The following is a 44,319-nucleotide window of genomic DNA, read 5'->3' as shown; positions in this document are numbered from 1 at the left end:
TGATGTTGAAGTACCTTCCCACCACGACCTCCAGCTCGCTTTCAATCGCTGTGTCAGAAACCGAGCCGATGGCCGCAAAAAGGTCTCCGGCTATCCCGGCAAAGACGTCCACCAGATGCGGATCGAAGTGCGAGCCCCTTTCCCGGTTGATGATCTCCATCGTGGTGTCCATGGGCAATGGCTCCTTGTATGGCCGCCGGGAGGTCAGGGCGTCAAAGACATCGACGATGGCAAAGAGACGCGCGGGCAGGGGAATCTCCGCCCCCTTCAGTCTGGACGGATAGCCGCTGCCGTCGAACCGCTCGTGGTGGCATTGCACCACATCGAGGGCGTCGCCGAGCCAGGCGTATCGGCCGATGATCTCCTCGCCATGCCGGGGATGAGCCTGCATGATCAACCGCTCGTCAGGGGTCAGCGCTCCGGGCTTGAGCAGAATCGTGTCGCTGATGCCGATCTTGCCGACATCGTGCAGAAAGGCGCCCTTGATCAGGCTGCGGATGACTTCGGCCGGAAGGCCAAGGGCTTCGGCAAAGCGGATGGCGTAGAGTGTGACCCGGTAGTTGTGGACGTTCGTGTCACTGTCCCGTTTGGCAATGGCGCTGCCCAGCACCTGCAACATGCCGATGTTCGCCCGGGACAAGTCCACGGACAGCCGGATCAAGTCCCGGTTCAGGGCCATGATGATCGGGTAGAGAGCGACGGTCGTGGCCAGAATCAGCACCACGACCTGAATCATGGACGATATGAACCGCTCCTGAATCGCGGTCATCGTCTCCTGGTCGGCCTGATAGACCCCCTCGAAGTGCCCGGTGAGCTTCCCCGCTCCGTTGCGCAGTGGCACCAGGACGGATACCGCCAGCCTGCCGTCCAGATAGAAGGTGGTGTACTGAGCGCCGGGGGAGGGCGCCAAGAGATGCTGCCCGTGGTCTTTCGCCGCCGCCTCGACCCCGGGGCGGGTCACGGCGACGGTCTTTTGTCCTGCTCCGTTGTACAGGGTAACGGCAACGAAGTGACCCGCCCGGATATGCTCGGCGCTCCTCTCCAGAAGCAGCCGCTGATGCTCCGGCTCCTTGCTGTTCAGATAATCCAGGGTGTCCTGCGTGAACGGGCTTGATTCCCTGATCGCCAGATCCCGGACCATCCTGTCCACCTGCCGGATCTCGATGGCATACACCGCGGCGCCGATAACGAGCGACAGAAGGGGCCAGGCCAGGATCAACCTCAGAATCAGGGCCTTCCGGATCGTTGCGGGTATGGTCAGCATCTTGGGCCGCCAGCCAGGCCCCTGAGGAGAACGAATCGGCAGGTCATCGTCTGCCGGGCCTGGTGCCAGAACTACAGCATTGAACCGAAGGGGAAGTCAACGTTCGTACGAGAATTGCGGCCACTGGCCGACCGGCGAAGACGAGGGGTACCCGCCGCGCAGAGCCCTGAAGGGGCGACCCATACCAGCCCAGGGCAACGCCCTGGGGACGGGGATCGGGGCGGCGATCCGGACGGTGACCGGGGACGGGGATCGGAATGGTGACCCGGACGGTTGTCCGGACGGCGATCGGGGCGGTGATCCGGACGGGAATGGGACGGTGATCCGGACGGGGGGGCGGCATGGCGATGGAGACCAGGATCGGTTGCGAAACCGTCGATCGGGGTCGGAATCGGATGGGAGGACGGCGTCGCAGGGCCAGCTGGCATGTTGGGGCGGGCGGGCCGGATTTCGCTCCTCCCTTTTCGCCGCCAGTGGCGTACAATAGGGCCGGCATCTCCCGGGCGATCCTGCCCGGCCCACGGGGCACCCCCAGCCAACAGCGAGGAGCGCAATGAGGCTATTGAAGAAAGGTCTTGGTCTCAAGCTGATGGTGTATTTGAGCCTGTCGCTGATCGCGGTATTCAGCGTGATCGGCTTCCTGAATATGCGCATGTACCGGTCGCATCTCATGATGGGGGTCCATCAGAATGCCGATCAGGTCAGCGATATCATCAAGGGCAGCACCAACTACTCCATGCTCACCAACGAGCGGGAGCGGGTGTATCAGACCATCACCGCCATTGGCCGCGAGCCGGGCATCCAGAAGATCAGGATCTACAACAAGGAGGGCTACATCACCTTCTCCACCGACCCGTCTGAAGTCAACACCATGGTCAACATGCAGGACGATGCCTGCGTGGTCTGCCACAGCGGCGGCAGCAATCCACCGGCTGGTGAGGTGGCCATCCGCGAGCGCAGCCGCGATTACTACAACAGGGCAGGCAGCCACGTCCTGGGCGTGATCAGTCCGATCAAGAGTGACCCGTCCTGCGTCACCGCGGACTGCCATGCCCACAGCGCTGACCAGAAGGTGCTGGGGGTTCTCGACGTGATCATGGAGCTGGACAAGCTGGACGCCATTCAGCAGGAGTACGAGCGGCGCTTTGTCTGGTATGTGCTCCTGACCATCCTCTTTGTCTGCGTCATCTCCAGTCTGTTCGTCTTCCTGGTCGTGCAGCGGCCTCTGAACGAGATCGTGGCCGGCACCGAGAGAATCGCTGCCGGCAAGCTGAGCTTTTCGATCGATGTCAAATCCGAGGATGAAATCGGCATGCTGGCCCAATCGTTCAACGCCATGACCTCGGATCTGAAGAAATCGCGCAACGAGCTGCTCGCCGCCAAGGCCTACACGGACAACATCATCCAGTCCATGCTCAATTCACTGGTCGTGGTCGACCGCAATGCCCTTATCCAGCATGTCAACAAGGCCACCTGCAACCTTCTGGGCTACTCCGAGGCGGAGCTGCTCGGGCAGCCCATGGCCATGATCTTTGCCAAGGGCTATTTCGAAGAGCTGGGCTTCAGCGACGCCTCCATCCATGAGTTCGGCGGCACCGGGGAGACGATCTACCAGGCGAAGGGTGGCAAGAAGATCCGGGTGCTCCTGTCGGCAGCAGCCATCCGCAACGATCAGGGCGAGTTCCAGGGCGTGGTCTTCATCGCCCAGGACATCACCCTGCAGACCGAGGCCATGCGGGCCGGCCATCTGTCCTCCCTGGGGGAGCTGGCGGCCGGCGTCGCCCATGAGATCAACAACCCCTTGAACAGCATCATCAACTTGGCGCAGATTCTGATCGATGAGCTGGAGGCCGAGGTACCGCTCACGGAAGAGCTGCTGTTCCGGATCATGAACGAGGGCGACCGGGTGAGCAACATCGTGCGCAGCCTGCTGTCCTTTGCCCGGGAGACCGATCGGGGCAAGACCCTGGCCATGGTGCATGAGATCACCCGGGAAACCCTGGCCCTGACCGACGCGCAGCTGTTCAAGGATGGCATCGTCCTGGATCTGCAGGTTCCCGATGACCTGCCCTGCCTGATCGCCAATTTCCAGCAGATCATGCAGGTGTTCATCAACATCATCAACAACGCCCGTTACGCCCTGAATCAGAAGTACCGCGGCGCCCATCCCGACAAGAAGCTGACCATCAGCGGCGAGCTCAAGCACCTCGACGGCAGTTGGGTGATTGACGTCAGCTTCCTGGACGCCGGTACCGGCATCCCGGCCTCGATCATCGACAAGGTCATCAACCCCTTCTTCACCACCAAGCCGGCGGGCCAGGGCACTGGCCTGGGCCTGGCCATCAGCCACGGCATTGTCACGGACCACGATGGCAAGCTGATCATCGAGAGCGTGGAAGGCGAGTACACCAGGGTCACCACCCGCTTCCCGGTGCCGGAAAGCGAGCAGCTGTCCAGCGCCGAGCCGGTCAGCGGCCCGGTTTCGGTGCAGGATATCGACCTGCACGGCTGAGGCGGACGTCAGGGCTCGATCTTGGCCAGGGCGGCGGCGGCGCCGATGACCACCAGGCGGTCTCCCGCGCCCAGGCGGTCGTTGGCGCGAGGAATGAAGCGGAAGGTCTCCTCGGCGGCCTGGCGGATGGCGACCACCTGGACACCGAAGCGGTTGGTGAGGTCGATCTCCCGCAGACTCCTGCCAGCCCAATGCTCCACGATCAGCTCTTTCAGGGCCATCTTCTGGTCGAACGGCAGGTATTCGATGAAGCCGGGATTGGCGATGCGGTTGGCCAGCTGCTTGGCGGCCAAGTGCTCCGGGATGATCACCTCGTCTGCCCCCACCTTGCGCAAGAGCTTCTCGTGATCGGAGTTGATGGCCTTCACCCACACCGAGGGCACGCCCAGCTCCTTGAGGTACATGGTGATCATGGTGCTGGCGGCGATGGAGTCGCCCACCGAGACCAGCACGTGGGACAGGTCGGCGAAGCCCATCTGCTGCAGGGCCTTCTTGTTGCTGGCCTCGGCCTGGAAGACCTGGGTGAAGACCTGCTGCGCCCGGGCCACGTTGGCCGCGTTGCTGTCCACCCCCAGCACCGACTGTCCGAGCTTGATGAGGGTCTTGCCAAACGTGTAACCGAACTTGCCCAGGCCGATGACGCCGATCTGCAGGGGGGCAGGCATAGGAGGTCTCCTCGACTCCGGAGGAAAGGTCAGCCGATGAGCATGTCGTCCTCGGGCCAGGTGAAGAGCTCCGGCTCCTGGACGCTTTGCATGGCAGCCACGAACAGGATCGGTCCCAGGCGGCCTACGAACATGAGGGCCGTGATGATGAGCTTGCCGGCGACGCTCAGCTTCGGGGTAAGCCCGGTGGACAGGCCGACGGTGCCGAAGGCGGACACTGCCTCGAAGAGCACGTCCAGCTCGATGCCGCCGGCCTGGGGGTGGGGAACAGTACCGCCTTCGGTCACGGTGAGGAGGAAGGCGGCAATACTGATGATGCCGCTGGCAAAGACGAAGAGGATGATCGCCCGGCTGTGGGTGGCGCTGTTCACGGCAAAGCGGCCGATGACTGCCTGGCGCCGGCCCCGCAGCTGGGCCCTGGTGAAGGCCCACAGGGTGCGGCAGGTGGTGACCTTGATGCCACCGGCGCAGGAGCCCGGGGCGCCGCCGATGAACATGAGGATGATCATGATGAGCAGCGAGATGTTGGTCATCTGGCCGATGTCCAGGGTGTTGAAGCCGGCGGTCCGGCAGGTCACCGACTGGAAGAGGGCGGCCAGGATGGTCTCGTCCCAGGGCCGGCTGGCAGGCTGGCCGCCGAGCTCGCTCAGGTACAGTCCACCGGCACCGGCCACCACCAGAAAGGCCGAGGTGGAGAGGACGACGCCGGCGTACCAGGAGGGACGGCGGCGGGGCCACTCCCGGCGCAGCCGGCTGGCCAAGAGTGATTGACCCTCGATCAGGACCGAAAAGCCGATGCCGCCCAGGATGATGAGTGCCATCACCACCAGGTTGATGCCCCAGGCGCCGCGCCAGTCCATGAGGTTGCTGGCGTAGAGAGAGAAGCCGGCGTTGCAGAAGGCGGAGACCGCGTGGAAGAGGGCGGCGAAGGGAGGGAAGCCCGCGGGGGCCAGGAGATGCAGCAGGATGGCGCCTGCCGCCTCGATGAGCACGGTCAGGAGCACCAGGCGCACCAGGAAGCTGCCCAGGCGGAAGCTGGGATCGTGCAGCAGGCTCTGCCCCACCGCGATGCGGTCGGTGAGGGAGACCCGCTGCCGCCACAGATAGAAGATCAGGCTGGTCAGGGTCATGATGCCCAGGCCACCGGCCTGGATGAGGACCAGGATCACCCCGTGGCCGAAGGGGCTGTACGCGGTGCCGGTATCGACCACCGTCAGGCCGGTGACGCAGGTGGCGGATGTGGCGGTGAACAGGGCGTCCAGCCAGCCGATCCGGCTGCCGGCGGCGCTCCAGGGGCTGTGCAGGAGCACGGTGCCCGCCAGGATCATGAGGGCGAAGAACAGGATCGGCAGAAGGAGCGGGCTTGGGGCCGGGCGGCGCATGGGGTCGGCGGCCCAATCTTCCCCAGGCTGGGCCAGGCTGGCAAGGCGCCTGGCCGGGGCGGCGGGGCCCCGGCCAGGCACGGGCCGATCAGGTGGGCAGGGAGGTCAGGTACGAGCGCAGGTTGGCCTTCTTGTTGAGCAGGCCCAGCTTCTTGCGCAGGTTGTGGCGGTGGAAGAGCACGGTGTTGATGGAGACCCGCACCACCTTGGCGATGTCCTTGTTGGTGCGGCCCTCCTTGATCAGGTTGGCGATCTGGATCTCCTTCGGGGTCAGATCCAGGTACTTGGCCGCCATCTTGGCGGTGACCGGCGAGATGATCTCCTTGAGATTGGTCTCCAGGATGGTGACATAGGCGGTTTGGGTGCTGGACAGCTCGGTGTTGTTCCGGAGCTTCTCCATGTAGGGCATGATCAGCCGCTTGACGTTGGTGAGCACCCGCTCCTCCAGCTCCCGCTTGTCCTCCTCCCGGCGGACCAGAAGGACATTGAGGGCCGCGTTCACCTCCTGGAGGTTGTGGGTGTGGGTCTCCAGCTCCGCCTCGCGCTGCCGCAGCACCTCTTCCGCGGCCTTCCTTGAAGAGATGTCCCGGATGATCAGGGTGACGAAGGAGCCGTCTTTGGTCCGCCAGCGACTCTCGGACATCTCCATGGGGAACTCGCTTTCGTCCTTGCGCACCCCGCGAAGATCCATCAGCCGATCCACACCGCCGCGGCTCCGGCTGCTGGTCTTTTTGAGCATCTTGGTCACGGCCTTGCGATCTTCCTTGGGCAGAAGGTCGACAAAGGGACGGCCCAGGGCCTCGGCCGCCGGGTAGCCGAAGATCTCGGTGGCGCCCTGGTTCCAGAACATGATCAGCCCTTCCCCGTCCACGGTGACGATGGCGTCACTGGCCGCCTCCACGACGGATCGGAACTTCACCTCCTTGGCATCCAGATCCTCCATGGACCCCTTGAGGGCCGCGGCCCGCTCCTCCAACTCGGCCTTGAGCTTGTCCAGGGACAGGGTCTTGGCCTCGAAGGCCTGGGTCAGCTCCCGGTTCTTGAGGATCGTCTGGTAGGCGTCGACGGCCTGCTTGAGGACCACCCTCAGGTCTTTGGTCTCCCAGGGCTTGACGACATAGCGGAAAGCGTGGCCGCGGTTGATGGCATCGAGGATCTCCGCCGTGTCGGTGAAGGCAGTCAGGATCAGGCGGACAGTGTCCGGGTAGTCCTTCTGGAGCTGCTCCAGGAAGTCGACCCCGCTCATGTGGTCCATGCGCTGGTCTGTGACCACCAGGGCCACATCCTTGTTGGCGGCCATCACCGCCAGCCCCTCCTCGCCGGAGGCCGCCGTCAGCACGTTGAACTCCTTGCCGAAGGAGATGCGGAAGTTGTCCAGGCTCGCCGGCTCGTCGTCTACATAGAGAAGCTTGAGTTTTTTCATGTTTCCTCATCCTTAATGCCAGGGTTGATCATGGGCGCGGCAAAGCCGCCTGCGGAGTGACGGGGCCGGGAGACGGAACAGCGGCCTGCGGTTCCCGCTATTCTAATCGGGACACACCTGGCGGTCAAGCATGGAGGCGGAGACGGCCTTGCAAAAATGGTGGCTCCGACCGACGGGCCGGTCTAGCGGGCTTGGCAGGAGAGGCGGCCGGTGACGGTGAGGGCGCCGGTGTCCAGGCGGTACAGAAGGCCCTGGCCGTTAATGGTAAAACCTGGGCCCTCCACCAACACCGGCCCGCCGCCCACGATCTGCTGATCCCGCACCAGGAAGCTGAGGAGCGGGGTCTCGATGCGGTAGCCGCTGGCGGCCCGGCCCTGGACATCCGGCTCCAGGCGCAGCTCCTGCCGGGTGGTCTCGAAGCTGCCGCGGCTGGCGGTGACCCGCAGGGCCTCTGCGCCGGCCTGCCGGAAGACGGCCTCCACCCCGACCAGGGCAAGGGTTTCGCCGCCGGGGCCGGTGCTGGCGGCCTGGTCGCTGATCAGCTCCCAGGCCTCGCCGTCCCGGCGCTCCAGGACGAAATGGGCTCGGCTGATGGCCAGCTGGGGCTGGCTTGTCCCTGGCGGTGCGGCGGCCTGGTCCGCGGTCCTGGCCAGGAACTGCGACAGCGGGCTCCGGAGCAGGGCGGTGGCGAGGATGGTGGCGGCCAGCGCCAGGGGCAGGCCTGGGCGCCGGCTCAATCCGGGCTGCATGCAGGCTGGGACCGGATTGGCAGGGGAGAAAAGGGGTGGCCGTGCCGGCCAGCGGCGACAAGCAGGTCAGCGCGGCGGCGCGAGGGGGGCACTGGCAGGGGACTTGGCATCACCGGGGCAGGGCATCGAGGATGCCGGCGACGAGGCCTTGCGCCTCCAGGAGAAGGTGGCAGACCTCCCGCACCGCACCCCGGCCGCCACCAGTGGTGGTGATGAAATGGGCGGCCTCCTTCACCTCCCGGGGCGCTTCCGGCACCGTGGCAGCCAGCCCCACCTGGCGCAAAAGGGCCAGGTCCAGCCAGTCGTCACCCATGAAGGCGATCTGGGACCAGGCGAGGCCCAGGCGGTCAGCCAGGGTCTGGCAGGTCTCCTTCTTGCGCCGGGCGCTCTGGAAGACATGGGTGAGCCCCAGATCCGCGGCCCGGCGCGCCACCACCTCCGACTGGCGGGCGGTGATGAGGGCGACCTCAAGGCCGGCCTCCAGGAGAAGCCGGATGCCCAGGCCATCCCGGACGTGGAACGCCTTCCACTCCTGGCCGCCGGGGCCGTAGTAGAGGGTGCCGTCGGTGAGGATGCCGTCCACGTCCAGGGCCAAGAGGCGGATGGAGCGGCCCCGGTGCAGGGCGCTCTGGTGGCGGTTGCCCATGGCCAGAAGGCCCCGGGTGACATCGCAGTCAGAAGGGTAGGATTCGTGGGGCATGGCCTGGCCGGCTACCCAAAGAGATACCGAGGCTACGCTGCCTTCCCCCGGAGAGCTTCCGCGACCTCACGTGCAGCGTCACCGGGCGCGCCTTTGGTGAGATACCGGCGGCTGCGCAGCTCAAAGGGGACGATCGAGGCGTCGAGGTCTGCCTCGACGATGGGGATCAAGCGCTTGCCCGTGCCCAGTGCGACGCCGAGTTCGAAGAGCAAGTCCGGACGTCGTGCATTGGCTGCGGAAACAATGGCCACGATCGCGTCGCTTCCCCGCAGGCCCGCCTCAACGGCCTCTGAGATCGAATCGCCGGGATGCACCTGCCACGTGTCGAGCCACACCTCCACACTCTGATCCCGCAACGCCTCCGCGAACTTGCGAACCCACTCCGTGTCGTCGTGCGAGTAGGAAATGAAGACCTTAGGTCCGCTCATGGGGCACCCTCGTCGGAACTGCAGGGATGGCGCCGGATCCGGCCACGGAGTTGACCGAGGTACACGTCGATCTCGTTCAATGTGAGCAGATCCCGCTTTTTGAGGAGGACCGGAACGCCCGGTCGCGCCTGAAGCTCGCTTGCCGATAGTCCCAGAAGGAGACCTACAATGGGAATGCGCCGGCCCCAGGCCGCGCCCAGCTCGGCCCAGACGTACGGCCGCTCGAGTGCCCAGGGTGTGATCAGCACCACCAGTTCGTCGGCTTTCTCCAGGAAGGACAGGATGTCGTCCTCAAAATCGGCGCCGACGTCAATTTCCGCCTCGTCAAGAAAGGGCACTGCACCGCGGTCCGCGATCTCGCGTGCGATCTGCTTGGCGACCCAGGTGTCTGTGCCGCTGTGGCTGATGAACACCAGATGTTGGCCGCGATCGTTGGTCAATGGGCTGGTCTCCGTGGGTCCTCACCGAAGCTCTTCCTGGACCGCCCGGCGGATGGCCAGGAGGCGATCGAGCAGTGGACCCACTTCGGCCAGGGGCAACGAATTGGGGCCATCGCACCGGGCCCGGTCCGGGTCCGGATGCACCTCGAAAAAGACGCCGTCCACGCCGGCTGCCACCGCGGCCCGGCTCAAGGCGGCCACATGCCGGCGCTCGCCAGCCGAGCAGCCGTCACCGGCACCGGGCAGCTGCACCGCATGGGTGGCGTCGAAGATGACCGGCCAGCCCAGGTCCGCCATGATCGCCAGGCCCCGCATGTCCACCACCAGGTTGTTGTAGCCGAACGAACTGCCCCGTTCGGTGAGGAAGATGCGATCACACCTCCCGGCCGCAAGCTTGGCCACCACGTGGCGCATGTCCCATGGGGCGAGAAACTGGCCCTTCTTGACATTGACCACTCGGCCGCTGGCCGCAGCGGCCAGCAGGAGGTCGGTCTGGCGGCAGAGGAAGGCCGGAATCTGGATGACGTCCAGCACGTCCGCGGCGGCCGGCACCTGGGCCGGCTCATGGACATCGCTGGTGACCGGCAGATCAAGATCGGCCTTGAGGCGGGCCAGGATGGCCAAGCCCTTCTTCAGGCCCGGGCCGCGGTAGGCCTGGGCCGAGGTGCGGTTGGCCTTGTCCCAGGAGGCCTTGAAGATGAAGGATACGCCGCGCTGGGCGGTGAGATCCCGGAGGGTGAGGGCGATGTCCCGGGCCAGGGCCTCGTCTTCCAAAACGCAGGGCCCGGCGATGACCAGGAGCGGCTGGCCGGCACCGACCGTCAGGCGGCCGGCCAGGGAGACCAGGGTCATTTTTCGCCGCGCCGCCGCAGGGCCGCGGCGATGAAGGCCGTGAACAGGGGGTGGGGGGCCATGGGCCGGCTCTTGAACTCGGGATGGAACTGGCAGCCCAGGAACCAGGGATGGTCGGTCAGCTCGACGATCTCCACCAGCTCGTTGTTGGGGGAGACGCCACTCACCACCAGGCCCCTGGCCTCCAGGGCCTCGCGGTACTGGTTGTTGAATTCGTAGCGGTGGCGGTGGCGCTCGAAGATCTCATCCGTGCCATAGGCCTGATGAGCGAGGCTGCCCGGCATAAGCCGGCAGGGATACGCCCCCAGCCGCAGGGTGCCGCCGAAGTCGGAATGCTCGTCCCGGATCTGGATCTCCTGGGTGCGGTAGTCGAACCACTCCCGCATCAGGTAGATGACCGGCTGGGGGGTTTCCGGATCGAACTCCCGGCTGTTGGCCTCGGGCAGGTCGGCCACGTGGCGGGCGAACTCCACCACCGCCAGCTGCATCCCCAGGCAGATGCCGAAAAACGGGATCTTGCCCATCCGGGCGAAGGTGACGGCATTGATCTTGCCCCGCACCCCTCGGCCACCAAAGCCCCCGGGCACCAGGATGCCGTCGACGTCGGCCAACAGCGCCTCCGGCGGCTTGTCCTCCAGGTCCTCAGCGCTGACGTACTGGAGCTCCACCCGGGCGTCGTTGGCGATGCCGCCGTGAACCAGGGCCTCATGCAGGCTCTTGTAGGACTCTTTCAGGTCGACATACTTGCCGATGATGCCGATCTTGACCTGGCGGCCGGGGCTTTTGATCCGGTCCACCAGCTCCCGCCAAGGCTCCAGGCGTGGCGCCCCGGTCCAGACGTTCAGCAGATCGAGGATCTTGTTGTCCAGGCCCTCCTCGTGGAAGCACAAGGGCACCTCGTAGATGCTCTCCACGTCCCGGGCGGTGATCACCGCATCCACGTCGACGTTGCAGAACAGGGCGATCTTGGATTTGATCTCCCGGGACAGGCGCTGCTCGGTGCGGCACAAAAGGATGTCCGGCTGGATGCCGATGGCCCGGAGCTCCTTGACCGAGTGCTGGGTGGGCTTGGTCTTGACCTCGCCGGCGGTGCGGATATAGGGGACGAGGGTGACGTGGATGAAGATGGCGTTCTGGCGGCCGGCGTCGATGCGGAACTGGCGGATCGCCTCCAGGAAGGGCAGGCTTTCGATGTCGCCCACCGTGCCGCCGATCTCGATGATGGCCACGTCGATGCCGTCGGCCAGGCTGCGGATGGCAGCCTTGATCTCGTCGGTGATATGGGGGATGACCTGGACCGTGCCCCCCAGGTACTCACCCCGGCGCTCCTTGGTGATGACGGCGTTGTAGATGCGGCCGGTGGTGTAGTTGTTCGCCTGGCCCATGGTGACATGGGCGTAGCGCTCGTAGTGGCCCAGATCGAGGTCGCTTTCGGCGCCATCGTCGGTGACGAACACCTCCCCGTGCTGGAAGGGGTTCATGGTGCCGGGATCGACGTTGATGTACGGGTCGAGCTTCTGGAAGGTGACCTTGAGGCCGCGGCTTTCCAGGAGGGCGCCGATGGCGGCAGCTGCCAGGCCCTTGCCCAGGGAGGAGAGAACGCCGCCGGTGATGAAGATGAATTTCGTCTTGTGAGGGGCGCGGCTCGGACTCATGGCGGCAGTATAGCCAGCGGTCGGGTTTTGTCAATACGGCGGGACAGCGGCCGTCAAGGCTCACGGGACGCGGGGTTGCCAGCGGCCGGCGAATGGAGCACAATCGGGCAAGCAGCTCTGTTCGCAAGCCCTCTAGCCCAGGTCCAGCCCATGAAGCGTCTTGTTCTTCTGGCCGGTGTCATGCTGGCCGCCGGCCTGGCCGGCTGCTCGACCCACAAGCCGGCGGCGCTGCCGCCGGCCACCTCCCTTCCTCCCCCATCGCTCCCCAGCCGGCTGCCGCCAACAACCGGCCGCATCCCGGCAACCCAGCGGCCCTATGTCATCGACGGCCGCACGTACTACCCCCTGCCCTCAGCGGTGGGCTACGTGGAGGAAGGGGTCGCGTCCTGGTACGGCGAGCCCTCCCACGGCCGGCGTACCGCCTGTGGAGAGGTCTACGACATGTACGGCCCCACCGTGGCCCACAAGACGCTGCCCATGCACACGCCGCTCCTGATCCAGAACCTGGACAACGGCCTGGAGATGGTGGCCCGGGTCAACGACCGGGGTCCTTTCGTCAAGGAGCGGGTGGTGGATCTTTCCTACGGGGTGGCCCGGGAGCTGGGGGTGGTGGCCCGGGGCACCGCCCGGGTGCGCATCGCGGCTCTGGGGGAGGGGATTCCCCCGGGGGCGCCGGGCGGCGCTCCCCAGCTGCTGCCGCCGCCTGATTTCGACCGCGGCGAGTTCTATATCCAGGTGGGCGCCTTCGTGGAGTCGGCCAATGCCGAGCGGCTGCGGGCGCAGCTGGCCGGGGCGGGCAGTCAGGCGGTTATCGAGCGCTACGACCGGGGCGACCAGGTCTTCTTCCGGGTGCAGGTCTATGCCGGCCGGCACCTGGCCGCGGCCCGGGAAGCGGAGGTGGCCTGGAGCGGCGCCGGCTATCCCCAGGCCTTTGTGGTCGCCCGCTGATACCCGGCACTGCAAAATGGCCAACAGGTAGGGGCAGCCCCCCGTGGCTGCCCGCCGGCCTTGCTACGGCAGCCATGGGGCTTGCCCCTACCACCCGCGCTACCGATGCCGCGCGACGGGGCGCTCAGTGCTTGAAGGCCCGCTGGCCGGTGAATTTCATGGCCACCTGGGGCCGGGCCTCGTTGCATGCCTGGATGGTCTCCCAGTCCCGGGCCGAGCCGCCGGGCTGGACGATGGCGGAGACCCCCTGGCGGATCCCCACGTCGGCCCCATCCCGGAAGGGGAAGAAGGCGTCGGAGACCATGATCGAGCCCGGCAGCCCGGCCCGGTCGGCCTGGACCTGCCGGTCGATCTCCTCCTTTTCGGCCTGGTCCCGCTCCCCCTTGTCGATGGCCAGAGTCAGGTCCGCGTACGGGATGCCCAGGCGGTCGAAGCAGAGGATGTCGGCGTACTTGGTGTAGGCCTTGTAGACGGCGATCTGGGCCACCCCCACCCGGTCCTGCTCGCCGGTGCCGATGCCCGTCGTGCAGCCGTCCTTGACATAGATCACCGAGTTGGAGGTGACGCCCTGCTCCACAGCCCAGCCGAAGAGCATGTCGGCGACCTCCCGGGCGTCCGGCTCCCGCTCCACCCGGTGCTCCTGCCCCTTGACCACGCACACCGCAGGCTTGAGGTCCTGCGGCCTGAGAACCGCATTGACCGGCGACTGCTGGACGATGATGCCGCCGTCGATGAGGCTCTTGAAGTCCACAAAGCGCTGGTGGACAAAGTCGGCCAGCCGCTCGATGCCGGGCACCTTGACCACCCGGAGGTTCTTGCGCCGGGCCAGGATCGCCAGGCTGCCTTCCTCGAATTCCGGCGCGGCCACCACCTCCAGGTAGTTCTCGCTCATGGCCTCGGCGGTGGTCGTGTCCAGGGCCCGGTTCACCACCACCGCGCCGCCGAAGGCCGCGATGCGGTCCGCGCGGTTGGCCCGCTGGTAGGCTGTGGCCAGGGAGTCGCCCAGGGCGACGCCACACGGGTTGTTGTGCTTGACGATCACCGCCGCTGGGCTGGCCATGAGGAATTTCACGATATTGAGGGCATTGTCGATGTCGGTGAGGTTGATCTTGCCCGGGTGCTTGCCCACCTGCAGCATGTCCTCGACGCCGATGGCCGAGACCAGCCCGTGGCCTGGCGCCACGAACTGGCAGCCCCCCAGCACCAGGTTGCCGTTCACCAGCTCATAGAGGGCGGCCTCCTGGTCCGGGTTCTCGCCGTAGCGCACCCCCCGCTCATCGATGGTGCCGTCCTCCTGGGGGATCTTCCAGGTCTTCTTCCGGTAGACCAGGGTCTGGTCGCCGAAGGAGATGGTCATCTCCATGGGAAAATGGTCGCCCAGGATGGTGGTGTACATCTTCTTGAGATCGGCCATGCTGCTCCTCCTTGGGGGTATGAGCTGTGCGGTTGCGGTTCTGGTGAGCCCTGGCGTGCAGGGTCAAAAGGGTCTTGGCGCCGAGCTGCCTGTTGGGCTCGTGGGACTTATGGGACCTGTAGGACCTATGGGACAGATGAACCCCCGGGGATTCGCGGCGCGACTACGCCGCCTGGAAGGCGCTGTCCCAGTCCTTGCACACCGGGTCGAAGCCCTGGGCCCGGATGGCGGCGGCTACCTGGGCCAGCGACCGGTGGTCGCCGACGGCGAACTGCTCGCCGGCCCGCTCCGGCTGAGAATAGCCGCCCGGAGCGGTGCAGGAGCCGGCGGAGTAGCGGGTGGGGCCCAGGCCCATCATGCCGTCCCGGAAGCGCGCCTCCTCCCGGGTGGAGAGCACCAGGCCCACATCCGGATCGAAGAGCCGCAGGGCGAAGACCAGCTGGGCCAGATCCCGCTCGCCCACCGGGGCCAGAGCCTGGAACTCGCCGGTGGCCGGCCGCAGGCGCGGGAAGGAGACGGTGCAGGCGGTCTGCCAGAAATGGCGCCGCAGCCAGGCCAGATGGAGGCCGATGGCCAGGCCCTCGGCCCGCCAATCGGCCAGGCCCAGCAGGGCGCCGATGCCCACCTCCCGCATGCCGGCGGCGGCGGCCCGGGCCGGGGTGGCAAGGCGGAAGTCGTAATCCCGCTTGCGGCCAGCCGGATGGACCTGGGCGTAAACCCGGCGGTCGTAGGTCTCCTGGTAGACGGTGACGCCGGTGACCCCGGCGGCGAACAGCTGCCGGTAGCCCTCTTCGGACAGGGGCTGCACCTCCACCGCAAGGGCGGCGAAGCGGTCCTTGAGACGCCGGGCCAGGGCCGCCAGGCGGGCTACCCCCAGGTGGGGGGGGGATTCGCCCGCTACCAGGAGCAGATGGGCGAAGCCCCGGCCCCGCAAGATCTCGGCCTCCGCCTCTGCCTCGTCCAGGCTCAAGGAGCGGCGGGCAATGGCGTGGTCCGCGGAAAAGCCGCAGTAGAGGCAGCGGTTGGCGCAATAGTTGGAGAGATAGACCGGGGCGTAGAGCTGGATGGTGCGGCCGAACCGCTGCCGGGTGAGGCTGGCGGAACGGGCCGCCATCTCCTCCAACCGGTGGCCGGCAGCCGGGGACAACAGGGCTGCCAGGCGCTCCAAGGTCAGGCCGGTGGAGGCCATTGTCCTGTCGACCTGGGCCGGCGTCACCGCCGCCAGGCGGGCGGTGAGCGCAGGGAAATCCGGGATGGCTGGGGCAAGGCTTGCGGCCGGCATGGGGGAAGCGGAGTCTGGGCTCGGCCGGGCAGGCAGCTACCCGTGCAGGAAGCCGGTGAGAGGGGACGAGGCGGCAGCGGTGAAGCTGCGAGGGCCGAGGCCGGCCTCGAAGGCGGTGCGGCCGGCGGATACGGCCTGGGCAAAGGCCGCGGCCATGCGCACCGGGTCGGCGGCCACGGCAATGGCGGTGTTGACCAGCACGGCATCCGCCCCCATCTCCATGGCCTGGGCCGCATGGGAGGGGGCGCCCAGGCCGGCGTCCACCACCACCGGCACCGTGGCCTGGTCGATGATGATCGCCACCATGAGGGCGGTGGTGAGGCCGAGGTTGGTGCCAATGGGCGCGCCCAGGGGCATCACCGCCGCGGCCCCGGCATCCTGGAGTCGCAGGGCCAGGATCGGGTCGGCATTCATGTACGGCAGCACGGTGAAGCCGTCCGCCGCCAGCTCCCGGGTGGCGGCCAGGGTCTCCACCGGATCCGGCAGCAGGGTACGGGGGTCGGGGGTCACCTCCAGCTTCACCCAGTCGCCGCCGCCGGCCGCCCGGGCCAGCCGGGCCAGGCGCACCGCCTCGGCGGCGGTGCGGGCGCCGGAGGTGTTGGGCAGGAGCCAGTAGCGGCTCCGGTCCACGGCGGCCAGGGTATCGTCCGCCGGATCGTCGAGATTCACCCGCCTGAGGGCCACCGTGACCATCTCCGCCTGGGAGGCGTCCAGGGCGGCGGCCAGGACCTCGCCGGAGGCGAACTTGCCGGTACCGACAAAGAGGCGGGAGCGGAAGGTTTTGCCAGCGATGACCAGCATGGCTTCAGCCCCCCCCCACGAAGCGGACCAGCTCCAGCACCCCGCCGTCTGCCAGCACCGTCTGGCTGTAGTCATCCTTCTTGAGGACGCGACCGTCGAGCTCCACCACCAGGGTATGGGGGTTGAGCGCAAGATCGCGGATGAGGTCGGCCACCGTGCTGCCGGCGGCAACCGCTGTGGCCTTGCCGTTGACCGTCACGGTCATGACCTGATCTCCTCCTCGTCCTCGACTCCCAAGAGCAGGCGCAGGATCTGGTTGGCCTGCTGGTGGGCGGCGATGCCCACCCGCGGGGCCATGAGCCCCCGGCCGGGCTGCGCCGCCGAGATCTCGTCGCCCACCAGATAGATGCGGGGCGCCAGGCGCCGGGTGCGGATGGTGTTGTTGTCGCCGAAGCCGGCAAGCCCCGAGGCGCCCACGTAGGCCACCCCGGGCATGGCGAGCCGGACCGCCCGGAGGGCTGCGGCCTTCATCGGGGCGCTGTCGAAGCACTCGGCCAGCACCTGGACGCCGGCAAAGACCTCCGGGATGTTCTCTTCGCTGAGGAGCACATCCCGGGTCGCGACCCGGATGCACGGACTCACCCGGCGCAGGGTGGCGGCCAGGGCACTGGTCTTCTTTTCGCCGATCTGGTCGATGAAGTACTGCTGGCGGTTGAGGTTGCTGGGCTCCACCACGTCGAAGTCCGCCAGGATCAGGGTGCCGACGCCGATCCGCGCCAGGGCCACCGCCACCATAGAGCCTAAGCCCCCAAGGCCCATGATCCCCACCGTCGCCGCCTCGATCCGGGCATGCACCCCGGGGGTGTGGCGGGCATGAAGCAGGTGGCGCATCTCGCCGGCGTCCGGGATCTCACCCCGGCGGATGAGGGCGACCTCGTCGCCATCCGCCAGAGTCTGGTCCGGGCTGGCCGGAAAACCGTTGACGATGAAGAGATCCGCCGCCGGCTTCAGCCGGGCGGCCAGGGCCGCCGGAGTCAGCCCCGGCGCGAAGGGAAGGGATCGCTCGTTGACCAGCAGCACCGTCCAATCTTACCGTAACCAGCCGGCCTGGGGTAGCGGTTTTCCCCGCTGGCGCGCCGGCATCAGCAGCAGGGCTCGGCCGAGCGCAGGAAGCCACCGGGCAGGGTGAGGAGGTCGTTCGTGGCCGGCAGCAGAACCGCAAGATCGCCGGTCGAGGTGGTCAAGGCGGTCAGGGCATGGCGCTGGCGGCGGCTGTGCCGGGCGAGGTGGACCAGGGCGCAGATCCTGGCCCCGGCCTGGCGGGCAAAATCCAGGGCGCCGGTGACGCTGCCGTGGCCGGCCGGGGGATCCTGGAGGGCAAAGGCCTCGTGGACGATCAGCTGGCAGCCCCGGGCCAGGGCGAGACAGGCCGCATTGGGGCGGCCGTCGCCGCTGTAGTAGATGGCCTGGTGGCCGTCGTCCAGGCGCAGGGCCAGGTTCATGGCGGAATGCTCGCTGGCAGCGGTCGCCAGCGTAAAGCCGGCCAGGCACATGGCACCGCCGTCCGGAATCGGGGTCAGCTGCAGGGGGAAGCCCAGCCGGGGCAAGAGGCCCGGGTAGGCGAGCTCGAAGGCCTGGGGGACAACCCGCTCCACGCCGGGGGGGCCGCAGACAACGAGCGGCCGGCGCCGGCCCTCCTCCCACAGCCGGAGCAGGAGAAGGGGCAGGCCGAAGAAGTGGTCGCCGTGGAAGTGGGACAGCCAGACCAGCTCCAGGGCATCCCGGTCGGCACAGAAGGCGAAGAAGCGGTGGGCAGCGGTGAAGCCGCAGTCCAGGAGGGCCAAGCCGGCCGGGCTTTGGGGGCTGCTCCGCACCAGGAGGGCGGTGTTCCCCTCCCGTTCGTCACAGGCCTCACCGACTCCAAGGAAAAGGATCTGCACCGTCGTTCTTCCTGGCCGCCGCTAGCGGCTGATCTCCTGCCTGGCCAGGGCCGCCCGCTCTTCATAAGCCTTGCGGCAGATGGCCACATCAGCCACGAAGTGACCGATCTCGTTCATGGTCAGGGCCTGGGGGCCGTCGCACAAGGCCCGTTTGGGCTCGGGGTGGCATTCCACCAGGATCATGTTGGCACCGGCGATCACCCCTTGCGCTGCAGCGTGGAAGATGTCCGGCAGGCAATCCGGCGCGATCTCTTTGATACCTACCGAGTGGGTGGGATCCACCGCCACCGGCAGGCGGGTCAGCCTTTTGACCACCGGCACGTGGGCAAAGTCCACCAGGTTGCGGTGGGGCTCGCCGAGCTGGGTCTTGACACCCCGCAGGCAGAAGATGATCTGCCGGTTGCCGGAGCTGGCGATGTACTCGCAGGCATTCAGGGAGTCCTCGATGGTGAGTCCCATACCCCGCTTGTAGAGGACCGGGAATTCCGCCTGTGAGCCCACCGCTTTCAGGAGCTCGAAGTTCTGGGCGTTCCGGGTGCCCACCTGGAGCATGATGCCGGTGGGCCGGCCGGCCGCCTCCAGTGCCTCTTTGATCTCCTCGATGTGCACCGCCCGCAGCACCTCCAGGGCCAGCACCTTGATGCCGTATTTCCCGGCCAGCTCGAAGACATAGGGCAGGCACTCCCGGCCGTGGCCCTGGAAGTCGTAGGGGCTGGTGCGGGGCTTGTAGGCACCCATGCGGGCGGTGGCGATCCCATGCTCCTTGAGGGAGCGGAATACCGCCTCGACGTTGGCCGGGTTGTCCACGGCACACAGGCCCATGAAGATGTGCAGGTTGTCCTGGCTGAACGAGACGCCGTTGTACTCGAAGCCGAGATCCCGCAGGTCAACGCCGTGGCGGCCAATCTGGCGGTATTTGCTGGAGATGCGCACCACGCGCTCCACCCCCACCATGCGCTCCAGGGGCTCGGTGGGCACGTCGTGGGTGGAGCCGATGACATAGATCTCGGTCACCGAGCGGCTGGCCCCATGGATGACCGAGCGCTGGGTCCGGACCTGGGGGAAATGGCGCAGAAAGTCGAAGACCTGGTTGGCCTCCGGGCTGTCGGGATCGATGTGGGGCTTCAAGATGATGATCATGGGGGCAGATTCCTGAGCCTGAGCGGGCTCTTTATATAAGGTAGAAGCGTCTGGGCAGCAATCGGCTGCCAGTGTGGACGGACATATACCACCAAACGCCGGTTTTGCCAAAGAGGATCGGCGACCGGTCTGCCCTCGGGGTCGGGGTCGGAATCGGAAGCGGGATCGTCCTTTCCGCCTTTTCCGGCCTTCCCCGCAGCCCCAAAAGATCGGCCCCGATCCCGATAACGACCCCGACCCCGAGCAGGGCCTTGGCGCGCGCGGGCGAAAGGGTTTGACAGGGCCGGCGGCCGGATTCTATCCTCGGGACGGCAGGGCGCATCAGCCCATTTGCTTCAACCCTTGCTGCCAGGAGACTGCCCCATGGACCAGGACCCCGCGCCCCCCGAGAACTTCCGCCAGTTCCAGGCCCGATTCGCCGACATGTTCGCGGCCTACGAGGAGGGAGCCCGGCTGGCCCGTGCCAGCGGCCCTCTGGACGAGGTGACCAGCCATCTCGTGCAGCTGGCGGCAGCCATTGCCATCCGCAGCCAGGGGGCGGTCCATTCCCACACCCGCCGGGCCCTGGCCGCCGGCGCCAGTCCGGAGGCTATCTTCCAGGTGGTGAACCTGCTGATCAGCACGGTGGGCTTTCCCAACGCCGCGGCCGGCTTTTCCTGGATCAACGACGTCGTCGGCCGCAATCAGCGCTGAGAAGCGGCGTCAAGGGAGGGCACGATGCCGGATCTGGCGAAAAGTCTGGGCGTCCGCTTCCTCGCAGCCACCAACCTGAGCCGCCGGGGGTCGGGGGAGAGGCTGGCCATCGCGCCGGTGCCGGCAGTGAAGACCTGCCCCGGCAGCCGCCGCCTGGCTCTGCCGGCGCCGCAGCCGCCGCCGGCCGATCTCTGGCAGATCCTGGCCCACCGCCGCTCCCGGCGGCGCTACGGTACGCGGCCCGTGACCCTGAGCGAGCTGGCGATCCTGCTGTGGGCCAGCCAGGGGCTTACCGATCCCTCCCGCCGGCCGGAGCTGCGGGCAGCGCCCTCCGCCGGGGCGCTCCATCCCATCGAGACCTACTGCCTGTGCCACCGGGTGGAGGATGTGGCGCCCGCCATCGCCCATCTGGATGTGGCGGCCTTTGCCCTGGAGATCCTGGCTGAGGGTCCGGTACGGGAGCCGCTCCTGTCCGCTCTTCTCGGGCAGACCATGGCCATGGGCGCCGCGGTCACCGTGGTCTGGTCGGCCCGCCTGCGCCGGACCATGGCCAAGTACGGGGATCGGGGCCTGCGCTACATCTGGCTGGATGCCGGCCACCTGGCGCAAAACCTGCTCCTGGCCGCCGAGGCCCTGGGGCTTGCCGCCTGCCCGGTGGGCGCCTTCTGCGACGACGAGCTCAACCAGCTCCTGGGCCTCGATGGCCAGGAGGAGACGGTGCTCTATCTGGTCACCGTCGGCCCGCCGGCCTGAGCCCGCCGCGGGCCGTCCCTTCTTCCGGGTTTTCGGCCATGAACATTCCTGCCGCTCCCGGATGCTGGCGGTGGGAGGTGACAGGGGTAGGCATCGGAAATGGCCTGCGGTATGATGGAAGGTGGGCGTGGAAGCCAGGCGGAGGTCCGGGCCGGCCTGCTGCGACGGTCAAGGTGATCCTGCCCCCCCCTCTTCCCGCTCCTCCCCATGAGGCCATGACCTCCCTGCCGCCCCCCAAGCCAACGCATCTTGCCCGGTCCCCGGGCGTCAGCCGCACCATCGCCGGGGCCCTGCTCCTGTGGACCGTCGGCATCGCCGGGGCGCTGGCCTGGAATCTGGCCGAGGAGCGGGCGGAGGCCGGGCGCCATGCCCGCATCGAGGCGGAAACCATCATCAACAAGGATCTCGCTCTGCGCCGCTGGGTGGCTTCCCGCGGCGGCGTCTATGTCAGGCCGGGCGCAGAGACGCCGCCCAACCCCTTTCTGGCCGGTCCGGGACGGGATGTGGTCACTTCCGATGGCCAGGCTCTCACCCTCATGAACCCCGCCTATGTGCTGAGACAGGTGATGGAAACCTACGGCCACCAGAGCGGCGGACGCGGCCACATCACCAGCCTGGTGCCCCGGAACCCGGACAATGCCCCGGATCCCTGGGAGCGGCAGGCTCTGGTCGCCTTTTCGCGTGGTGCCAGCGAGGCGGTGGCTGTCGGTGATGTCGAGGGCCGGCCGGCCATCCGGTTGATGTTGCCGATGCGCATGGAAGAGGCCTGCCTCAAGTGCCATGCCGACACCGGGGTGGAGGTGGGTGAGGTCCGGGGCGGGATCAGCACCGTGGTTCCCCTGGAGCGCTATCTGGCCAGCTCCCGGCAGCATATGGAGGCCCTGGTTTTGTCCCATGGCGGGCTCTGGCTGGCGGGCTTTGCCGGCATGGGCCTGGCCTGGCGCCGGGCGCGCCGGGAGGAGGGACGACGCCAGGTGGCGGAGGCGGCGCTCCTCGAGCAGCAGGCGCTGCTGGAGGCGACGGTGGCGGAGCGGACTGCCCAGTGGCGCGAGGAGCTGGCGCAGCGGGAGCAGGCGCAACAGGGGCTGGAGACCGCCAATGCGGAGCTGGCCCGGGCCTGCGCCGACCTCAAGCAATCCCAGTCCCTTCTGGTCCAGAACGAGAAGATGGCGGCGGTGGGGGTGCTGGCGGCCGGTATCGCCCATGAGATCAACAACCCCAACAGCTTTGTCATGAGCAACCTCCAGATCCTGCACAAGTATGCTGGCCGGGTGCAGGAATTCCTGGCCGCCGGTGCCGATCCGGAGCGGCAGGCCGAGCTGCCGGCCCTGCGGGCGCGCCTGAAGATCGATGCCATCCTGGCTGATCTGGAGTCCCTGGTGGCGGAGTCCCTGGAAGGGACGCAGCGGATCAAGAACATCGTCCTCAACATGAAGCAGTTCGCCCGGAGGGAGGACGGCGACAGCCGGTTGGCGGATGTCAACGCCGGCCTCGCCAGCACCCTCAACATCGTCTGGCACGAGCTCAAGTACAAGGCCACGGTCCAGAAGGAGCTGGGGCCGCTGCCCTTCACCCGCTGCAATCTCGGCCAGCTCAACCAGGTCTTCCTCAATCTCATCATGAACGCGGTGCAGGCCATTCCCGAGCAGGGCGAGATCACGATCCGCTCCTGGCACGACGGGGATCAGATCCTGGTGGCGGTCAGCGACAACGGACACGGCATGGCGCCGGAGATCCAGGCCCGGATCTTCGAGCCCTTCTTTACCACCAAAGAGCCCGGGAAGGGCACCGGCCTGGGGTTGGCCATCTCCTACGACATCGTCCGCCAGCATGGCGGCGAGATCACGGTGGCCAGCGAGCCGGGGAGCGGCACCACCTTCACGGTGCGGCTCCCGGTGCAGGCCTGAAGAGGGGCGTCGTGGACCGGTCCCTGGACTACCAGTATCTGTTCCTGCTGCCTGAAGGCCGGGAGGTGCGGGTGGCCATCGCCATCGAGCCGCACACCATGATTCTCTCCAGCCTGCCGGATCCGCCCTGGCCGGTCTGGACCGGCCTGGCCTTCCACCAGTGCCCCAATTGCCCGCTGGCCGGCGACGCCCTTCCCGCCTGTCCGGCGGCCCTGGCCCTGCTGCCGGTGGTGCGGAGCTTCGGTGGGCTCGCCTCCCACGATCCGGTGCAGGTCGAGATCATCACCCCGGAGCGGCGCATCAGCCAGGGGACGACGGCCCAAAGGGCGATCGGCTCCCTGGCCGGCCTGCTCTTGGCCGTCTCCGGCTGCCCGCGCACCGCCTTCTTCCGGCCCATGGCCCGCTTCCACCTGCCCCTGGCCAGCGAGGCGGAGACGACCTACCGGGCGGCCTCCATGTATCTCATGGCCCAGTATTTCCGGCGCCGGGATGGCCAGGAGCCGGACCACGATTTCGCGGGGCTGGCCGCCCTCTACCAGGAGATCCAGGCGGTCAACGCTGCCTTGGCCAAGCGCCTGCGGGCCGCCACGGAAACGGACTCCTCGGTGAACGCCATCATCCTGCTGGACATGTACGCCAAGGCGATGCCCTATGTCATCCGGGACGCCATGGAAGAGCTCCGGTACCTTTTTGCGTCTTATTGCGAGAACGACTCATGCCCCTGACCCATGACCACTGCTGGCAGGCCCTGGCCGCCATGGCCGATCCTGTCCTGGTCATCGACCCCCGGTTCCGGGTGCTGTTCATGAACGAGGCGGCGCGCCGCCTGTACCCGGCTGCGGCCCTGGACCAGGGCGAGGCCTTCTGCTATGCCATCAGCCATGGCCGGGACCGGCCTTGCCAGCTCCTGGGCGAGCACTGTCCCCTGCAGGAGGTGACGGCCACCGGGCAGGCGGTGCGCATCGTCCATGATCACTCGCGGCCCGGGGAAGCGCCGTGCTTCGTCGAGGTTTCGGCCGCGCCGCTGCGGGATGAGACCGGCGCTGTGATCGCGGTGGTGGAGACCCTCCGGGAGGTGAACAACCAGGCCCTGGTGCGCACCCTGGAGGAGTCCCAGATCCGCTTCCGCCGGATCATGGAGTCGGCGCCGGACGGGATGATCACCACCGACGCAGCAGGGGTCATCGTGGACTGCAACCAGGCGGCGGGTCGCATGTTCGGCTACGCCCCCGGTGAGCTGGTGGGACAGCCCATCGATCGCCTGCTGCCGGAGCACCAGGGCGTGGCCGCGGCCCTGGCGGTGCCGGAGGCGGAGGCTACAGAGCCGGCGGCCGCCGGCGGCCGGGTGCAGGAGACCATCGGCCGACACCGGAGCGGTGCCGAGCTGCCCGTGGAGATCTCTCTGGCCGCATGGAGCTGGGGCGGCAAGCGCTTCTTCTCCTCGATCATCCGGGACATCACCGACCGCAAGCGCCTGGAGAACGCCCTGCAGGAGGAAAAGGGGCTCCTGGAGCAGTCCCGCTACGATCTCATGGCCCGGCACACCGACCTGCAGGCCCTGGTCACCCTGGTGGAGAAGGCCAAGCGGGAGTGGGAGGGGACCGTGGACTGCATCGCGGACATGGTCGCCCTGGCCAACAGCGAAGGCCGGATCCTGCGCTGCAACCGGGCCTTCGCCGAGCTGGTGGAGGTGCCCGTCGCGCAGATTTGGGGGGAGCGGTGGCAGGTGCTGCTCGCCCGGCAAGGGCTGGCCGTGGACCCTGCCGGCGCCCAGGGCCAGGAGCATTACCATGCCGGCAGCGGGCGCTGGCTGGCCGTGAGTCTCTATCCCATCCAGCCCGAGCTGCGGGAGGGTCCGGCCGGGCGGGTGGTCACCATCCACGACATCACGGAGATCAAGCGGATCAGCCAGGAGCTGGAGGAGAAGAACCGGCAGATCGAGGGCAACCGCCAGAACCTGCAGGGAGCCCTGGATCAGGTCTCCACTCTCATCCGGCAAGTGGCCCAGGATGGCCGCTTCGACACCCGGTTCGTCAATCCGGATCTGACGCCTTGCTGGCAACGGTTGGCCTGCTCCCGGACCGACTGCCCCTGCCACGGCCGGGAGCCGGTCCGCTGCTGGCAGCTGGCGGGCACCTTTTGCCGGGGGAAGGCGCAGGGGGAATTTGCCGCCAAGCTGGGCAACTGCATGGCCTGCACCCACTACCGCAGTGTGGTCGACGACCCCATCGCCGCCATCGGCGAGCAGTTCAACAACATGATGTACATGCTGGAAGGCAAGAATCAGGAGCTGGAGAGGGCCTACAACGACCTGAAGCAGACCCAGGCCCAGCTGCTGCAAGGGGAAAAGATGGCCTCCATCGGCCAGCTGGCCGCCGGTGTCGCCCACGAGATCAACAACCCCATCGGCTTTGTCACCAGCAACCTGGCCTCCCTGGGCAAGTATGTCAACCGGTTGATCGAGCTGGTGGGCCTGCAGGAGAAGATGGTCGCGGCGGCCGGCAGCGCGGAGGGGCAGGAGCAGGTGGCGGCTGCTCGGCAGCGGCTGAAGATTCCCCTGATCCTGACCGACCTGCCGGCCCTGTTGGCGGAGACCCAGGAGGGCCTGGACCGGGTCCGGAAGATCACCACCGATCTCAAGGGGTTTGCCCGTCTGGACGGGGCGGAGCGCCAGTTCGCCGATCTCAACGCCTGTCTGGAAAGCACCATCACCATTGCCTGGAACGAGCTCAAATACAAGGCAACCCTGGTGCGGGATTTCGGCGATCTACCCCTGGTGGAGTGCTTTCCCCAAAGGCTCAATCAGGTCTTCCTCAACCTTCTGATGAACGCGGCCCAGGCCATCAACGGCAAGGGGGAGATTACTGTCCGCACCTGGCAGGAGGGGGATGACGCCCTGATCTCCATCCGCGACACCGGCTGTGGCATCCCGGCAGAGCACATCGGTCGCATCTTCGAGCCGTTCTTCACCACCAAGGAGGTGGGCAAGGGGACCGGCCTGGGCTTGAGCATCGTCTACGATATCGTCACCAAGAGCCATGGCGGTGCGATCACAGTGGCCAGTGAGCCGGGTCAGGGGACGGTCTTCACCGTCCGGCTGCCCATGCGGATGAAGGCGGAAGGATGAAGGATGAGGGATCGGGAGAGGACTTGATGGAACGGACCAGCGAGGAGCACCGGATCCTGCTCATCGAGGACGAGCCGGTCATGATGGGGGTGCTGGTGGATCTGTTGCAGAGTGTAGCCCGGGGCGCTTGCCAGGTGCTGCCGGCTGCCTGTCTGGCTGCCGGTCTGGAGGTCCTGCGCCGGGTGGCCGTGGATCTGGTGCTGCTGGATCTCAGCCTGCCGGACTCGGCTGGCCTCGCTACCCTGTCGGCGGTTCTGGCCGCCGCTCCCGAGGTGGCGGTGGTGGTGCTCACCGGCCTGGACGACCAGGACTTGGCCAGACGGGCGATCCAGGCCGGGGCCCAGGACTATCTGGTCAAGGGCCAGGCGGATGGGCGGCAGATCACCCGGGCCCTGGCCTACGCCCGGGAGCGGCGCCGGATCCTGGCCAGCCTGCAGCAGAGAAACGAGGAGCTGGCCCAGGCGCGGGCCCAGCTGGAGAAGGCGCTGGTTGACCTGAAGGACAGCCAGGTCCTGGTGCTGCAGCAGGAGAAGATGGCCTCCATCGGCCAGCTGGCGGCGGGCATCGCCCATGAGATCAACAACCCCGTGGGCTTCATCACCAGCAACCTCAACACCTTGCAGCGCTACCTGGCGCGGCTCTCCGAGCTCGTGGCCCTGCAGAGCGCGGCCCTGGCTGCCGAGGCGCCCCGGGCCGGCGCAGCCCTGGGCACCAAGCGGCAGGAGTGGAAGATCGACATGATCCTGGAGGACGCCCCCCAGCTCATCGCGGAGTCCCTGGACGGGGCCGAGCGGGTGCGGCGGATCGTGCAGGAGCTGCGGACCTTTGCCCGCCGGGATCAGGCCGAGGAGAAGGAGGCCGACCTCAACCAGGTGGTGGAGGGCGCCATCGCCATTGCCTGGAACGAGCTCAAGTACAAGGCCACCCTGGTGCGGGAGCTCGGGGAGCTGCCGCCGGTGCGGTGTCACTACCAGCAGCTGGGGCAGGTGGTGATGAACCTGCTGCTCAATGCTGTGCAGGCCATTGAGTCCCAGGGCGAGATCTGTGTGCGGACCTGGCGGGAGGGAGACTTTGTCTGCATCGCGGTCCAGGACACGGGCTGTGGCATCCCCCGGGAGCATCTGGACCGGATTTTCGAGCCGTTCTTCACCACCAAGGAAGTGGGCAAAGGCACGGGACTGGGGTTGAGTATCGTCTACAACGTGGTCCACAAGCACGAAGGCACGATTGACGTGGACAGTCGCGTGGGAGAAGGGACCACCTTCACGGTCCGCCTGCCGATTCGCGCTGCCGATCCTGCCCGGATCGATCAGGATCTCATCGGCAAGGCCTTGTAGGGGACAGCCTCGGAAGAAGCTGCGACGTTCTCATAGGGTGGGGAGCCATGGAGCACGCAATCCTGTTCGTCGATGATGAAAAGAACATCCTGCGCACCCTGCAGCGGCTGTTCATGGACGAGCCGTACCGGATTCTTCTGGCCAACAGCGGTCCGGAGGGGCTGGCCCTCCTGGAGCAGGGGGAGCGGCCGGCGGTCATCGTCTCCGATCAGCGGATGCCGGGCATGGGCGGGGTGGAGTTTCTGACCAAGGCCCAGGCCCTGGCACCGGACAGCATCCGGATGGTGCTCACCGGCTACGCGGACATCAACGCCGCGGTTGATGCGGTGAACCTTGGTGGCGCCTCCCGCTACCTGCTCAAGCCGTGGCACGACGATGATCTGCGGCTGGTGATCCGGGACGCGGTGGCCCGCTTCGATCTCGAGCGGGCCAACCGGGAGCTGACCTTCCAGCTGACCGATCAGAACCGGCAGCTGGAGGAGCTGACAGCCGAGCTGGAGGAGCGGGTGCAGCTGCGGACCCGGGAGCTGGACGACGCCCTGCAGACCCAGCGCCGCCTGAGCAGGATGCTGGAGCGGAAGGTGCAAGAGCTGGAGGGCCGGGACCGCATCCAGCAGCACCTGCTCACCCTCCATCCCCTGGCGGAAACCCTCAAGACCGTGCTGGAGACGGTGGTCCGAGCGGTGCCGGTGGACCGTGCCGCCCTCTACCTGACACCGCTGGCCGGGGAGGAGCAGGGGCCGGCGGCCAGCCATCCTGACGCCGGCGACGGCGACCTGCTCGCAGGGCTGGCAGACGAGGTCCGCCAGGTGGCGGCCTCCGGCGAGCCCTGGACCGGGGTGGTCGGCCCGGATACGGCCGTGCTCCTGGTGCCGATGGTGAAGGGGGACGAGGTGCTGGGGGTGATGGCGGTGAGTCGGGGCGGCCCGCAGCCGTTGCGGGACGAGGAGCGCAAGGCCCTGGCCAGCCTGGTGGGCCTGGCAGCCATCGCTGTCCACGACTCCCGGGTGCACGACGGGCTGCCCTCGCTGTGCGCCACCCTGGACGAGGTATTGGGAGGCTTGTGATCCCATGGCCAAGCCATCGGACAAGGACAAGGCCATCCAATCCCTGGACGACATCTACCGGGAGATGTTTGCCGGCCCGGACGTCGAGCCGGCGACCCCGGCCGCCGGCGGGGAGACCGTGCCGGCGGCGACGCCGGGCGACCCCTTTGCCATCACCATCACGCCGGACCGGATGGCCGCCTTTCTGCGGGCCTCCGGAAGTGGGGCCTGGGCAGTGGGGGCGGAGGACATCTTCCAGGCCCTCCACCGGCACGGGGTGGTCTTTGGGGTCGATCGGGAGGCGGTGGGGCGGGCCGCTCGCCTGCTGCAGACCACCGGCGGCGCCCGGGAGGCGCTGCTGGTGGCCCGGGGCCTGGAGCCGACAGCCGGCCAGGAGCCCCAGTTCCCCTTTCTGGCCCGGCGCAAGGACCCGGCGACCGGCCAGCCCGTGTGGCTGGCCGAGGGACAGCTGCTGGACTTTTCCGCCCTGGCCCAGACCTTGGCCGCCAGCTCCCAGGAGGAGATGGCGAGAACCGTCTGCCCGGCGCGGGTGGTGCTGCCGGACGAGGTCCTGGCCGTGCTCAGCCGCGGGGGCGGCCCCGAGCCCGGGACCGATGTGCTGGGCCAGCCGGTCGCCGCCGAGCCGCCCCTCATGGCCGGGGAGCATGTCCGCTTCGTCACCGCCGACAGCTCGCTCCGTTCCATGATCTACGGCTACGTGCATCTGGAAGGCCATCGCCTTTCGGTGCTCTCCCCGCTGTGGATCGCCCGGGACCGCATGAGCGCCTTCCTGGTCCGGCTGCCACAAACAGGCACCGCCCGGCCGCCCACGGTCCAGCACCTGGTGAGTCTGCTCCAGCTCCAGGGGGTCAGCGAGGGGGCCATTCGGCAAGACCGGTTGGAGCAGGCAGTGGCCCAGCTCCAGCAGTGGGACGAGGCACCGCGGCTGGTGCAGGTGGCCTGGGGCTTCCCGCCGGTGCCGGGCCGGAATGCCCGCCTGACCCGCTTCTTCGAGACCGGGGTGCGGGCCGGCACCCTCAAGGAGGGCGATTTCTTCGACCTCAAGGAGCGGCACCTGGTCACCAGTGTCCGGGCCAAGACGGTGCTGGCGGAGAAGATCCTGGCCACCCGGGGGTCGCCCGGTGCGGATCTTTTCGGCCGCAAGCTCAAGACCACCGATGGCATCGACATCGCCATCGCCTGCAACGACTTGGTGGCGACCGAGGTCAGCGCCGAGAAGGTGCTGTACATCGCCCGGGTCAACGGTGTCGTCTCCTTCGACCTGGGCCAACTGCGGGTGACCGAGTGCCTGGAGGTGCCGGGGGACGTCGACTATGCCACCGGCAACATCGAGGTGACCACCTCCCTGGTGATCGCCGGCTCGGTGACCGCGGGCTTCACCGTGAAGGCCGGCGGCGACCTGCGCATCCAGGGCACGGTGGAGCTGGGGGCCACGGTGGTGGCCCAGGGCAACCTGGTGGTGGAGCAGGGGATCATCGGCGCGACGACCCGGGTGGCGGCTGGCGGCTCGCTGCGCACAGCCTTTATCCAGGATGCCTCGGTGGTGGCCAAGGGAGATATCCTGGTCCTGTCCTACATCCACAGCGCTTCCATCCGCTCCGGCGGCACGGTGACCGTGCTCAAGGACCGGGATGGCCGGGGGGGAAAAATCGTGGATTGCACGGTCTGCGCTACCAGGGGGATCAATGCCAGCGCCGTCGGCTCCATGGCCAGCCAGAATACGCTCCTGGCCCTGGACAACAGCCCGGAGGACTTGGCGGCCCTGGCAAAGATTCGGGAGGGGATCAAACAGGCTTCGGAGAACATTCTCAAGCTGACCCGGAGCCTGGGGATCAGCTCGGTGACGCCGGAGCATCTCAAGGCCCTCCTGGCGGCAGCCCCAGCCGAGAAGCGGGAGGCCCTGGTCCGCCTCCTGCAGGCCTTGAACCAGACCATCAAGCAGCGCGCGGCCCTGATCGAGGACGAGCGGGCCCTGGCCGCCCGCATGGAGCGGGATCTCGGGGAAGGGGTCATCCGGGTCACCGGCACCTTCTTCCAGGGCAACACCGTGCAGATCGGGCAGCGGCGGCTGGTGGCCCCGGAAGATCTCAGCCCGGCGACCTTTCAGCTCCGGGACGGGGGCATCGTCTACTGAGGGCTTACGGTGCGACCACCGGCACCTGCAGGGTGAAGGTGGTGCCCTGGCCCTTCTCGCTGGCCACCGTGATGGCGCCCTGGTGGCTCTTCACGATGATCTCATGGGCAACGCTCAGGCCGAGCCCGATCCCCTTGCCGATCTCCCTGGTGGTGAAGAACGGCTCGAAGACCCGGGACAGGTGCTCCTCGGGAATCCCTTGCCCCGTATCCTGCACGGTGATGAAGATCCGGTCGCCACTCGCCCGGGTGCGGATCCTGATCTCCCCCTGCGCGTCGATGGCCTGGCCGGCATTCACCAGGAGATTCAGGAAGACCTGGCTCAGCTGTTGCGGGTGGCAGAGGGTTTCCGGCAGGGTGCCGTAGTCGGTGACCACCTTGACCTTGGGCTGCAGTTGGCTCCCGGCCATTCTGATGGAGCTGTCCAGAAGAAGGTTGAGGTTGGCCGGCTGGCGCTCGGCCTGGTCCACCCGGGAATAATCCTTGAGGTTTTGGACGATCTCCTGCACCCGCGCCGCGCCTTCCAGCGACTCGGCGATGAGATCCCCGACGTCCGCGGTGATGGCCTCGTATTTCACCTGCCGTTTCAAGGCCGCCAGCGCCTGGCGGCCGGTGTCGTCGGCGCCGCCGGCCTCGATGATGGCGGCCTGCGCCGCGGCCACCTCCAGGATCCGTTGGCAGTATTTCCGCAGCGACGCGAGGTTGCTGATGACATAGCCCAGCGGGTTGTTGATCTCATGGGCGACGCCGGCGGCCAACTGGCCGACGGTGGCCATCTTTTCCTGTTGCAGCATCTGGAGCTGGGATGCCTTCAGGTCGGCATAGGCGGACTGCAGCTCCTTGTTCTGGCCCTCCAGGATGTGCATCATGTTGTTGAACTGTTCGCCGATCTGGAAGATCGGGTCGGAGGTCACGTCCCGGAAGAACGGGCACCCCTGGCAGTGTGTCCCGGCCTGCGCAGGGCAGAAGCCTTGGGCACCTTCCTGGTTGTAGGAGCCCACCTGCTGCCAGCAGCGCATCGGCTCCTGGCCGTAGCACGGGCAGGCCGGATTCTCACACTGCATGGCCTCCCAGCATCTCTTCAGCGCCGGATGGGCGAAGCGCACGCCGAAGTTCTTCTCCGCCGCCACCCGTTGGATCAGGGCAAAGATCTCGTCCAGGGCCGACTGGACCTTCCGGCGGTCGGATTCGGCCAGGTCTTTTTCCTTCTGCAGGTCGTCCCTGGCTTCTTCCAGCCTGCGCAGGGTGTCTTGCAGGAGGAGGTTCTTGTCCAGAAGCTCGTGCTCCCGGTCCCGGATCCGGCGCTCCAGGCCGTGCTGGTAGGCGTGCAGGCCCCAGAGGGCGGCAGCTGCGGCGGCAAAGGAGACAGCGAGGGCAGCCAGCGAGATGGAGCGGAACCGGGCCTGCTGGGCAAACAGGATCTCGTAGGGCATACCCACCTGGATGCGCCAGCCCAGCGGCCGGAAGGTCTGGTCGGTGCGCAGCCAGCCCGGAGCCGGCGACGCTTCGGCCATGCCGGGGGAGCGGGCGATCAGCCGGCCGTCTTCCGCAAAGACGGCGCAGGCGATACCGCTTCGCTCCAGCTTGGCGAGGATCTGGCGGATCAGGTCCTGCAAGGGCTGGTAGACCAGCAGCACCCCCTCGGACCAGTCCTGGTACCGGACCGGGCTCACGGTCAGAACAGCCCAGCCGTCCTGGGCATCGAAGAGGGCGAGGTGCCACGGCTCGGCCTCGGCGCTGCCCTGGCTGCTGGCGATGAGCCGCTGCCAGGCCGCGGGATCGATGTGGACGGCAAGGGGGCTCGGCCTTTCACGCCGGGCGCCGTGCTGCATCTGGAGAACCGGGGAGCCGTCCGGCAGGGTGAGCTGGATGCGGGTGTACTGCGGCTTGGCCCGGTAGACCTTGGCCAGAAAGGACTCGAAGGTGGCCATCCTGGCCGCCGCCTCTTCGGTCATTCCGAAGACCCGGGCGGTGAAAAAGGCCCCCAGCGCCTCGTGGGCCAGGAGGGTTTTCATGTCCTCCGCGGTCTGGCGCAGATTGTCTTCGAAGGCGGCGAGGGCGGTGCGGCCCGCAGCGTCGAGCTGGGCGCCGGCCCGGGCCCTGATGTCCCGGGTCATGAAGAAGGTGCTGACCGCGGTCTGGCAGAGGATGACGCCAGCCAGAATCCCTCCGACCACCGCGATGAGGCGAGTCGCACGCAAGATGTGCATGGGAGCGCTCTGGCCCTCCGTGCCCTCGGCCTCGAAACGTCCTGCCGAGCCTCCTTCCAGTATACCCGATCGGCCGCGGCGCGAGCAGGTGCGGACCGGGACAGCGGCCGCCGCCTACGGGTGCCCGGCTGCGGGATCGGCCACGGTCAGCACGCCTGCCGCCGGCAGCCTACCTGCGGCCAGCCGGGCCAGGGCCTCGTTGGCGGCGGCCAGGGGGAGGGCCTCGATGGTTGGCAGCAGGGGGATCTGGCCGGCCAGGGCCAGGAGCTCGCGGGCATCCTCCGGGGTGCTGTTGGTGACCGAGGTGATGGTCCGCTCGCCGTACAGCAGATGGTAGGGCAGCTCCGGGAGCGGGCTCATGTGGATGCCGGCCAGGGCCAGGCAGGCGCCCCGCTCCAGATGGCCCAGGGCCAGGGGCACCAGGGGGCCGGCCGGGGCGAAGATGATGCCGGCCTCCATGGTGGTGCCGGGATCCTCCTCGGCTCGGCCGGCCCACACCGCCCCCAGCTGCCGGGCCAGCTCCTGGTGATGGGCGCTGCGGGTGAAGACGTAGACCCGGCAGCCCCAGAAGCGGGCGATCTGCAAGGCCAGATGGCCGGAGGCGCCGAAGCCGTAGAGGCCCAGCCGGCCGCCGGGATGGATGCCGGAGCGGCTGAGGGCCCGGAAGCCGATGATGCCGGCGCACAGAAGGGGCGCGGCCTGGGCGTCCGGCAGGCCTTCGGGCAGGGGATGGGCCGCGGCGGCTGGCACCACGGTGAATTCCGCAAAGCCGCCGTGGCGGTGCCAGCCGGTGCAGCGGATCTTCGGGCAGAGGTTGGGGCGGTTCTGCACACAGAACCGGCAGCGGCCGCAGCTTTCCTGCACCCAGGCCACCCCCACCCGGCGGCCCAGGGCCGGCTCTTCCACTCCGGGGCCCAGGGCCACCACCCGGCCAACGATCTGGTGGCCGGGCACGAGGGGCAGGAGCGGCAGCGGCAGGTCCCCCTCCACGATATGGAGGTCGGTGTGGCAGATGCCGCAGACCGTCACCTGCAGGAGGATCTCGCCCGGGCCGGGGGCAGGCACCGGCAGGCGGGCCAGGCGCAAAGGCCTTTCGCCGATGGGCCGGGGTGCTTCCAGAAGCTGGACCTGCATGGCGGCAGGGAGCATGGCGGGTCTCCGGGCTGGTCAGGAGCGGCGGCCGAGCACCAGGATCAAGCGCGAGGCGCCGGTGAGCGGCAGGGTGAAGGCGTGGCTGGCCAGGAGCTGGAAGGGGGCGTCCGGGGAGGCAGCCTGCCAGGCCTCCGCCTCGGCCTGGCCCTTGGGCCCCTTCATGAGCACCAGCTTTTCGGCCTGGGGGCAGGCGGCAGCCAGGCGGACGATCTCGGCGATGCTGCCCAAGGCGCGGGTGGTGATCCACGAAACCGGCTCTGCCGGTGCCAGCTCCTGGAGCCGGCCCTCCAGCACCTGGCAGCCGGCGAGGTCCAGGGTGCGGATCACGTGGCGCAGGAAGGAAACCCTTTTCCGCCGCGGCTCAACGAGCAGGACCGCCAGCTCCGGCCAGGCAATCTTCGCCACCAGGCCGGGAAAGCCGGCGCCGCTGCCCAGGTCCAGGAGGGAGGGCGGCTCCGGCAGACCCCGCAGCACCGGCACCAGGGTGAGGGAGTCCAGGAAGTGGCTGGCCAGGAGCACCGGATCCGGGGCCGGCGCCACCAGATCCACCCGGCGATTCCAGCGCTTCAGCTCGGCCAGGTACATCGTAAGCAGCGGCAGGGCCGCCGGCGGCAGGCTTACCCCCAGGCTTTGCGCGCCGGCGGTCAGGATCTCGGCTGCCGCGGCATCAGACCGCATTGCCCCGCCGCACCTGCACCGAGCGGGCGTGGCCGGTGAGCCCTTCCAGAGTGGCCAACCGCTCGACATGGGCGGCATCGGCCAGGAAGGCCTCCCGGGCGTAGGCGATCACCGAGGTCTTCTTGAGGAACGTTTCCACGCCCAGGGCCGACGAGAAGCGGGCGGTGCCCATGGTGGGCAGGACGTGGTTGGGGCCCGCCACATAGTCGCCCATGGCCTCCGGCGAATGGGGACCGATGAAGACGGCGCCGGCATGGCTGACCCGGCTCAGCCACTGGAAGGGCTCGTGGACCATGAGCTCCAGATGCTCGGGCGCGATCTGGTTGGCCAGGAACAAGGCCTCGTCCAGGTCTTCCACCAGCAGGATGGCGCCCCGGTTGGCCAGCGACTCCCGGGCGATCTCCTGGCGCTCGAGGCCGGCCAGCTGCCGCTCCAGCTCGACGAGCACCGCGGCGGCCACCCGGCTGTCGGTGGCCACCAGCACGGCCAGGGCTGCCGGGTCATGCTCGGCCTGGGCCAGGAGGTCGGCGGCGATGAAGGCCGGCTCGGCGGTGCCATCGGCGACGATCAGGACCTCGCTGGGGCCGGCGATCATGTCGATGCGCACCCGGCCGGAGAGCTGCCGTTTGGCCTCGGTGACGTAGCGGTTGCCAGGCCCGCAGACCACGTCCACCCGGGGGATGGAGTCGGTGCCCAGGGCCAGGGCGGCGATGGCCCAGGCGCTGCCCACCTTGTAGATCTCGGTGACACCAATCTCCTGGGCCGCCACCAGAAGGGCCGGCTCCACCCGGCTCTCGGCGTTGGGCGGCGTCACCATCACCCGCCGCTCGACGCCGGCGATGGCGGCCGGAATGCCATTCATGAGCACCGAGGAGACCAGAGGCGTCTTGCCGCTGGTGCCGCCGGGTACGTAGAGGCCGGCCGCTGGCACCGGATGGACCATGCGGCCGGTGATGGTGCCGTCATCCCGGGTCATCACCCAGGACTCCTCCCGCTCCCGCTCGTGGAAGGAGTGGATGCGGTCGATGGCCAGCTCCAGGCTCTGGCGCAAGGCCGCCGGCACCTCCCGGTAGGCATCCCGCAGCTCCTTCTTGCTGACCCGGAACTGCCCGCGGCGGAAGCCCGGGCAGTCGAAGCGCCGGGTGTAATCGAGCAGGGCGTTGTCCCCCTCCACCGTGACCCGTTCGATGATGGCCGCCACCTCCTCCTGGCAGCGGCGGTCAGCGATCTGGAAACGGTCCAGGAGCCGGGCCAGGATGGCGCTTCCTTCGGGTGTGCCGATGCGCACCGGTGTCAGCATCTCCTCCTCCTTCCATAGTGGTATGGGATCCAACCGCCTCAAGGGACCGGCAGAACGGATCTGAAACGTCAATGACCGGTCCCTTCAACCTTTGAAATTCCTTGTTGGACATTCTGCGGTTCGTCCGTCTTGCCCGGCCTCATTCTCCTGGCAGCGGCAGGCGTTGGGATAGCGCCGGCCGCTGCCGAAGGCCTTGCTGGTGACCTTGAGGCCGATGGGGGCCTGCTTGCGCTTGTACTCGTTGCGGTTGATGCGGTTGATGACGTCCGCCACCACCGCAGCCGGAAAGCCCATGGCAGCAATCTCCGCCCGGGAGCGGTTTTCTTCCAGATAGGCGGCGCAGATCGGGTCCAGGATCTCGTAGGGCGGCAGGTCGTCCTGGTCGGTCTGGCTGGGCTTGAGCTCGGCGGAAGGCGCCCGGCTCAAGACCCGCTCCGGGATGAGCGGCCCCTCCCGGTTCAGGAGACGGGCCAACCGGTAGACCAGCATCTTGGGCACATCGGAGATCACCGCCAGGCCGCCGCTCATATCGCCGTAGAGGGTGCAGTAGCCCACCGCCATCTCGCTCTTGTTGCCGGTGCTGAGGAGCAGATGGCCAAAGCGGTTGGCGATGGCCATGAGCAGATTGCCGCGGATGCGGGCCTGGATGTTCTGCTCGGCGACATCGTGGGCCGGCCCGGCGAAGCGGGGGGGCAGGGTTTCGAGATAGCTGGCCAGCACCCCGGAGATGGGGATGACCTCGAAGGAGAGCCCCAGGTTGGCGGCCACCGCGGCGGCGTCCTCCAGGCTGGCAGCACTGGTGTAGGGCGAGGGCAGGGCCACCCCCAGGACGTTCTCCGGCCCCAGGGCCCGGGCGGCCACCGCTGCGGTCACCGCCGAGTCCACCCCGCCGGACAGGCCCAGTACCCCTTGGCGGAACCCGCACTTGTGGGCGTAGTCCCGGGTGCCCATGACCAGGGCGGCCAGGACCGCGGCGGCCTCGTCCTCGCCGCCATTCTGGAGCACCGGGTGCAGGTCGCCCTTGCCCGTCGTGCTGTCCCAGACGACCATGTCCTCGGCAAAATCCGTGGCTCGGGCCTGGACCGCGCCCGTGGCATCCAGGGCCAGGCTGCGGCCGTCGAAGAGCAGGGAGTCCTGGCCGCCCACCTGGTTGCAGTAGATGAGGGGCAGGCGGTGGGAGCGGCAGGCGTTGGCCAGCATCTCCTGGCGACTCCGGTACTTGCCCCGGTGGAAGGGCGAGGCGGCGATGTTGACCAGAAGATCCAGACCACCGGGTGCGGCCGCCAGCTCCGCCACCGGATCGGCCAGATAGAGCTGATGGCGGAAGAAGGTGGGGTCGTTCCAGATGTCCTCGCAGATGGTGATCCCCAGGCGCAGCCCCTTGTACAGGCAAGGCGGGCTGCCGGCGCCCGGCTCGAAGTAGCGGCTTTCGTCAAAGACGTCGTACACCGGCAGGAGGCGCTTGGCGGCCGAAAAGAGGATCCGGCCGTCCTCGAAGAGCAGGGCGCTGTTGTGGAGGGGCTTGCCCTGGGGGCGGCGGGAGCGCTCGATCACCCCGCACAGAACGCCGATCCCGTGCTCCTGGGTGATCAGCTGCCGGAGGGCGGCGTCGTGGCTTTCCAGGAAGGCCGGTCGCTCCAGGAGGTCCTGGGGCGGGTAGCCGGCCAGGGCCAGCTCCGGCAGCACCACCAAGTCGCAGCCCTGGCGGCGGGCGGCGTCGATCCAGAAGCGCATGCGGCCGGCGTTGTGGCCAAAGTCCCCCACAACCGGGTTGATCTGGGCAATGGCGATCTTCATCGCCTGCTTATAGCGCACCCGGGGCGGCCTGCGCAATCCCAAGACCGCGCTTACCGGTGCCTAGATCCTGCTTAGCGCCCTGTGCACTGTTTGTCCCATTGTGGCATGGCTGGAGGGGATGATATCCTCGAATCTGGGATTTCCGTCCACGGTGGACCGGCGGGGGCCAACGGCGCCGGCTCAAGCTCGCGGGCCGGGCAGGCAGGCGCCGGCACAGCCGCGGCGTCCGGGCCTGGCGCCGGGTGCTTACCTGGGGCCGGGGCATGCTTAGCCCTGTTTGAGCCATTTGCCAATTGCCAGTCCGAGCCCAAAAATGTTACCTGCGCCGTGTGAAATACGGTCAACACGGAGCGGCCATAATGTGAGTCCCGCCGTTACCTGGTGGCATGGGCCGGAAATCGGAAAAAGGGGTTGTGGCTGAAGGGGGTCGCCGCCATGGGGCGGTGATTTCCGGGGCGGTCCAAGGAGGTCAAGCGATGAGTCGGAACGGCAACGGGTTGGCAAGGATGGGAAGGGGCCTCTGGCTGGCAAGTCTGGTGGCGTTGGCCGTTCTGGCGGGTGATCCCGGGGCAGCCTTCGGGCTGGCGGTGGAGTGCGCCAACTGCCACGAGCCGGTCATGGGCGCCGCACATTCCCGGCCGGCCACCCCGCTGGGCTGCATGCAGTGCCACATCTCCAGCGTGCTGGCGGGCCGGCATCAGCTGGTGGACCACGACAAGACGATCCTGCCGCCCAACGGCGGCTGCGACCAGTGCCACGTGGCCAACGTCTACGTGCAGCACCAGGGCCTCTACGACCCCAACGCCACCAACCTCAACCGGGGCTGCCAGGTCTGCCACAACGACAACCCCACCTATGACGCGGTGATCGCCACCGGCAAGGCCGGCACGCCGGTCGACTGCTTCGCCTGCCACAATCCGGCCGCAGCCAACCACGCCACCGCCCACGACCAGCTCTCCACCGCCACCGCCTGCGCCGCCTGCCACAGCAGCGTCGATTTTCCGGCCATCTTCGCCCTGCACCGGGACGACTGCGCCAAATGCCATGCCAGCACCCGCCAGGCGGTGATCGACACCATCGACGCCGGCAAGGCAGGCTCCCCGGTCAACTGCGAGAACTGCCACGGCGCCCATAACGCCACCCTGGATCACAACAACCTGTCCACCAGCGGCAACTGCTCCTCCTGCCATACCACCGGCGACTTCGCTGCCATCCTCGCCACCCATCTGGGCAACTGCAGCCTGTGTCACGGCAGTGGCCGCAGCGAGGTCGTGGCCACTATCGCCGCCGGCAAGGGCTTCACCGGCGTGCCGGTCAACTGCGAGAACTGCCACGCCGGCCACCCCGATCCGGCGACCGACCACAACAACTTGGCCACAGCGGCCGCCTGCTCGTCGTGCCACGCCACCACCGATTTTGCCGCCATCTACGCCACCCATCGCAGCCAGTGCGGCATGTGCCATGCCAGCACCAAGGCGGACGTGACCGCCACCATCGATGCCGGCCGGGGCTTGGCCGGCGCTCTCCAGGACTGCCAGGGCTGCCACACCGGCGGCACCGGCAGCGCCCTGACCCACGGCACCGACTTTGCCAGCGTCGAGCCGGCCCACGACAATCTGCAGGCGGATGCGTCCTGCGGCGGCTGCCACCACGGGGTGACCGGCGTGGCCCGGCTCTCCCAGCATCCCTCCTGCGCCACCTGCCACGGCAGTGGCAACGCCCTGGTGCAGCAGGCGATCACGGGCGGCGCCACGACAGCCCAGTTGTGCACCAGCTGCCACACCGCGGGCGGCGCCATCTTCCACGCCACCGACTTTGCCGGTGTGGAGCCGGCCCATGACAACCTGCAGGACAACGGCACCTGCACCGGCTGCCATGCCACGGCCGGTACGGCCCGGCTCTCGCAGCATCCCTCCTGCGCCACCTGCCACGGCAGCGCCAACGCCCTGGTGCAGCAGGCGATCACGAGCGGCGCTGTTGCCGTCCAGTCCTGCACCGCCTGCCACACCGCTGGCGGGGCCCTGGCGCACGGCACCGACAACACGACCGCCGCCGCGGCGCACAACAATTTTATCGCCAGCGGCAACTGCAGCACCTGCCATGGCCAGGCCACGGCGGAGGCGCGCCTGGGGCTCCACCAGTCCTGCCTCCAGTGCCACACCAGCTCCCGCCAGGCAGTGATCGACACCATCGCTGCCGGCAAGCTGGGCACCCAGGTGACTTGCGACAACTGCCACGCCGGTCACCCCGATCCGGCCACCGATCACGACCGGCTGGCCACGGCGGCAGCCTGCTCCAGCTGCCACGCCACCGGCAGCTTTGTGGCGATCCTGGCGGCCCATAGCGATGCCTGCGGCCTGTGCCATGCCAGCAGCAAGGCCTCTGTGACGGCCACCATCAGCCAGGGGGTGGCCGGCCTGGCCGTGGATTGCGTGAGCTGCCACGACGGCACGGCCAGCGGCGCCGTTGCCCACGGCATCGCTTGCGACACCGCCGGCCCAGTCCACAACATGTTGGCCACCACCGGCAACTGCTCGCCCTGCCATGCCTCCGCCGACTTCGGGGCCGTCTGCTCCCTGCACCTCAGCGACTGCGCCAAGTGCCACAGCAGCACCCGGCCGGAGGTGGCTCAGGCCATCAGCCAGGGGGTGGCCGGCCAGGCGGTGAGCTGCGAAAGCTGCCACAGCCCGCACGGGGCGGCCGAGCACAACATGCTGGCCGCCACCGGTGACTGCGCGGTCTGTCACACCGACAAGGTGACCGGCACCACCTTCCAGTACATCCACAGCTACCATCCGCCGCTGGCGGTCTATGGCGGCTCGGCGGTCGACCGCTGCCTGACCTGCCACCAGAGCAGCCGGCCGGAGGTGCAGGCCACCATCGCCACGGGCCGGACGGGCAGCCCGGTGGATTGTCAGGGCTGCCACGTGGCGAGCCACCCGGCCATCACGCAGCCCCATCTCATCCACGACAACGTTCTGGTCAACACCGGCTCCACCTGCGGCCTGTGCCACGTGGCCAACATGGATACCCACACCGACATGCGCACCTCGGCCAACTGCTCGGGCTGCCATGCCAGTGCGGACCAGAACGCCATCAACGCCCTCCATGGCAACGACTGCCTCCGTTGCCACATCTCCGGCAAGGCCACGGTGCTGGCCACGGTCCGCACCGGCATCGCCGGCACGCCGATCAACTGCGAGGGCTGCCACACCGGTACTGCCGGAGGCGCTGTCCGGCACGCCACCGATTTTGCCGGCATCGAGCCGGCCCATAACAACCTGCAGGCGGATGCCTCCTGCGGCAGCTGCCACGCGGCCACCGGGGTGGAGCGCCTCTCCCAGCATCCGACCTGCGCCACCTGCCACGGCAGCGCCAACAGTGTGGTGACCGCGGCGATCGCGGCTGGCGCCACGGCGGTGCAGACCTGCACCGCGTGCCACAAGACCGGCGGCGCCGTCTTCCACGGCACCGACTTTGCCAGCGTCGAGCCGGCCCACGACAACCTGCAGGACAACGGCTCTTGCGCCGGCTGCCACCATGCCACCAGCGGCGTGGAGCGCCTGAGCCAACATCCGACCTGCGCCACCTGCCACGGCAGCGCCAACAGTGTGGTGACCGGGGCGATCGCTGCCGGCGCCACCGCAGCCCAGGCCTGCACCTCCTGCCACCGGAGCGGCGGCGCCGTCTTCCACGGCACCACCAACGCCACCGCAGCAGCCGTGCATGACCGGTTCGTTGCGTCCGGCACCTGCTCCAGCTGTCACATCCAGGGCAGCGCCGAGCAGCGCCTGGCCCTGCATACCCTGGGCTGCAGCCAGTGCCACGCCAGCACCAGCAGCCAGGTGATCGCCACCATCGACGCCGGTCAGGCGGGTACGCCGGTGAGCTGCGAGAACTGCCACGGCGGCTTGAACCACGTGGCCGATCATGACATGACCGTCGTGCCCCAGCCCAGCTGTGGCAACTGCCACGACTCCAACGTCTACATCGAGCACGTGGACCGGCGGGGCTTGGCCTGCTCGATCTGCCACGGCAACCCGCTCTATGCCGACGTCATCGCCGCCGGCGCTGCCGGCACCCTGGTCACCTGTCTCGATTGCCACGACAACCCGGGGCCCATGCACCACACCACCAGCCAGGCGACCACCGGCAACTGCGTTTACTGCCATACCGATCCGCGGCCGTGGGCCGCTGCCCCCACCCTGGCCGCCTGCCGGCAGTGCCACATCGGCACCGATCGCTTCGTGATTCGGCGGACCACCACCAGCCCCAGCCATTCGTTCAATACCACCGGCGCCATCACCGACTTCGGCGCCTGCTTCGCGTGTCACGCGCCAGTGCCTTACCACGGCAAGCCGACCCAGACTCCGTACTGCTGGGACCTCAGCCCTGCCTATCTCGCGGTCAATGCTCCTGGCAAGGGCTCCTTCAACATCTGGGCCCGCACGATGCAGTATGCGGACTCCCACTGGGAAGGAACGCCGTATCAAAGCCAGGCGGATCGGTACTGCGCGCCACGCAGCCGCAGCGACTGGTGGAATCCGCAGGTCAGCTTCCGCTGGGCCACGGTGGTCTACAACGGCGCCGCGACCCAGGTGCCCACCTTCGATGCCACCGGCGCCACTGCCACCACGCCACCCCACAGCCAGATCATGGTGGCCGGCAACTGCTCCACCTGCCACACCACGACCAACATCGTCAGCGGCACTCACGGCAACCGGTGCACCGGCTGTCACCTGAGCCGGGATCCGGAGGTGATCGCGGCCATCGACGATGCCATGTCAGGCATGATCGTGGACTGCACGACCTGCCATGGGGATGCCGGCCACAACCCGACCGTGGACCACAACAATCTGAGCGCAGCACCCGGCTGCGGCACCAGTGGCTGCCACAGCCTGGGCACCGGCACCTTCGACAACATCTATGCCCTGCACCAGAGCAGCTGCGGCCTGTGCCACACCAGCAGCCGCGCCGAGGTGACGAGCACGATCACCGCCGGCAAGGCGGGTACGGCGGTGAGCTGCACGAACTGCCATGGCAGCCAGCACCACACCGGGCCCGACGCGGTGAACGGCCGCTGCACGGTGTGCCATGACGACCCGCGGCCGGCGGTCTGGGCCGGGGCACCGGTGGGTCAGCTGGCCTGCCGGGAGTGCCATACCGACGCCAGTGGCCGGATCTGGACCTGGACGGCGGCAGCCCCCAACCATGCCTGGAACACCGGCGCCGGCATCCAGGACTTCGGGGCCTGCTTCGCCTGCCATGCGCCGCAGCCGTATCATGGCAAGCCCACCACCGCTCCCCTTTGCTGGGACCTGGACAACAACTTCTTCGCGGCTCCGGGCAAGGGCGCCTTCAACCTCTTCCGGACCACCTTCCAGAAGCCCCAGAAGTACTACGAGCACACCAGCTACGAGCGCCAGGGCAAGGACATCTGCCGGAACGCCCGCAGCAACTGGTCCAACCCGGCCGTCTCCTTCAACTGGGCGCAGATCTCCTACGCCGGCAGCCCGGCTTATGGACAGACGGTGCCCACCTTCGGCCCGCCCTCCGGCGGCGATGCCTGTGCCGTCAGCACCACCGGTACGTACATCGAAGCGGAGAGGGTGGACACCCTGGGCGACAACTGGGAGCTGCGCTCCGACGCCAACGCCAACAGCGGCCAGTATCTGCGGGCCTTGCGCAACGCCGGCAGCAACCCGACCGGTACCTCGGCCCAGTACCGCTTGCAGTTCCCGGAGACCGGCACCTACTACCTCTGGTTCCGGGTCAACGCCAACGGCTCCTCCGGGGACGACACCCTGTGGTACGGCCTGGACGGCACCCGGGTCGGGGACATGGACTCCCCAGCCAACAACAGCTACACCTGGGTCCGGACCCGTTCCAACACCGGCCCCAGCAACACCGCCATCACGGTGAGCAGCACCGGCATGCATACCCTCAACATCTGGTCCAAGGAGGATGGCCTGCGGCTGGATGGGGTCTACCTGACCAGGAGTACCAGCTCCATCTCCGGCAGCATCCCCTCCGGAGCCAAGGTGGTGGATCCGAGCCAGTGCCCCAACTGACCATCGCCGCCGGTCGTTGACCGGCCTGCTTTGCCCTCCCCGGGGGGGGACGCGCATGATGCCAGCGCGTCCCCCCCTTTTTTTCATGCACAGGGGCGGCGCGGCGCCACAGGATGGGTGGAGCGTAGCGCGACCCACCTCGACCCGACCGGCTGACGGGTTGCGGCTGTGTGTCGGCTGGACCAGTGGCTCGCTTGCGATGAACGTCGTCCCGTGAGCCTGATCTGGAGAGAGTTGCCATGCGCGGGGCGCACCCAACTGGATGAAACGCCGGAAGTTGGCCATGGTGGTCTCCCATAGGTCCTATAGGTCCTATAAGACCCATGGGGCCATGGGAGCCATGGGAGCTATGGGAATCATGGGATTTGTGGATTGCCATGTGCGGGGCACACCCACGTGGGTGAAACGCCGGAAGTCCGCTCTGGTGGCCGTTATTCCTGAGAGGATTGGGCCAGCTCGCTCCCCCGAGAGCCAAACGGCACCGGCGCCGGGTGTCGCAACGCCGGCGGGCGGTCGGGGCGGCGCCGGGGGGTGGATCCCCCCGCGATCGGGCTCTGGA

The 44,319-nt window shown here is 68.0% G+C and carries 33 protein-coding genes; 11 read left to right on the top strand and 22 right to left on the bottom strand.

Annotation, left to right across the window (positions count from 1 at the left end; translation table 11 throughout):
- Positions 1-1,264 (bottom strand): HD-GYP domain-containing protein (locus tag AB1634_04780; GenBank protein ID MEW6218836.1); only part of this gene is annotated, 1,264 nt, incomplete at its 3' end.
- Positions 1,265-1,826: 562 nt separating this feature from the next.
- Here AB1634_04780 and AB1634_04775 point away from each other — a divergent pair.
- Complete coding sequence (locus AB1634_04775) at positions 1,827-3,776, top strand: PAS domain S-box protein (GenBank protein ID MEW6218835.1); 1,950 nt, start codon at positions 1,827-1,829, stop codon at positions 3,774-3,776.
- An 8-nt stretch (positions 3,777-3,784) separates the two neighbouring features.
- Here AB1634_04775 and AB1634_04770 read toward each other — a convergent pair whose 3' ends face one another.
- The 9 genes from AB1634_04770 to AB1634_04730 all read right to left on the bottom strand — a co-directional run bounded on the left by AB1634_04770 (position 3,785) and on the right by AB1634_04730 (position 12,070).
- Positions 3,785-4,441 (bottom strand): TrkA family potassium uptake protein, encoded by a 657-nt coding sequence (locus AB1634_04770; GenBank protein ID MEW6218834.1) that lies wholly within the window; start codon positions 4,439-4,441, stop codon positions 3,785-3,787.
- 29 nt (positions 4,442-4,470) lie between these two features.
- Entirely contained in the window at positions 4,471-5,823 is a 1,353-nt protein-coding gene (locus tag AB1634_04765; protein ID MEW6218833.1) for a potassium transporter TrkG, read from the bottom strand.
- An 88-nt stretch (positions 5,824-5,911) separates the two neighbouring features.
- A complete protein-coding gene (locus AB1634_04760) occupies positions 5,912-7,246 on the bottom strand; it encodes a PAS domain S-box protein (GenBank protein MEW6218832.1) in 1,335 nt (444 codons plus the stop codon).
- A 182-nt stretch (positions 7,247-7,428) separates the two neighbouring features.
- On the bottom strand, positions 7,429-7,983 hold the full coding sequence (gene lptC / locus AB1634_04755; protein ID MEW6218831.1) for an LPS export ABC transporter periplasmic protein LptC: 555 nt from the start codon (positions 7,981-7,983) through the stop codon (positions 7,429-7,431).
- Between the two features lie 121 nt (positions 7,984-8,104).
- Positions 8,105-8,695, bottom strand: a complete 591-nt coding sequence (locus AB1634_04750; GenBank protein MEW6218830.1) for an HAD hydrolase family protein — start codon at positions 8,693-8,695, stop codon at positions 8,105-8,107.
- A 32-nt stretch (positions 8,696-8,727) separates the two neighbouring features.
- Positions 8,728-9,123 carry a toll/interleukin-1 receptor domain-containing protein gene (locus AB1634_04745; protein MEW6218829.1) on the bottom strand — a complete coding sequence of 132 codons (396 nt, stop codon included), beginning with the start codon at positions 9,121-9,123 and terminating at the stop codon, positions 8,728-8,730.
- The gene (locus AB1634_04740; protein ID MEW6218828.1) at positions 9,120-9,563 is read right to left on the bottom strand and encodes a toll/interleukin-1 receptor domain-containing protein; all 444 of its coding nucleotides are present in this window, start codon (positions 9,561-9,563) and stop codon (positions 9,120-9,122) included. The genes AB1634_04745 and AB1634_04740 overlap by 4 nt, the downstream gene beginning before the upstream one ends.
- Before the next feature lie 21 nt (positions 9,564-9,584).
- On the bottom strand, positions 9,585-10,415 hold the full coding sequence (kdsA, locus tag AB1634_04735; GenBank protein MEW6218827.1) for a 3-deoxy-8-phosphooctulonate synthase: 831 nt from the start codon (positions 10,413-10,415) through the stop codon (positions 9,585-9,587).
- Complete coding sequence (locus AB1634_04730) at positions 10,412-12,070, bottom strand: CTP synthase (protein MEW6218826.1); 1,659 nt, start codon at positions 12,068-12,070, stop codon at positions 10,412-10,414. The genes kdsA and AB1634_04730 overlap by 4 nt, the downstream gene beginning before the upstream one ends.
- A 150-nt stretch (positions 12,071-12,220) precedes the next feature.
- Between AB1634_04730 and AB1634_04725 the strand changes: the two genes are divergently transcribed.
- Positions 12,221-13,018, top strand: a complete 798-nt coding sequence (locus tag AB1634_04725; GenBank protein ID MEW6218825.1) for a septal ring lytic transglycosylase RlpA family protein — start codon at positions 12,221-12,223, stop codon at positions 13,016-13,018.
- 124 nt (positions 13,019-13,142) lie between these two features.
- On the opposite strand, the gene AB1634_04720 is transcribed toward AB1634_04725, so the two are convergent.
- The 7 genes from AB1634_04720 to AB1634_04690 all read right to left on the bottom strand — a co-directional run bounded on the left by AB1634_04720 (position 13,143) and on the right by AB1634_04690 (position 19,535).
- Positions 13,143-14,432: an IMP cyclohydrolase gene (locus AB1634_04720; protein MEW6218824.1), complete on the bottom strand. Its 1,290-nt coding sequence runs from the start codon at positions 14,430-14,432 to the stop codon at positions 13,143-13,145.
- A gap of 163 nt (positions 14,433-14,595) precedes the next feature.
- Positions 14,596-15,714: a 2-iminoacetate synthase ThiH gene (gene thiH, locus AB1634_04715; protein ID MEW6218823.1), complete on the bottom strand. Its 1,119-nt coding sequence runs from the start codon at positions 15,712-15,714 to the stop codon at positions 14,596-14,598.
- Positions 15,715-15,750: 36 nt separating this feature from the next.
- Positions 15,751-16,515 (bottom strand): thiazole synthase, encoded by a 765-nt coding sequence (locus AB1634_04710; protein ID MEW6218822.1) that lies wholly within the window; start codon positions 16,513-16,515, stop codon positions 15,751-15,753.
- Positions 16,516-16,519: 4 nt separating this feature from the next.
- The gene (thiS, locus tag AB1634_04705; protein ID MEW6218821.1) at positions 16,520-16,720 is read right to left on the bottom strand and encodes a sulfur carrier protein ThiS; all 201 of its coding nucleotides are present in this window, start codon (positions 16,718-16,720) and stop codon (positions 16,520-16,522) included.
- Positions 16,717-17,535 carry a sulfur carrier protein ThiS adenylyltransferase ThiF gene (gene thiF, locus AB1634_04700; GenBank protein MEW6218820.1) on the bottom strand — a complete coding sequence of 273 codons (819 nt, stop codon included), beginning with the start codon at positions 17,533-17,535 and terminating at the stop codon, positions 16,717-16,719. Before thiF ends, thiS begins: the two co-directional genes overlap by 4 nt.
- A gap of 62 nt (positions 17,536-17,597) precedes the next feature.
- The gene (locus AB1634_04695) at positions 17,598-18,395 is read right to left on the bottom strand and encodes an MBL fold metallo-hydrolase (protein ID MEW6218819.1); all 798 of its coding nucleotides are present in this window, start codon (positions 18,393-18,395) and stop codon (positions 17,598-17,600) included.
- A 21-nt stretch (positions 18,396-18,416) separates the two neighbouring features.
- Complete coding sequence (locus AB1634_04690; GenBank protein MEW6218818.1) at positions 18,417-19,535, bottom strand: 3-deoxy-7-phosphoheptulonate synthase; 1,119 nt, start codon at positions 19,533-19,535, stop codon at positions 18,417-18,419.
- Positions 19,536-19,898: 363 nt separating this feature from the next.
- Between AB1634_04690 and AB1634_04685 the strand changes: the two genes are divergently transcribed.
- The 8 genes from AB1634_04685 to AB1634_04650 all read left to right on the top strand — a co-directional run bounded on the left by AB1634_04685 (position 19,899) and on the right by AB1634_04650 (position 30,553).
- On the top strand, positions 19,899-20,228 hold the full coding sequence (locus AB1634_04685) for a carboxymuconolactone decarboxylase family protein (protein ID MEW6218817.1): 330 nt from the start codon (positions 19,899-19,901) through the stop codon (positions 20,226-20,228).
- A gap of 24 nt (positions 20,229-20,252) precedes the next feature.
- Positions 20,253-20,981: a SagB/ThcOx family dehydrogenase gene (locus AB1634_04680; protein ID MEW6218816.1), complete on the top strand. Its 729-nt coding sequence runs from the start codon at positions 20,253-20,255 to the stop codon at positions 20,979-20,981.
- Between the two features lie 215 nt (positions 20,982-21,196).
- Positions 21,197-22,888 carry an ATP-binding protein gene (locus AB1634_04675; protein MEW6218815.1) on the top strand — a complete coding sequence of 564 codons (1,692 nt, stop codon included), beginning with the start codon at positions 21,197-21,199 and terminating at the stop codon, positions 22,886-22,888.
- Positions 22,889-22,899: 11 nt separating this feature from the next.
- The gene (locus AB1634_04670) at positions 22,900-23,613 is read left to right on the top strand and encodes a hypothetical protein (protein MEW6218814.1); all 714 of its coding nucleotides are present in this window, start codon (positions 22,900-22,902) and stop codon (positions 23,611-23,613) included.
- Positions 23,604-26,015 carry a PAS domain S-box protein gene (locus AB1634_04665; protein MEW6218813.1) on the top strand — a complete coding sequence of 804 codons (2,412 nt, stop codon included), beginning with the start codon at positions 23,604-23,606 and terminating at the stop codon, positions 26,013-26,015. Before AB1634_04670 ends, AB1634_04665 begins: the two co-directional genes overlap by 10 nt.
- A gap of 26 nt (positions 26,016-26,041) precedes the next feature.
- On the top strand, positions 26,042-27,352 hold the full coding sequence (locus tag AB1634_04660; GenBank protein ID MEW6218812.1) for an ATP-binding protein: 1,311 nt from the start codon (positions 26,042-26,044) through the stop codon (positions 27,350-27,352).
- A 47-nt stretch (positions 27,353-27,399) separates the two neighbouring features.
- Entirely contained in the window at positions 27,400-28,419 is a 1,020-nt protein-coding gene (locus AB1634_04655; GenBank protein MEW6218811.1) for a response regulator, read from the top strand.
- A 4-nt stretch (positions 28,420-28,423) separates the two neighbouring features.
- Positions 28,424-30,553, top strand: coding sequence for a FapA family protein (locus tag AB1634_04650; GenBank protein MEW6218810.1), 2,130 nt, complete (start codon positions 28,424-28,426; stop codon positions 30,551-30,553).
- A 4-nt stretch (positions 30,554-30,557) separates the two neighbouring features.
- On the opposite strand, the gene AB1634_04645 is transcribed toward AB1634_04650, so the two are convergent.
- The 5 genes from AB1634_04645 to AB1634_04625 all read right to left on the bottom strand — a co-directional run bounded on the left by AB1634_04645 (position 30,558) and on the right by AB1634_04625 (position 37,707).
- Positions 30,558-32,762: an ATP-binding protein gene (locus AB1634_04645; GenBank protein ID MEW6218809.1), complete on the bottom strand. Its 2,205-nt coding sequence runs from the start codon at positions 32,760-32,762 to the stop codon at positions 30,558-30,560.
- A 114-nt stretch (positions 32,763-32,876) separates the two neighbouring features.
- Positions 32,877-33,911: a zinc-dependent alcohol dehydrogenase family protein gene (locus tag AB1634_04640; protein MEW6218808.1), complete on the bottom strand. Its 1,035-nt coding sequence runs from the start codon at positions 33,909-33,911 to the stop codon at positions 32,877-32,879.
- 18 nt (positions 33,912-33,929) lie between these two features.
- The gene (gene rsmG / locus AB1634_04635; GenBank protein ID MEW6218807.1) at positions 33,930-34,592 is read right to left on the bottom strand and encodes a 16S rRNA (guanine(527)-N(7))-methyltransferase RsmG; all 663 of its coding nucleotides are present in this window, start codon (positions 34,590-34,592) and stop codon (positions 33,930-33,932) included.
- The gene (gene hisD / locus AB1634_04630) at positions 34,582-35,892 is read right to left on the bottom strand and encodes a histidinol dehydrogenase (GenBank protein MEW6218806.1); all 1,311 of its coding nucleotides are present in this window, start codon (positions 35,890-35,892) and stop codon (positions 34,582-34,584) included. Before hisD ends, rsmG begins: the two co-directional genes overlap by 11 nt.
- Positions 35,893-35,976: 84 nt before the next feature.
- Complete coding sequence (locus tag AB1634_04625; GenBank protein MEW6218805.1) at positions 35,977-37,707, bottom strand: NAD+ synthase; 1,731 nt, start codon at positions 37,705-37,707, stop codon at positions 35,977-35,979.
- 458 nt (positions 37,708-38,165) lie between these two features.
- Here AB1634_04625 and AB1634_04620 point away from each other — a divergent pair, with 458 nt between their 5' ends.
- Positions 38,166-43,760 (top strand): cytochrome c3 family protein, encoded by a 5,595-nt coding sequence (locus AB1634_04620; protein MEW6218804.1) that lies wholly within the window; start codon positions 38,166-38,168, stop codon positions 43,758-43,760.
- Positions 43,761-44,319: the final 559 nt, after the last annotated feature.

This window comes from Thermodesulfobacteriota bacterium (assembly GCA_040755095.1).
In the GTDB taxonomy this organism is placed as follows: domain Bacteria; phylum Desulfobacterota; class Desulfobulbia; order Desulfobulbales; family JBFMBH01; genus JBFMBH01.
The sequence above is the reverse complement of the archived record's forward strand: the minus strand, read 5'-3'. Positions and strand labels throughout refer to the sequence as shown.

Coding starts and splice junctions, on each gene's coding strand:
- AB1634_04770 (MEW6218834.1), bottom strand. CDS start 4,441: ATGCCTGCCCCCCTGCAGATCGGCGTCATCGGCCTGGGCAAGTTCGGT.
- AB1634_04765 (MEW6218833.1), bottom strand. CDS start 5,823: ATGCGCCGCCCGGCCCCAAGCCCGCTCCTTCTGCCGATCCTGTTCTTC.
- AB1634_04760 (MEW6218832.1), bottom strand. CDS start 7,246: ATGAAAAAACTCAAGCTTCTCTATGTAGACGACGAGCCGGCGAGCCTG.
- AB1634_04750 (MEW6218830.1), bottom strand. CDS start 8,695: ATGCCCCACGAATCCTACCCTTCTGACTGCGATGTCACCCGGGGCCTT.
- AB1634_04745 (MEW6218829.1), bottom strand. CDS start 9,123: ATGAGCGGACCTAAGGTCTTCATTTCCTACTCGCACGACGACACGGAG.
- kdsA (MEW6218827.1), bottom strand. CDS start 10,415: ATGACCCTGGTCTCCCTGGCCGGCCGCCTGACGGTCGGTGCCGGCCAG.
- AB1634_04730 (MEW6218826.1), bottom strand. CDS start 12,070: ATGAGTCCGAGCCGCGCCCCTCACAAGACGAAATTCATCTTCATCACC.
- AB1634_04725 (MEW6218825.1), top strand. CDS start 12,221: ATGAAGCGTCTTGTTCTTCTGGCCGGTGTCATGCTGGCCGCCGGCCTG.
- AB1634_04720 (MEW6218824.1), bottom strand. CDS start 14,432: ATGGCCGATCTCAAGAAGATGTACACCACCATCCTGGGCGACCATTTT.
- thiH (MEW6218823.1), bottom strand. CDS start 15,714: ATGCCGGCCGCAAGCCTTGCCCCAGCCATCCCGGATTTCCCTGCGCTC.
- AB1634_04710 (MEW6218822.1), bottom strand. CDS start 16,515: ATGCTGGTCATCGCTGGCAAAACCTTCCGCTCCCGCCTCTTTGTCGGT.
- thiS (MEW6218821.1), bottom strand. CDS start 16,720: ATGACCGTGACGGTCAACGGCAAGGCCACAGCGGTTGCCGCCGGCAGC.
- AB1634_04690 (MEW6218818.1), bottom strand. CDS start 19,535: ATGATCATCATCTTGAAGCCCCACATCGATCCCGACAGCCCGGAGGCC.
- AB1634_04685 (MEW6218817.1), top strand. CDS start 19,899: ATGGACCAGGACCCCGCGCCCCCCGAGAACTTCCGCCAGTTCCAGGCC.
- AB1634_04680 (MEW6218816.1), top strand. CDS start 20,253: ATGCCGGATCTGGCGAAAAGTCTGGGCGTCCGCTTCCTCGCAGCCACC.
- AB1634_04675 (MEW6218815.1), top strand. CDS start 21,197: ATGACCTCCCTGCCGCCCCCCAAGCCAACGCATCTTGCCCGGTCCCCG.
- AB1634_04665 (MEW6218813.1), top strand. CDS start 23,604: ATGCCCCTGACCCATGACCACTGCTGGCAGGCCCTGGCCGCCATGGCC.
- AB1634_04660 (MEW6218812.1), top strand. CDS start 26,042: ATGGAACGGACCAGCGAGGAGCACCGGATCCTGCTCATCGAGGACGAG.
- AB1634_04655 (MEW6218811.1), top strand. CDS start 27,400: ATGGAGCACGCAATCCTGTTCGTCGATGATGAAAAGAACATCCTGCGC.
- AB1634_04650 (MEW6218810.1), top strand. CDS start 28,424: ATGGCCAAGCCATCGGACAAGGACAAGGCCATCCAATCCCTGGACGAC.
- AB1634_04645 (MEW6218809.1), bottom strand. CDS start 32,762: ATGCACATCTTGCGTGCGACTCGCCTCATCGCGGTGGTCGGAGGGATT.
- AB1634_04640 (MEW6218808.1), bottom strand. CDS start 33,911: ATGCTCCCTGCCGCCATGCAGGTCCAGCTTCTGGAAGCACCCCGGCCC.
- rsmG (MEW6218807.1), bottom strand. CDS start 34,592: ATGCGGTCTGATGCCGCGGCAGCCGAGATCCTGACCGCCGGCGCGCAA.
- hisD (MEW6218806.1), bottom strand. CDS start 35,892: ATGCTGACACCGGTGCGCATCGGCACACCCGAAGGAAGCGCCATCCTG.
- AB1634_04620 (MEW6218804.1), top strand. CDS start 38,166: ATGAGTCGGAACGGCAACGGGTTGGCAAGGATGGGAAGGGGCCTCTGG.